The organism is Sphingobium wenxiniae (genome assembly GCF_007830065.1).
Taxonomy (GTDB): domain Bacteria; phylum Pseudomonadota; class Alphaproteobacteria; order Sphingomonadales; family Sphingomonadaceae; genus Sphingobium; species Sphingobium wenxiniae.
In genome coordinates, this window is record NZ_VLKK01000021.1 from 1 (window position 1) to 46,960 (window position 46,960).

45 protein-coding genes are annotated in these 46,960 nt (G+C 65.6%); 12 read left to right on the plus strand and 33 right to left on the minus strand.

The window, feature by feature from the left end; genetic code table 11:
* Positions 1-158: 158 nt before the first annotated feature.
* The 5 genes from IQ35_RS17570 to IQ35_RS17590 all read right to left on the minus strand — a co-directional run bounded on the left by IQ35_RS17570 (position 159) and on the right by IQ35_RS17590 (position 6,119).
* Positions 159-1,145, minus strand: a complete 987-nt coding sequence (locus tag IQ35_RS17570; RefSeq protein ID WP_009823975.1) for a copper resistance protein B — start codon at positions 1,143-1,145, stop codon at positions 159-161.
* The gene (locus tag IQ35_RS17575) at positions 1,142-2,848 is read right to left on the minus strand and encodes a copper resistance system multicopper oxidase (RefSeq protein WP_007683343.1); all 1,707 of its coding nucleotides are present in this window, start codon (positions 2,846-2,848) and stop codon (positions 1,142-1,144) included. The genes IQ35_RS17570 and IQ35_RS17575 overlap by 4 nt, the downstream gene beginning before the upstream one ends.
* A gap of 25 nt (positions 2,849-2,873) precedes the next feature.
* Positions 2,874-3,899, minus strand: a complete 1,026-nt coding sequence (gene adhP / locus IQ35_RS17580) for an alcohol dehydrogenase AdhP (protein WP_007683342.1) — start codon at positions 3,897-3,899, stop codon at positions 2,874-2,876.
* Between the two features lie 26 nt (positions 3,900-3,925).
* Positions 3,926-5,446 (minus strand): aldehyde dehydrogenase family protein, encoded by a 1,521-nt coding sequence (locus IQ35_RS17585; RefSeq protein WP_145075357.1) that lies wholly within the window; start codon positions 5,444-5,446, stop codon positions 3,926-3,928.
* 442 nt (positions 5,447-5,888) lie between these two features.
* Positions 5,889-6,119 (minus strand): hypothetical protein, encoded by a 231-nt coding sequence (locus IQ35_RS17590; protein WP_242003391.1) that lies wholly within the window; start codon positions 6,117-6,119, stop codon positions 5,889-5,891.
* Positions 6,120-6,131: 12 nt separating this feature from the next.
* On the opposite strand from IQ35_RS17590, the gene IQ35_RS17595 reads away from it, so the two are divergent.
* Positions 6,132-6,272: a hypothetical protein gene (locus IQ35_RS17595; RefSeq protein ID WP_242003392.1), complete on the plus strand. Its 141-nt coding sequence runs from the start codon at positions 6,132-6,134 to the stop codon at positions 6,270-6,272.
* A 351-nt stretch (positions 6,273-6,623) separates the two neighbouring features.
* Here the strand turns inward: IQ35_RS17595 and IQ35_RS17600 are convergent, their stop codons facing one another.
* From IQ35_RS17600 to IQ35_RS17645, 10 genes are all read right to left on the minus strand, one after another.
* Positions 6,624-6,914 (minus strand): hypothetical protein, encoded by a 291-nt coding sequence (locus IQ35_RS17600; protein ID WP_013039105.1) that lies wholly within the window; start codon positions 6,912-6,914, stop codon positions 6,624-6,626.
* Positions 6,915-7,045: 131 nt separating this feature from the next.
* Positions 7,046-7,486: a four-helix bundle copper-binding protein gene (locus tag IQ35_RS17605; protein WP_007683338.1), complete on the minus strand. Its 441-nt coding sequence runs from the start codon at positions 7,484-7,486 to the stop codon at positions 7,046-7,048.
* A 14-nt stretch (positions 7,487-7,500) separates the two neighbouring features.
* On the minus strand, positions 7,501-7,944 hold the full coding sequence (locus tag IQ35_RS17610) for a DUF1622 domain-containing protein (RefSeq protein ID WP_007683337.1): 444 nt from the start codon (positions 7,942-7,944) through the stop codon (positions 7,501-7,503).
* On the minus strand, positions 7,931-8,653 hold the full coding sequence (locus IQ35_RS17615; RefSeq protein ID WP_007406380.1) for a hypothetical protein: 723 nt from the start codon (positions 8,651-8,653) through the stop codon (positions 7,931-7,933). Before IQ35_RS17615 ends, IQ35_RS17610 begins: the two co-directional genes overlap by 14 nt.
* On the minus strand, positions 8,650-9,378 hold the full coding sequence (locus IQ35_RS17620) for a hypothetical protein (RefSeq protein WP_007406424.1): 729 nt from the start codon (positions 9,376-9,378) through the stop codon (positions 8,650-8,652). Before IQ35_RS17620 ends, IQ35_RS17615 begins: the two co-directional genes overlap by 4 nt.
* The gene (locus IQ35_RS17625) at positions 9,378-11,288 is read right to left on the minus strand and encodes a 2Fe-2S iron-sulfur cluster-binding protein (protein ID WP_013039106.1); all 1,911 of its coding nucleotides are present in this window, start codon (positions 11,286-11,288) and stop codon (positions 9,378-9,380) included. The genes IQ35_RS17620 and IQ35_RS17625 overlap by 1 nt, the downstream gene beginning before the upstream one ends.
* Positions 11,289-11,311: 23 nt before the next feature.
* Positions 11,312-11,632 (minus strand): hypothetical protein, encoded by a 321-nt coding sequence (locus IQ35_RS17630; RefSeq protein ID WP_007406382.1) that lies wholly within the window; start codon positions 11,630-11,632, stop codon positions 11,312-11,314.
* Positions 11,633-11,691: 59 nt separating this feature from the next.
* Positions 11,692-11,913, minus strand: coding sequence for a hypothetical protein (locus tag IQ35_RS17635; protein WP_007406426.1), 222 nt, complete (start codon positions 11,911-11,913; stop codon positions 11,692-11,694).
* Positions 11,910-12,389, minus strand: a complete 480-nt coding sequence (locus IQ35_RS17640; RefSeq protein ID WP_007406417.1) for a heavy metal-responsive transcriptional regulator — start codon at positions 12,387-12,389, stop codon at positions 11,910-11,912. The genes IQ35_RS17635 and IQ35_RS17640 overlap by 4 nt, the downstream gene beginning before the upstream one ends.
* Before the next feature lie 140 nt (positions 12,390-12,529).
* Positions 12,530-12,868: a hypothetical protein gene (locus tag IQ35_RS17645; protein WP_007406371.1), complete on the minus strand. Its 339-nt coding sequence runs from the start codon at positions 12,866-12,868 to the stop codon at positions 12,530-12,532.
* 261 nt (positions 12,869-13,129) lie between these two features.
* On the opposite strand from IQ35_RS17645, the gene IQ35_RS17650 reads away from it, so the two are divergent.
* The 7 genes from IQ35_RS17650 (at position 13,130) to IQ35_RS17680 (ending at position 21,725) form a co-directional block, all read left to right on the plus strand.
* On the plus strand, positions 13,130-13,492 hold the full coding sequence (locus tag IQ35_RS17650) for a hypothetical protein (protein WP_007406428.1): 363 nt from the start codon (positions 13,130-13,132) through the stop codon (positions 13,490-13,492).
* Between the two features lie 77 nt (positions 13,493-13,569).
* The gene (locus IQ35_RS17655; protein ID WP_007683334.1) at positions 13,570-13,827 is read left to right on the plus strand and encodes a hypothetical protein; all 258 of its coding nucleotides are present in this window, start codon (positions 13,570-13,572) and stop codon (positions 13,825-13,827) included.
* A gap of 63 nt (positions 13,828-13,890) precedes the next feature.
* The gene (locus IQ35_RS17660; RefSeq protein WP_013039107.1) at positions 13,891-15,153 is read left to right on the plus strand and encodes a TolC family protein; all 1,263 of its coding nucleotides are present in this window, start codon (positions 13,891-13,893) and stop codon (positions 15,151-15,153) included.
* Positions 15,150-16,640 (plus strand): efflux RND transporter periplasmic adaptor subunit, encoded by a 1,491-nt coding sequence (locus tag IQ35_RS17665; protein WP_007406384.1) that lies wholly within the window; start codon positions 15,150-15,152, stop codon positions 16,638-16,640. Before IQ35_RS17660 ends, IQ35_RS17665 begins: the two co-directional genes overlap by 4 nt.
* Positions 16,637-19,780, plus strand: a complete 3,144-nt coding sequence (locus tag IQ35_RS17670; protein WP_007406408.1) for an efflux RND transporter permease subunit — start codon at positions 16,637-16,639, stop codon at positions 19,778-19,780. Before IQ35_RS17665 ends, IQ35_RS17670 begins: the two co-directional genes overlap by 4 nt.
* The gene (locus IQ35_RS17675) at positions 19,777-20,181 is read left to right on the plus strand and encodes a copper-binding protein (protein WP_007406376.1); all 405 of its coding nucleotides are present in this window, start codon (positions 19,777-19,779) and stop codon (positions 20,179-20,181) included. The genes IQ35_RS17670 and IQ35_RS17675 overlap by 4 nt, the downstream gene beginning before the upstream one ends.
* A gap of 281 nt (positions 20,182-20,462) precedes the next feature.
* Positions 20,463-21,725, plus strand: coding sequence for a hypothetical protein (locus IQ35_RS17680; RefSeq protein WP_007683327.1), 1,263 nt, complete (start codon positions 20,463-20,465; stop codon positions 21,723-21,725).
* 66 nt (positions 21,726-21,791) lie between these two features.
* Here the strand turns inward: IQ35_RS17680 and IQ35_RS17685 are convergent, their stop codons facing one another.
* Together IQ35_RS17685 and IQ35_RS17690 are read right to left on the minus strand one after the other, a co-directional pair.
* The gene (locus IQ35_RS17685) at positions 21,792-22,322 is read right to left on the minus strand and encodes a GNAT family N-acetyltransferase (RefSeq protein ID WP_007686150.1); all 531 of its coding nucleotides are present in this window, start codon (positions 22,320-22,322) and stop codon (positions 21,792-21,794) included.
* Positions 22,319-22,939, minus strand: coding sequence for a recombinase family protein (locus IQ35_RS17690; protein ID WP_008832583.1), 621 nt, complete (start codon positions 22,937-22,939; stop codon positions 22,319-22,321). The genes IQ35_RS17685 and IQ35_RS17690 overlap by 4 nt, the downstream gene beginning before the upstream one ends.
* A gap of 125 nt (positions 22,940-23,064) precedes the next feature.
* On the opposite strand from IQ35_RS17690, the gene IQ35_RS17695 reads away from it, so the two are divergent.
* Entirely contained in the window at positions 23,065-25,956 is a 2,892-nt protein-coding gene (locus tag IQ35_RS17695) for a Tn3 family transposase (protein WP_013849879.1), read from the plus strand.
* Positions 25,957-26,152: 196 nt separating this feature from the next.
* Here IQ35_RS17695 and IQ35_RS17700 read toward each other — a convergent pair whose 3' ends face one another.
* From IQ35_RS17700 to IQ35_RS17760, 13 genes are all read right to left on the minus strand, one after another.
* Positions 26,153-26,902, minus strand: a complete 750-nt coding sequence (locus IQ35_RS17700) for an HAD-IIB family hydrolase (RefSeq protein ID WP_004212890.1) — start codon at positions 26,900-26,902, stop codon at positions 26,153-26,155.
* A complete protein-coding gene (locus IQ35_RS17705) occupies positions 26,899-29,400 on the minus strand; it encodes a heavy metal translocating P-type ATPase (RefSeq protein ID WP_004212886.1) in 2,502 nt (833 codons plus the stop codon). The genes IQ35_RS17700 and IQ35_RS17705 overlap by 4 nt, the downstream gene beginning before the upstream one ends.
* Positions 29,397-30,005, minus strand: a complete 609-nt coding sequence (locus tag IQ35_RS17710) for a cation efflux transmembrane domain-containing protein (RefSeq protein WP_004212885.1) — start codon at positions 30,003-30,005, stop codon at positions 29,397-29,399. Before IQ35_RS17710 ends, IQ35_RS17705 begins: the two co-directional genes overlap by 4 nt.
* Entirely contained in the window at positions 30,002-30,688 is a 687-nt protein-coding gene (locus tag IQ35_RS17715) for a ZIP family metal transporter (RefSeq protein ID WP_004212882.1), read from the minus strand. The genes IQ35_RS17710 and IQ35_RS17715 overlap by 4 nt, the downstream gene beginning before the upstream one ends.
* 3 nt (positions 30,689-30,691) lie before the next feature.
* Positions 30,692-31,105 (minus strand): hypothetical protein, encoded by a 414-nt coding sequence (locus tag IQ35_RS17720; protein ID WP_004212881.1) that lies wholly within the window; start codon positions 31,103-31,105, stop codon positions 30,692-30,694.
* Positions 31,106-31,152: 47 nt separating this feature from the next.
* Positions 31,153-31,530 (minus strand): hypothetical protein, encoded by a 378-nt coding sequence (locus IQ35_RS17725; protein ID WP_009824022.1) that lies wholly within the window; start codon positions 31,528-31,530, stop codon positions 31,153-31,155.
* Complete coding sequence (locus IQ35_RS17730) at positions 31,527-32,015, minus strand: SRPBCC domain-containing protein (protein WP_013849881.1); 489 nt, start codon at positions 32,013-32,015, stop codon at positions 31,527-31,529. The genes IQ35_RS17725 and IQ35_RS17730 overlap by 4 nt, the downstream gene beginning before the upstream one ends.
* Positions 32,016-32,068: 53 nt before the next feature.
* Complete coding sequence (locus IQ35_RS17735) at positions 32,069-35,314, minus strand: efflux RND transporter permease subunit (RefSeq protein ID WP_004212878.1); 3,246 nt, start codon at positions 35,312-35,314, stop codon at positions 32,069-32,071.
* Positions 35,315-35,317: 3 nt separating this feature from the next.
* A complete protein-coding gene (locus IQ35_RS17740; protein ID WP_004212877.1) occupies positions 35,318-36,496 on the minus strand; it encodes an efflux RND transporter periplasmic adaptor subunit in 1,179 nt (392 codons plus the stop codon).
* Positions 36,496-37,773 (minus strand): TolC family protein, encoded by a 1,278-nt coding sequence (locus IQ35_RS17745; RefSeq protein ID WP_013039111.1) that lies wholly within the window; start codon positions 37,771-37,773, stop codon positions 36,496-36,498. Before IQ35_RS17745 ends, IQ35_RS17740 begins: the two co-directional genes overlap by 1 nt.
* Positions 37,774-37,833: 60 nt before the next feature.
* Positions 37,834-38,130, minus strand: a complete 297-nt coding sequence (locus tag IQ35_RS17750) for a hypothetical protein (protein ID WP_007406840.1) — start codon at positions 38,128-38,130, stop codon at positions 37,834-37,836.
* Between the two features lie 73 nt (positions 38,131-38,203).
* The gene (locus tag IQ35_RS17755) at positions 38,204-40,171 is read right to left on the minus strand and encodes a cytochrome c/FTR1 family iron permease (RefSeq protein WP_004212871.1); all 1,968 of its coding nucleotides are present in this window, start codon (positions 40,169-40,171) and stop codon (positions 38,204-38,206) included.
* Positions 40,171-40,797 carry a cation efflux transmembrane domain-containing protein gene (locus tag IQ35_RS17760; protein WP_004212870.1) on the minus strand — a complete coding sequence of 209 codons (627 nt, stop codon included), beginning with the start codon at positions 40,795-40,797 and terminating at the stop codon, positions 40,171-40,173. Before IQ35_RS17760 ends, IQ35_RS17755 begins: the two co-directional genes overlap by 1 nt.
* A gap of 78 nt (positions 40,798-40,875) precedes the next feature.
* Between IQ35_RS17760 and IQ35_RS17765 the strand changes: the two genes are divergently transcribed.
* Positions 40,876-41,292, plus strand: coding sequence for a MerR family transcriptional regulator (locus tag IQ35_RS17765; RefSeq protein ID WP_004212867.1), 417 nt, complete (start codon positions 40,876-40,878; stop codon positions 41,290-41,292).
* On the opposite strand, the gene IQ35_RS17770 is transcribed toward IQ35_RS17765, so the two are convergent.
* Both IQ35_RS17770 and IQ35_RS17775 read right to left on the minus strand, forming a co-directional pair.
* Positions 41,286-42,488, minus strand: coding sequence for an aspartyl protease family protein (locus IQ35_RS17770; protein ID WP_013039112.1), 1,203 nt, complete (start codon positions 42,486-42,488; stop codon positions 41,286-41,288). The genes IQ35_RS17765 and IQ35_RS17770 overlap by 7 nt on opposite strands.
* A gap of 289 nt (positions 42,489-42,777) precedes the next feature.
* Positions 42,778-43,350 carry a recombinase family protein gene (locus IQ35_RS17775; protein WP_009824027.1) on the minus strand — a complete coding sequence of 191 codons (573 nt, stop codon included), beginning with the start codon at positions 43,348-43,350 and terminating at the stop codon, positions 42,778-42,780.
* A 191-nt stretch (positions 43,351-43,541) separates the two neighbouring features.
* Between IQ35_RS17775 and IQ35_RS17780 the strand changes: the two genes are divergently transcribed.
* Complete coding sequence (locus IQ35_RS17780; protein WP_004212864.1) at positions 43,542-44,942, plus strand: Mu transposase C-terminal domain-containing protein; 1,401 nt, start codon at positions 43,542-43,544, stop codon at positions 44,940-44,942.
* The gene (locus IQ35_RS17785) at positions 44,869-45,177 is read left to right on the plus strand and encodes a TniB family NTP-binding protein (RefSeq protein ID WP_229742689.1); all 309 of its coding nucleotides are present in this window, start codon (positions 44,869-44,871) and stop codon (positions 45,175-45,177) included. The genes IQ35_RS17780 and IQ35_RS17785 overlap by 74 nt, the downstream gene beginning before the upstream one ends.
* A 32-nt stretch (positions 45,178-45,209) precedes the next feature.
* Here IQ35_RS17785 and IQ35_RS17790 read toward each other — a convergent pair.
* The coding region (locus IQ35_RS17790; protein ID WP_145075360.1) for a Tn3 family transposase at positions 45,210-46,960 on the minus strand (1,751 nt) is incomplete at its 5' end.

Below are 46,960 nucleotides of genomic sequence, written 5' to 3' on the forward strand. Positions count from 1 at the left end.
CTCCGACCAATCAGCCAGAGGGAAGTCAAAACATGGGTCACTTCTCAGTGGAAACTTATGCCCCTCCCGGGTCAACTCTCAGTGGAAATCAACAGCTTGCGATCCAGCCTTGTCACGCGGCGCGTTCGCGGTCGATCCCTCGAGTGGCCATCCGCGGATCACCACCAGGCGCGCAAGCCGATCACCAGCCTGTGTTCGGAAGGCCCTTCCCTGCGCAGGCGACGGAAATCGGCCGTGCCGTCAAATGCGCGCTCCCAGACGAAGCCGATATAGGGCGCGAACTTGCGCGACACCTCGTAGCGCAACCGTCCGCTCAGCTCGACATTGCTGAAGCCGCTGCCGAGCTGCCGATCGCTCGACCGCTTCGAATAGATATTGGTTTCCACCTGCGGCGTAAGGATCAACCGATTGGTGAACAGGACCTCATAGGAGGCCTTGGCGCGCGCCGCGAGACGCCCATCGGTTCCTACATAGCCGGTGAGCTGGACGTCGAACCAATAGGGCGCCAGTCCCTCGACGCCGGCGGCGAGCCAGGTGGTCGCACCCTTGCCGAGATCCTGCCTGACCCCGAGCAGCGTGCCCCAGAACGGGTTCTTGCTGTGCCACCACAGCGCCTCGACGCTGCTCTCCGGATCGAGACGTTGGTCGCGGGAGTTCTTGAGCCCCTGGCTGCGCAGCCAGAGCTTGTCATTGTCCTGACCCTTGGTGACGAGCACGGTCCAGCCCACGCCCTGACCCTCGTTGCCGCTGGTGAACTCGAGCTCATCCACAAGTATCTTGGGGATCGAGAGCTTGTCGGCCATCTCATAGCCCGGCAGCGTCGAGTTGCGATAGCCGTCGGCATAATCGTCCGAGTTGCGCGCGTCCGGCGGGGCCTTGCCACCCTGCATCGAGCCCATGTCCATCGTGGCGCCGTTACCGGACGCCTTCGTGTCGGTCATATCCATGCCCGGCATGTCCATGCCCGCATGCTCCTGAGAGCCTTGCGCGGAAGGTGAGTTTGGATCGGGAGTGGCCGTTTGGGCAGGGGTGGCGGCGGGCGACGGGGGCAAGGCATCCTGCGCGAGGGCGGGAGCCGTGATCGCCGGCGCCAGGAAGAGGGCAACGCCAAGAGCAATGCCGCGCGAGGGGATAATCCGGATCATGCGACCACCACCTCCCGGAACATGCCGGCCGCCATGTGATAGAGCAGATGGCAGTGGAAGGCCCATCGGCCCATGGCGTCGGCGGTGACGCGGAAGCTCACCCGCTGGGCGGGCTGGACCACGACCGTATGCTTGCGGACCTGGAAGGCGCCGTCCGGGCCTTCGACATCGCTCCACATGCCGTGCAGATGCATCGGATGCGCCATCATCGTGTCGTTGACGAAGGTGACGCGCAGCCGCTCGTTCGGCTTGAAATGCAGCGGCCGGGAATCGTTGAGCTTGATGCCGTCGAGCGACCAGATGAACCGTTCCATATTGCCCGTCAGATGCAGCTCGATGTCGCGCTCGGGCTCGCGCGGGTCGGGATCGCCGCCCGGCGTGCGCAGATCGGCCAGCGTCAGCACGCGCCAGCCGCGCCCGCGCAGCCCGGCGCCGGGATCGTCCAGATTGGTGCGGGGATAGTCGACGCGCATGTCGGTATTGGCGCCATATTCGGTGCGGGCGTGCTGTGCCCTGGCCGGCATCTCGGTCATGCCGTGCCCGGCATGCGCGTCGCCTCCCATTGCGCCCATCGTCGCCATCGCGCCCATCATGTCGACCGGCTCGAGCCAGGTCCGGGCATCGAGCGGCGGCACGGCTGCCGCCATGCCCGGAGCCGGTGCGATCGTGCCGCGGGCATAGCCGCTCCGATCGATCGCCTGCGCGAAGATGGTGCGGGCGCCGCCCTCGGGCATGGTGAACTCGACGTCATAGGTCTCGCCCGGGCCGATCCGGAATTCCTCGACCGTGACCGGCTCGACCGGCTGCCCGTCGGCCGATACGACCGTCAGCTCGACCCCCGGGATCCGCACGTCGAAGAACGTCGCCGTCCCCGCGCCGACGAAGCGCAGGCGCACGCGTTCGCCGGGCGCGGCGATACCGGTCCAGTTGCCGGCGGGCGGCGCGCCGTTCATCAGATAGGTGTAGGTCGCGGCAGAGACATCGCTGTAGTCGGTCGGGTTCATCCGCGAGCTGTTCCACATCCGCCGCCGCTCGAGCGCCTTCCCAAGGCCCATGGCGCCGACATCCTTGAGGAAGTCGCCGGCTGTCGGCTGCGCAAAATTATAGTAGCTGCTCTGCTTCTTGAGATTGAGGAAGATCTGCAGCGGCGGCTCGTCCGACCAGTCGCTGAGCACGATGCAATAGTCGCGATCGGGCGCCCGCGCCGCCGGCGCCTGTTTCGGCTCCACGATGATCGCTCCATAGAGTCCCGTCTGCTCGGCGAGCGTGTGAGCGTGATACCAGTAGGTTCCGCTCTGGCGGACCTCGAAGCGATAGGTGAAGGTCTCGCCCGGCGCGATGCCGGCAAAGCTGATGCCGGGCACGCCGTCCATCTCCGCCGGCACGATGATGCCGTGCCAATGGATGCTCGACATCTCCTTGAGGCCGTTGCGCACACGGAGCGTGACCGTGTCGCCTTCGCGCAGGCGCAGGACCGGCGCGGGCACGCTGCCGTTCACGGCGGTCGCGATACGGCGTTTGCCGGTGAAGTTGACTGGCAGCTCGGCGATCTCGAGGTCGAACTCGGTCCCGCTAAGCTCGGCGGGCGAGACTGGGGCGGATCGCGCGAGAAGCGCCGGGGCGAAGCCGGCAACCGCGCCGCCGATCGCCAGCCCCTGGACGAAACGGCGCCGTGCGATCGGCCGGATATGTAAGGGAGACATGAACTGTACTTTCGCGAAGTCGGGTTCAGGCGAGGTCGAGGACGATCCGGCCCTCGATGTCGCCATGGTGCATGCGGGAGAAGACGTCGTTGATGTTCTCCAGCTTGTCTGCATGGACCGTGGCCTTGACCTTGCCGTCGCCGGCGAACGCCAGTGCCTCGAGCAGATCGAGCCGCGTGCCGACGATCGAGCCTCGCACGGTAATGCCGTTCAGCACGGTGTCGAAGATCGACAGCGGGAAGTCGCCCGGCGGCAGACCATTGAGCGCGACCGTGCCGCCGCGCCGGACCATGCCGAGCGCCTGCTGGAACGCCTTGGGCGAAACGGCGGTGACGAGCGCTCCGTGCGCGCCGCCTATCGCCTTCTTGAGCGCTGCCGAAGGGTCCTCGCTGTGCGCGTTGACCGTCAGTGTGGCGCCAAGGCGTGTAGCGAGGTCGAGCTTGCTATCGTCGATGTCGACCGCGGCCACATTGAGACCCATGGCACGGGCATATTGCACCGCCATGTGGCCGAGCCCGCCGATCCCTGAGACGACCACCCACTCGCCGGGTCGGGCCTCGGTGGCCTTCAATCCCTTGTAGACGGTGACGCCCGCGCAGAGGATCGGCGCAATGTCGAGGAAGTCGACATTGTCGGGAAGGTGACCAACATAGTTGGGATCGGCGAGGACATATTCGGCAAAGCTGCCATTGACCGAATAGCCGGTGTTCTGCTGTTCGTGGCAAAGCGTCTCCCAGCCACCCAGGCAATGCACGCAATGCCCGCAGGCGGTGTAGAGCCAGGGCACGCCGACCCGGTCGCCTTCCTTCACATGGGTGACGCCCGCACCGACGGCGGCGACATGCCCGACGCCTTCATGGCCAGGAATGAAGGGCGGGTTGGGTTTGACCGGCCAGTCCCCTTCTGCCGCGTGCAGGTCGGTATGGCACACGCCGGTTGCCGCAATCTTGACCAGGATCTGCCCGGGGCCGACCGTCGGGATCGGCGCGTCCTCGATGACCAGGGGCTTGCCGAATTCGCGGACGACCGCCGCCTTCATGGTTTTCGCCATGTCCGTTTCTCCTTTTGAGCGAGGGGTCAGAACAGGCCGAGCGCGTGCTCGTCATAGGAGACGAGCAGGTTCTTGGTCTGCTGATAATGGTCGAGCATCATCCGGTGATTTTCACGCCCGAAGCCCGACGCCTTGTATCCGCCGAAGGCGGCATGGGCGGGGTACTGGTGATAGCAGTTGGTCCAGACCCGCCCGGCCTCGATCGCGCGGCCCAGACGGTAGGCGGTGTTGCCGCTCCGGGTCCAGGCGCCCGCGCCAAGACCGTAGGCGGTGTCGTTGGCAAGTGCGATCGCCTCCTCGACCGTCTTGAAGGTGGTGACCGCCAGGACGGGACCGAAGATCTCCTCCTGGAAGATGCGCATGTGGTTCTGACCCACGAACACGGTCGGCTGTACGAAATAGCCCTGGTCGAGCGCACCGCCCGGCAGCGCCTTGGCGCCACCGACCAGACACTGCGCGCCCTCGGCCTTGCCGATATCGATATAGCCCAGGATCTTGTGGAGCTGGTCCTCCGACGCCTGCGCGCCGACCTGGACCGAGGGGTCGAGCGGATCGCCCTGGCGGATCGCGGCGACGCGCGCCACGGCGCGCTCGATGAAGCGATCGAAGATCGACTCATGGATCAGCGCGCGCGACGGGCAGGTGCAGACCTCGCCCTTGTTGAACGCGAACAGCGTGAAGCCTTCGAGCGCCTTGTCGAAGAAGGCATCGTCCTCGTCGAGCACGTCCGCCATGAAGATGTTGGGCGACTTGCCGCCAAGCTCCATCGTCTGGGGGATCAGATGGTCGGCGGCCGCATGCATGATCTGCTTGCCGGTGACGGTCTCGCCGGTGAACGAGACCTTGGCGATGCGCGGATTGGCGGCGATCGCCTGGCCGACGGTCCGTCCCGGGCCGGTGACGACATTGAGCACGCCGGGCGGCAGGATGTCGGCGGTGAGCTCGGCGAACATCAGCAAGGTGAGCGGCGTCTGGGATGCGGGCTTGATGACGGTGCAGTTGCCCGCCGCCAGCGCCGGGGCGATCTTCCACGCCGCCATCAGCAGCGGGAAGTTCCACGGGATGATCTGGCCGACGACGCCAAGCGGCTCGCGAAAATGATAGGCGATGGTGTCGGCATCGATCGTCGAGATCCCGCCTTCCTCGGCCCGGATGCAGCCGGCGAAATAGCGGAAATGGTCGATCGCGAGCGGAACGTCGGCAGCGCGCGTCTCGCGGATCGGCTTGCCGTTGTCGATCGTCTCGGCAAGCGCCAGCAACTCCATATTATCCTCGAGCCGGTCGGCGACGCGATTGAGAATCCTGGCGCGGTCGGCGGGCGAGATCCTTGCCCATTGATCCTTGGCGGCGTGCGCCGCATCGAGCGCGCGCTCGACATCTTCCGGCGTCGACAGCGCAAACTCGGCGATCTGGGCGCCATTGATCGGGCTCGTGTCCGCGAAATACTCGCCGCTCGCTGGAGCGCTCCATCGACCACCGATGAAATTATCATAGCGGTGTCGGAAGGACGCCGCAGCATTGATGGTCCCGATCGCCTTCTCGAACATCGCCTGTCTCCATCTTTACCGATGCCTGATGAAGTAGGCCTTCTGATGAGACGGCCTATAAGTAAGTTCCGCAGACAAAAATCAGGCAGAGTTTTTACGAAGCGCCAGGCTGGACACGCAAAAGAAGCCGATGATTTTCTCATCAGCTCATAGATTATCTCGTCGCCTAAGCAGGCAATGGCTCTCGCCATTCAATCGCGGCGCAGAGGTCACTGAAGTTGATCCGGCCATGCTTGGTCGGACCTCTTAATCGTAAGCGCGGACCCGCAGCTCGGTGCCAACTCCTGGAGCTTTACGCATCGCGGGCTCCTCTCTCTCGCGGTGGACGCCTGCTTCTCGTTATGAAATCCTAGAAACTTGGAACACCTCTTGAAGAACAGGCCCGCCGCGGGGGCAGCGGCGGGCCCTCAGCCCCAGGGGTCTGTTCTCGGGGCTGGAAACCTCACATGTCGCTCATCGGCTTGTCGGCCATAGGCGTGGCCGGTTTCTTCTTGGCGGCCGGCTTTGCCTTTTTCATCGGCATCTTGCAGCAACCGCTCTTGGGCTTGCCAGCCTTGCTCGAACCGCTCCCCTGCGACGAGCCACCAGACATTCCGGCCATGCCCGCAGCGCCCTGCTGGCCTTGCGGCTTCTGCATGCCGGCTTGGTGATCCTGCATCATTTGGTCGTGCATCTGCTGCCCTCCATGATCCATCCCCTGCTGATGGGCATGGGCGGTGGATGGCTTCGGCTGCGCAGGGGCGTGCTGGGGCGCGGCGGGTGCCGATTGCGCCAGACCCGCGCCAGCGAAGTTCAGGGTCGCCAGGCAGCCGATCGCGCCGACTAGAAGTTTCGTCTTTCGCATTGTGGTTCTCCGCATGATGAGTCCTTGCCCGATCGCCGTTTGCGACCGCGACCATACCGACCCCTCATGCGGGCTTGGCCCTTTGGTCTGAATACGTAAGTTACGAATCCGCACTGGATCAGGACTGGCAGGCCCGCGATCTTGCGGGCGAAACCATAGTCCAAGGGTCCAGCGGATTCATGACTGCATCGCATTAAAGCTCGTGCAGACCTTTATTCTGAAACGCAATTGGCCCGCCGGGGAAACGGCGGACCAACGTTGCGGCCCGGTCAAACGATACCAACGCCTTGTATGGTGAGGCTTTGATCAACCGACCTCTGATGGGCTTTTGGTTCAGCACCCCCCGCCCGACCGATGCGACATGTCAGAAGCCCCCTCCTGGCTCCCCGATTCCCGCATGGCCATCCGGTGGCCTCGCATCATCTCACCGTGCATCTGGTCCTTGCCGTGCCGCATGCCCTCCATATGGGCCGTGCCGGACTGAGCCGGCGCAGGCTTGGCCTTGAGCGTCTCCTCGAGATCCGGCATGTCCGACGGCATGCCATCGGCGAGAACAGGCCCGGCACCGAGGGCAAGGAGGCCGAGGGCTGCGAGCGAAGTGATAACTACCGTTTTCTTGCGCACTATCGATTCCTTCAAGTCTGGTTTCCGTTCGACCGGCTTCAGATCCGGTCGTTTCTCGCTCCTCCGGGAGCTTGCCCTTGAGATGGTATCGGTCCTGACCCGGCAGTATACGTAATATGCGAAGCGGGTGGTCAGCCGGTCATGTCCGCCATCATTCGGCAGCTCGCCGCGCATTTCTTGCAGGTGGCCGAGCAACGCGCGATCCGCTGGTCCTCGCTATGACGCCCGCATTCCTCGGCGCAGCGCTCGCAAGCATCGGCGCAGGCGCGGCACAGGATGCGGTGCAGAGCCGATTCCCGCAGCATCGAGTTGGCTGTCGCCTGGCACAGTTCCGCACAGTCGTTCAGCATGGCGATCAACGACGCGCTCGCCAGCGCGCTGCTTTGCTTCGTCAGCCAGGCGGCGGTTTCGAGGCACATGCGGTGTGAAGCCAGGCAATCGTCGATGCAGTCCGTCATCGACATCGCCATCCCTTCCATTCGATGCTGCTGCCCCGCCGCCGGCGCAGCCAGCGTTCCGGCGGCGGCAAGGCCGGCGCCCGCCATCAGCAATTCGCGTCTCTCGATCATCATGCACCCTCCATCGGCTATCCCTTGCGCGGTGTGCCGCATCCGGCGGCCTCAGCCGTCGCCGGCGACCCATCCGACGCCGCACGCGCCTTCTCCCGCGCCATCCGGGTTTCCTCCCAGGGCCAGTGACCGTTGATCTCGACCCCGAGCGAGATGCTCAGGAAGGTCCGCACCAGCACAAGCCCGGCCAGCACGATGAGATCGTCGAGCGTCGGGTTGATCACCAGCGACTTGACGATGTCGCCGGCGACCAGAAATTCCAGGCCGAGCAGGATGCTGCGGCCGAGCGCCGAGCGGAACGTGCTATAGGCCTCGGTTCGGTCGCCCGCCCTCGCCCGCCGCGCAAACAGAAAGGTTGCGAGCCCCGCGCCGACCAGGATGGTCAGCGTGCCCGCCAGTTCCAGGCCGATCACGGCGAGCCGGAAGAAGGCGCTCAGCCAGTCGGCCTCAATGGTGATCATACCAGCCTCGCTTGCGGATATTGTTGAAGCTGTCGGTGGCGTGACAGGCATAGCATTGGTCGACGCGCGCCTTCGATCCGGCTGCGCGCTGCGAGACCATGCTGAAATGCTCCATGAAGTGACTGGGCGGCGCCTTATGGCACTCGGCGCACTGCGTCGAATTGACCGATGGATGGCGGTAATTGGCGATCTTCCAGCTGTCGGTCTTGTGGCAGCTCGCGCAGTCGGTGCCGAACAGGCCCTGGTGCGGATCGCGGAACGCATGGCAGCTCGCGCAATTGAGCGCGGTCTCGGGGGTCAGGCTTCGAGTGTTTGTCGACATGCCCGCCAAAGGCTGCCGCCACTTCGCCATGTCGAGCAACGCGGCGTGATCCATGCGGATGATGCCGCGCTCTCCCTCATGTTCGACGTGGCAGGAGGTGCACTGCGTCGCTTTCGCGTGGAACTGCGTCGACTGCTTCGTCCCGAAATCGGTGCCCGCATGGCAGGTGAGACAGGTCCGGGTTTCGACGCCCTTGCCCGGCGTGTGGCAGGCCGTGCATTGGCCGGCAAAGGACTGGTGCGCGCTCGAGAGCGGGCCGGGCGAGACGAGCTGCGCCACCAGGCCGGCATCCCTCGGCGCGTCCGATCGCATCCGGATCGCGACCGCGGCGACCATCACCAGCAGGGCTGCGATGAAGACGGCGTAGGAAAGACGCTGCCAGCTCATAGCCAGCGCAGCCCGTAATAGATCGCCGCGCCGACGTGGAGCGCGAGCAGCGCGAAGATGAGACAGCCCAGCAGGATGTGCAGGAACCGCCACCGCGCGAACAGGGTGTTGGTTGCCTCTTCGGCACGGATCGCGAATTCGGTATCGGCCAGCGCTGCGGCGATCCCCGCCTTGTCCTGGGGGCGCTGGCCCGCGGACGCATCCCCGGCGACGAACAGATAGCGCTTCCAGCCCGACAGCGGCGGGGCTGCGGTATCGGCCTGCGTCGGCGCCGCCGGCTCCTCGAGGAAGGCGGCGCGAAGCGAGGCCAGTTCTGACCTGCGTCCGCGCAGCGCCCGACCAAGCTGGGCAAGCAGGTAGCGGCCGATGAAGCCGGTGATGACCGTCATCAGCAGGAGGACGGTCAGAAGCAGGCCGACCGGGCTTTCGAGCTTGTGCGCGGCGTGGACCAGACCCAGGATCGGCGCCAGCACGCCGGCATAGATGTGGATGGCGAGCAGGGTTGGCTTGCTGACGACCCGGGAGAGCGCCTTGTCGACCCAGGCGATGTGCTTGGCCGCGACATAAGGAAGCGTCAGCAGCATCAGCACGAGCGCTGCGATCCCGATGATCCCGCCGGCCAGGCTACCCGGAAAGCGGGGCGACACATGCACGAGATAGCCGAACGGGAACAGCAGCAGGAACGCGACCAGCAGGCCCACGGCAATGTCGCTGCGTTCGCGCATCAGGCTTCGACCACGAGCGGCGTGCCCGTCCCCTTCGCCTGGCACGCGAGCACATAGCCTTGCGCCTTGTCGGCGGGCGCAAGGCCGGATTCGACCTCCATCGTCACTTCGCCCTGCAGCAGCTTGACCACGCAGGCGCCGCATGTGCCCGCACGGCATGCATAGGGGATCTCGACGCCCGCGCCCTCGGCCGCCTCCAGCACGGTCTCGTCCGCGGGCAAGGCCGCCGACACCCCCGACACGGAGAAGGTCACCGTGCTCGGCGCCACCTCGGCGCTCGGGGCCGGCTTATCCGCTGGCGGGGGCGCGGGCTTGACCTCGAGATCCTCGTGGTCGGCCGGCAGCGAGGCCGGACCGAACGCCTCGGTGTGCAGCTGCGCGTCGGGGACGCCGAGTTCCGCCAGCACGCCGCGCATCGCGCCCATCATCGCCGGCGGGCCGCACATATGGATGCGCCGGCTCGCGATCTCCGGCACCGCGGCCAGGATCATCTCGCGCGTGATCGGCCCTTCGGGGCCCATCCAGACGGTGCCGGGCGCGCGCTGCATCGCGGCGACGACATGGAGGTTGGGAAAACGGCGTTCGAGCCGCTCGAGCTCGTCGCGGAACACGAATTCCTCGGTCGACCGTGCGCCGTAGAAGAAGAAGATATCACCCTTCCACGCGGTGTCGGTGAGATAGCGCAGCACCGACATCATCGGGGTGATGCCGACCCCGCCCGCGATCAGCACGATGCTCTGGGCATCCGTTCCCGTGAAGGTGAAGGCGCCGAACGGTCCGCTGACCTTCAGCAGATCGTCGGCGACGACCTTGTCGTGCAGGTATCGCGAGACCACGCCCTGCTCCTCGCGCTTGACCGTCAGTTCGACATAGGCCCGCTGGGTCGGCGAAGAGGCGATCGTGTAGGAACGGCGCGCGGTCTTGCCCGCTTCGGGCTCTACCTCGACCTGCAGGAACTGGCCCGGCAGGAAGTCGAACGGCAGCCGGTCGGCGGTCGGGTCCGCGAGCCGGAAGGTCAGCACGCTCGGCGTCTCTCGCACGATCTGGACCACGCGCAGCTGCCCCGCCCAGCTTTTGGGCTTGCGCAGCGACGCCCCAGCGGGTGCGGCCGCATTGCTCGGCGCGAGCCCGGCGCTGTCGGCAACGGGTGCAGGCGCGGGCGCAACCCTGGTAGCGGGAGGGGCAGCCTTCGGCTCCGGCTTTGCTGGAACCTTGGCGGTGGCGACACCGCCGGCGATCGCCCCGATCCGCCGCAGGCGGAAGATCTGCAGCGCGATAAGCGTGGCGCTCACCAGCCCCAGGAACAGCATGAGAAGGAGGTGCGAGGGCGAGATGCCGAACCAGTGATCGGCATGGCCGGGCGCGGCCTGGTCGATGTCGAGCTGATCGCGCAGCCAGGCAAGCCCGACCTCCCGGGGCGGCTGCAAGCCCCCGATCGCGCCCTGCGCGGCGGTGCCGGAGCGGAACAGGTCGGTTCCCTCGCGCAGGCGCCGCGCCGCATCGAGCCGGGCCGAGACCGTGGTCGCACGCGCGCCGTCGGCCGAGGCGGCGTTGATCATCGCCAGACCCGTGCTTACCCGTTCGCCGGCCTGCGCAGCGACCCGCTGCCTTGCCGCTTCGTCAAGCGCGGGAAAGGCGAGCAGCTGCGAGATGAAGCCGGTCCGGCGCGATTCGTGGCCGTGCTCATTCTCCCCTTCCCCATTGATCATGCGATCCATCATGGGGTTCATCATCTTCGCCATGTCCGACGACCCCGGCTCTGCCGGTGCGGACATGCCCCCGCCGGCCGGCATGCCTGCGCCATGATGCGCGGCATGATCCTCGCCCTCCTGCGCGCCCGCGCTCGCGGACAGGCTGAGAGCGATTGCGCAGCCGAGGCTCAAGCGTCGAAGGCTGATCCGCCTGGACATCCTCATCCCCTTAGTGTGCGAGCCTACATATCCTTCATCGGCATCGCCGCATTGCCCGGCGCGGGATCGGGTGCCGGCGCGGTCTGGTTGCCGGCCCCGGCGCGCATCGCGTCATGGTCCATCGCCTGACGGTGATGCCGCTCCATCTCGGCCTGGTTGCTCATCGCGTCCATCGGCGCCGCGTCTGCAGCGTTGCCGCTGTCGGTCAGGACCGGGGTGGCGGCGACGCTGTTCGCCGCGGGCGGCACCGTCTGGTCGGCCTGGCGGTCGCAGCCCGAAAGCGCGAGCGCCAGCAACAGGCTTCCGCCGACAAGTGGAAGGGCTTTCTTCGCATGGTCGATCATGGCTTTGCTCCTTGGCTTGAAAACTGTGTCCGGGCGCCATCCCTGGCGTCCGGACCGGCTCATTGCGCGCTGCGCAGAATCCGGAGACACCGGTCGTGCGAGAGGTTCATCGGGTTGCGCCCCTGCCCCTTCATCTCGCCATGATCATGCGGCGTCTGGAGACCCATATTGCCCTCCATCGCCCGGCAACTCTCGACCTGCGCCGAGGTCGGCCGCGTGGTCACACAGGCGCCTAGAAGCAGCGCCGGCGTGAGGACGGCGATCAAACGCATTTTCTTCATGACAAAACCCCTTTCGCTCGTGGTGATCGTTCGTCCTGCGCTGCCTGATGTTTCTTGTTATGCTGCTGGTCTTTCCGCCGCGCCGTCAGGAAGGCGAGGATCGGGCAATCGGAGACCGGCACTTCGCCCGGGCATTCGTCGGCGAGCATCCGCAGCATGTCGCGGATATCCGACAGGCGCTCGAGCCGGGCTTCGGCGTCCGCGATCTTGGCAAGCGTGATATCGAGCACGGCCTGGGCATGCGCGGTGTCCGACGCCCTGAGTGCCAGCAGCTGCCGGGCCTGTTCGAGTGTGAAACCAAGCTCCTGCGCCGAGCGGATGAAATTGACGCGCTCGAGGTCGGTCGCGTCGTAGAGCCTGTAGCCCGCTGCCGTGCGCGCGGGCTCGCGCAGCAGGCCCATCCGCTCATAATAGCGGATCGTATCCCGCCCCACGCCTGCGGCCGCGGCCAGTTCGCCGATCTTGAAATTGCCCATGTCATCCGCTCGATCATGCCGGTTGGACCATGGTCCAGGGTCAAGCGGTTTCGCTTTGACCCCGAACGGTCTCCTCGTCGCCGGCGGCCCGCTGCCCCGACGCGTCGCAGGGCAGCCCGTGCCGCCGGGCCACCGGCTTGTCAGTTCTTGCGAAGCTCGACGATGTCGTGCCTGGCAGGCGTGCCGTCGGCGACGGACACGTGCGCGAAGTGATCGTCAAAGATATGGTCGATCGTCACATGGCCGACGAGCTGGCGGTGATAGGTCGGCGCCACGCCCTTGGACGGACCCGGATGGGTCACGACGCGATAGACCTCGAGCTTCTGGCCGACCTCGGCGCCATCGGCCTTGCCGATGCAGACGACCGTGCCGTTGCTGCCCGTGTCGACGATCGAGCCGCGCATGAACAGGCTGTGCCCGATGCCCTGGGCCATAGCGGGGACGGCAGCAAGCATCGAAATGCCGGCAAGCGCGACCATGAGAGTTTTTCTGACCATATTCACCTCCTTGGATGGTAAGCCACCGCCCGGACTTTGCCGAGGGGAAGAGCGTCTCTTCAGGCTTGGGACTACGGTCCCGGGTCCAGCCTCGATATACGTAGAGGCCGCAGCCGATCTTCTTCCCCGGGCCGGATCTTTATTGACGCGGAGTTGACGGAATCAGCCGTCAGCACTTCAAAATCCGCGCGGCGCGAGACTTTGGTTGGCTGCGCCCGCGAAACCCGCTAGATATCGAGGCCCGTGAAACGCCTGCTCGCCCTCCTGCTCGTCATCGGAGCGCTGTCCGGTCTCTTCGGAGCCCAGATGGCGGCCGCGCACAGCGTGCCGCAGGCGGCAGGCGCGCCGCTGGCCAAGGGCATGGATGCGGACTGCATGGCGATGATGGCCAAGCAGCAGCCTGCGCCCAGCGAAAAGCCCTGCAAGGGCCTGACGCTCGATTGCATCGCCGCGATGGGGTGCGTGATCCCGCTGGTCGCAGCGGACCTGGCAGGCGGCGTTGCGCCTGCGCGTCTCTACGACGCGCCCAGCTTCTGGACGACCGACACGATATTGACCGGCAAGGCGGTTGCGCCCGAGCCGGATCCTCCCACCAGCCTTGCCTGATTGAACGAGCACGGGCTGCGCGCATCGATCGATGCGTGCGCGCCCGGTTTCCTTCTTTTCAGTCAAAGGTTTTCGTGATGATCAAACTGCTTCCGGCCGCCCTTGTGGCGGCCCTCAGTCTCGCCGCGCCTGCGCTTGCAACCGACGCGAGCCGCACGCCGCAAGGCCATTGGGAATGGCGGTCGGCGCCGCAATATGGTCCGCGGGCGACTGGCCCTGCGCGTGTCCGCATATGGGTGCCCGACAGCCGGGACATGGCCAGCTGCGATTGCGCGATGATGCAGGCAAGCGCCGCCGACTGCATGCGCGGCGCAGTCAGGTCGGACAAGGGCTAAACCCGCTCCGGAGCGGCGCGTCACATCTTGGCGCGCCGCCTCTGTCATGAGGGGATGATATCCATGATCATGATGCCGAGGCGCGCTGTGCGACGCCTGTTGCTCTCTATCGGTGCGACGCTTGCGAGCGCCTGGGCCGTGCCGGTGTCGGCCGGCCCGCTCACCTACGAGCAGGCAGTGAGGCTCGCTGCCGCCAACGCGCCAAGCCTCAAGGCGCGCGCGGCGGCGACAGCCGGCGCCCGCTCTTCGGCGGTCGCGGCCGATCGCCTGCCCGATCCGACGCTCGACCTGGGCCTGCAGAACTTCCCGGTGAGCGGCCCCAATGCCGGCAGCTTCACGCGCGACGATTTCACTATGGCGACGATCGGGTTCAGCCAGACCTTCCCCAATCTCGCCAAGCGCCATGCACGCGCCGCGCGCGCCGCGGCCGATATCGGTATCGCCGAGGCGGGCGAGCTGGTCGAAGGCCGCAACGTGCGGCTCGAGACCGCCCTCGCCTGGGTCGATCTCTATTATGGAGAACGCCGGCTCCGGCAGCTCGACCTGCTCGATGCCAGCCTCGACGACCTGCAGAAGACCGTGACCGCACGCCTGGCGTCGGGCAGCGCGCGCCCGAGCCAGGCGCTCGAGCCCGACCAGCTCCGCGCCGCCATCGCCGATCGCCGCGCCGAGATGGCTGCGGTGGTGGCGCAGGCGCGGGCCCGGCTCGCGCGCTATACCGGCGACCCCGACCCGCAGGCGACGGGCGACCCGCCGATGCTCGATGTCGATCCGATCCGGCTGCGGGCCGGGATCGATGCGCTTCCCGCCCTGCGCGCGCAGGACGCGCGGATCGCAGTCGCCGAAGCGGACGTGCGTCTCGCGCGCGCCGACAAGCGCCCCGACTGGAAGGTCGGCGTCACCTATGGCCGGCGCGATCCCATGTACGGCGACATGGCCTCGGTCGGCGTGTCGATCGACCTGCCGCTGTTCGCCGGCAAGCGCCAGAACCCCAGGATCGCTGCAAGCGAGAGCCTTGCGCAAGGGGGTCGGTTCGACCGCGAGGCGATCCGCCGCGAGCTGGTGGCGCAGCTCGACGCCGATCTCGCAGACCATGCCATGCATCTCTCCCGGTTGCGCAATGCCCGCGAGACGCTGGTGCCACTCGCCAGGCACCGCGCCGAGCTCGACCGCGACAGCTATGGCGCCGGCAAGCTCGACCTTGGCGCCGCGCTGCTCACGACGCTCGGGCTCGCGGAGGCCGAGGTCGAGGCGCTCAACCGCGAAGCCGACGTCGCGCGCGACGCGGTCCGCATCACTATCACCTATGGGGAGGAGCGGCCATGACGCTCGATAAATCCGCGCTGCGCTGGGGCGCATCGATCCTGGCTGTCGCGCTGCTGGCCGGCGGCACAGGCTATTGGGCTGGCCATCGCCAGGCACCGCAATCGGAGGCGACCACGCCCGCCGGGGCAGGCAAAGTCCTTTACTGGTACGATCCGATGTTCCCCAACCAGAAGTTCGACAAGCCCGGCAAGTCGCCCTTCATGGATATGCAGCTCGTGCCGCGATACGCGGACGGAGGAAGCGCCGGCGCGGCCCCCACGGTCGCCGTCGATCCCGCCGCGCGGCAGAGCCTGGGATTGCGGGTCGTCGCGGCGAAGATGGGCAGCCTTGCCTCGGCCCTCGAGGTCACCGGCACGATCGACTTCAACCAGCGCGACGTCGCCGTCATCCAGGCGCGTTCGGGCGGGTTCGTGAGCCGCGTCTATGCGCGAGCGCCCGGGGACGTGGTCCGCGCCGGCGCGCCGATCGCGGACCTGCTCCTGCCCGAATGGGGCGGCGCGCAGACCGAATATCTGAGCGTCAGGCGGCTCGGCAAGCCCGACCTCACCGCGGCCGCGCGCCAGCGACTGCGGCTGATGGGCATGTCCGACGGCCTCATCGCCAGCGTCGAGCGGAGCGGACGCCCGAACGGCGTGGTGACGATCACGACGCCGATCTCGGGCACGATCCAGACGCTCGACGCCCGTGCCGGCGTGACGCTCGCCATGGGCCAGACGCTCGCCCAGGTAAGCGGGCTCGGCACCGTCTGGCTCAATGCCGCGGTGCCCGAAGCGCGCGCGGGCGATGTCCGGGTCGGCCAGAATGCCAGCACCACGCTGGCGGGCTTCCCCGGCGAGCGCTTCGCCGGCCGGGTGATCGCGATCCTGCCGACCACGCAGGCCGACAGCCGCACGCTCACCGTGCGGATCGAGCTGCCCAACCGGGACGGCCGGTTGCGGCCGGGCATGTTCGCCAGCGTCGCGCTTGGCGGCGATGCCAAGCCGGCGCTGCTGGTGCCGAGCGAAGCGGTGATCCGCACGGGCAGGCGCACGCTCGTCATGCTGGCCGCAGGCGACGGGCGCTATCATCCCGCCGAGGTCCGCATCGGCCGCGAGGCAGGCGGCGAGACCGAGATCCTTGCCGGCCTGTCGCCCGGCGAGAACGTCGTCGTCTCGGGGCAGTTCCTGATCGATTCCGAGGCGAGCCTGTCGGGAATCGAGGCGCGGCCGATCGGCGGCGGTGCGGCATCGGCGACCATCGCCGCGCCGGCGTCGAAAGCCACGCTGTACGAGACGACGGGCAAGATCGAGCGGATCACGGCCAATTCGGTGACGCTCAGCCACGAGCCCGTTCCCGCGCTCGACTGGCCGGCGATGACGATGACCTTCGCGCTCGCCAATCCGGGCATCGCGCGCGGCTTCAAGGCGGGTGACCGGGTCCGGTTCGGGTTCGACCGGCCCCCGGCGGGACCGACGCTGCGGCATATGGCGAAGGTGGCGGGCCAGTGATCGCCCATCTCATCCGCTGGTCGGTGAGGAACCGCTTCTTCGTCGTGCTCGGCATGCTCGCGCTGGTCGGCGCGGGCCTGTGGGCGGTGCGCTCGACCCCGATCGACGCGCTGCCCGATCTTTCCGACGTGCAGGTCGTGATCCGCACTTCCTATCCGGGTCAGGCGCCGCAGATCGTCGAGAACCAGATCACCTATCCGCTCACCACCACCATGCTGTCGGTGCCCGGCGCCAAGACGGTGCGCGGCTATAGCTTCTTCGGCGACAGCTTCGTCTATGTGATCTTCGAGGACGGCACCGATCTCTACTGGGCGCGCAGCCGCGTGCTCGAATATCTCAACCAGGTCCAGGGTCGGTTGCCGGCCAGCGCCCGCAGCGCGCTCGGGCCGGACGCGACCGGGGTCGGCTGGGTCTATGAATATGCGCTGGTCGACCGCACCGGCCGGCACGATCTCTCGCAGCTTCGCGGGTTGCAGGACTGGTTCCTGCGCTACGAGCTGAAGACCGTGACCGGCGTGGCCGAAGTCGCCAGCATCGGCGGCATGGTCAAGCAGTACCAGGTGCTGCTCGATCCGGTGAAGCTCGCGGCCTACGGCGTAACCCACGCCCAGGCAGTGCAGGCGATCAGCCAAGCCAATCAGGAAGCCGGCGGCTCGGTGCTGGAAATGGCCGAGGCCGAATATATGGTCCGCGCCTCGGGCTATCTGAAAACGCTCGACGATTTCCGGGCAATCCCGCTCAAGACTGCGGCGGGCGGCGTGCCCGTCCGGCTCGGCGATGTCGCCACGATCCAGGTCGGCCCCGAGATGCGGCGCGGCATCGCCGAACTGAACGGCGAAGGCGAGGTCGCCGGCGGCGTCGTTATTCTTCGGTCAGGCAAGAACGCCCGTGAGACCATCGCGGCGGTCAAGGACAAGCTCGCCGATCTCAGGAAAAGCCTGCCGCCGGGCGTCGAGGTGGTCACGGTCTATGACCGCTCGCAGCTGATCGATCGCGCGGTCGAGAACCTCACCCGCAAGCTGGTCGAGGAGTTCATCGTCGTCGCATTGGTCTGCGCCCTGTTCCTCTGGCACGTCCGCTCGGCGCTGGTCGCGATCCTGACCTTGCCGCTCGGTGTGCTGGCCGCGTTCGTCGTAATGCGGTTCCAGGGGGTGAACGCCAACATCATGTCGCTGGGCGGCATCGCCATCGCCATCGGCGCGATGGTGGATGCGGCGGTCGTCATGATCGAGAACGCCCACAAGAGGATCGAACGCTGGGAGCAGGATCACCCGGACAGACATCTCGATGGCGAGATGCGCTGGATCGTCGTCACCGAGGCGGCGGCCGAGGTCGGGCCGGCGCTGTTCTTCAGCCTGCTGATCATCACGCTGTCGTTCATTCCGGTCTTCACCCTGGAGGCGCAGGAAGGCCGGCTGTTCGCGCCGCTCGCCTTCACCAAGACCTATGCGATGGGCGCGGCCGCGATCCTGTCGGTGACCCTGGTGCCGATCCTGATGGGCTGGCTGATCCGGGGCCGCATTCCGGCCGAGCAGGCCAATCCGGTCAATCGCTGGCTCACCAATATCTACCGGCCCGCGATCGACTGGACGATGAAGCGGCCCAAGGCAGTGCTGCTGATCGCGGCTCTGGTGTTCGCCACCACGGCCTGGCCGCTCAGCCGGCTCGGCGGCGAGTTCATGCCCAATCTCGACGAGGGCGACCTGCTCTACATGCCCTCGGCGCTGCCGGGCCTCTCGGCCGCCAAGGCGAGTGAGCTGCTCCAGCAGACCGACCGCCTGATCAAGACCGTGCCCGAAGTCGAAAGCGTGTTCGGCAAGGCCGGCCGCGCCGAGACCGCGACCGATCCCGCGCCGCTCGAAATGTTCGAGACGACGATCCAATTCAAGCCCCGCGACCAGTGGCGGTCGGGCATGACGCCCGAACGCCTTGTCGACGAGCTCGATCGCCGGGTGAAGCTTCCGGGTCTCGCCAATATCTGGGTGCCGCCGATCCGCAACCGCATCGACATGCTCGCGACGGGCATCAAGAGCCCGATCGGGGTCAAGGTGTCGGGCAGTGACCTCGCCGAGCTCGACCGCATCGCGCATGATGTCGAGACCGTGGCCAGGAGCGTGCCCGGCGTCAGCTCGGCGCTCGCCGAGCGGCTGACCGGCGGACGCTATGTCGATGTCGACATAGACCGCGCCGCCGCCGCGCGGTTCGGGCTCAACATCGCCGACGTCCAGGCCATCGTCTCCGGCGCGATCGGCGGCGAGACGATCGGCGAGACGGTCGAGGGCCTCGCCCGCTATCCGATCAGCGTGCGCTATCCGCGCGAATTGCGCGACAGCCTCGAAAGGCTGCGGGCGCTACCGATCCTGACGCCCGCGGGCCAGCAGATCACCTTGGGCACCGTGGCAAACGTCTCGATCGCCGAGGGACCGCCGATGCTCAAGACCGAGAATGCCCGGCCTTCGACCTGGGTCTACGTCGATGTGCGCGGGCGCGATCTTGCCTCGGTGGTCGGCGATCTGCAGCGTGCGGTGGCGAAACAGGTCAGGCTCTCGCCTGGGGTCAGCATCGCTTACTCTGGCCAGTTCGAATATCTCGAGCGCGCGGTCGACCGCTTGAAGCTGGTCGTGCCCGCGACGCTGCTGATCATCTTCGTGCTGCTCTACCTCATCTTCGGCCGCTTCGACGAGGCGGCGCTGATCATGGGGACGCTGCCGTTTGCGCTGACCGGCGGCATCTGGACGCTTTATCTGCTGGGGTTCAACCAGTCGATCGCCACCGGGGTCGGGTTCATCGCGCTCGCCGGCGTCTCCGCCGAGTTCGGGGTGGTGATGCTGATCTATCTCAAGAACGCGCTGGCCGAGCGCGGCGCACATCCGGACGCTGCCGAGGTCGAGGCCGCCGTGCGCGAAGGCGCGCTGCTGCGCGTCCGTCCCAAGGCGATGACGGTGGCGGTGATCCTGGCCGGCCTGCTGCCGATCCTGCTGGGATCAGGCGCGGGTTCGGAGGTCATGAGCCGGATTGCCGCGCCGATGATCGGCGGCATGCTGACCGCGCCCTTGCTCTCAATGTTCGTCCTGCCCGCCGCCTACCTGCTGTTGCGCCGGCCCAAGACCGATCCCATCCCTCAACCCGTTTCATCATGAAGGAGAAGACGATGAACCATGCACGACTGACCATTGCCCTCGGCCTCGCCGCCCTGACTGCCGCGTGCGGCAAGAAGGCGGAGGCCCCCGTTGCGACTGAGACCAACGAGGCGGCGCCCGCCGCGACCATGAGCGGCGACATGGGCAACATGTCGATGGCGCCTGACGCGAACGCCGCGATCAAGGCCAAGGGCCATGGCACCGTCACCGCGATCGACAAGGCGGCAGGCACGATCACGCTCGATCATGGTCCGATCCCGGAGGCCAAGTGGCCCGCGATGACGATGGCGTTCAAGGCCGCGCCGTCGATCACCGATGCGGTCAAGGTCGGCGACAAGGTCGATTTCGACCTCTCGCTCAAGGGCAGCGATGGCGAGGTCACCGCGATCGCAAAGCAGTGATCCGCTAAGTTCGACCGGAAAAAGCTGGTTGCGGCGCCGCTCCCGGGCGGCGACGCCCGTGCCGGCCGTCTGCCTGGCTGTGCGCCCGGTCGACGGTTGCGACCGGCAACGCCCAATGCCAGCGGCGTTTCCCTGCGCGATCACCGACAATTTGAGCACGCTTCGCGGATCGCACATTGAACGTGCAAGCCGCCCTTGCTCGCGATAGCCTGAACGGCAAGGAGCCCAGTTTAGATGACCCAGCCAGTATGACCTTGTTACCCGCGACACATCATGATCTCGTGAGCGAGCTTGTCCGTCGTTGGCGAGACGATCCCGGCGCCACCTATCGCTCCTGGTTTCTGTGGGACGAACGGCTGAAAAACTTCCGCTCCATCCGTCGCGGGCTGCAGCAGGTGGTCGCAGAAATCGAAAGTGGGCGGTTCGGCGTCGCCTATCGCGGCTCGTCACTGGAAACGGTTGTCCACTCGATCGCCGAACAGCGGCAGATCTTCAAGGGCGCCGACCATGCCTGGCTGTGGAAGCCCAAGCTGCGCATTCCAGACATCTACGAAAGCCCGGACAACCAGCGGGCGTTCGGTCGCCTGCTCGACAATTGCTCGTGCTGCGATACCGCCGAGGAGATCATCAGCCACATCCGCAGCATAGACGCGCTCAAGATCAAGGGGCTGGGGCCGGCGGCGGCCAACCTGCTCTATTTCCTTCACCCGACGCTGGTGCCGCCCTTCAATACCGCGATCGTCAAGGGCTACAATGCCGTCACCGGCGCCAAGGTGAAGCTCGGGTCATGGGATCATTTTCTCGCCATGCGCGCCGGCATCCTCGACCTCAACGACCGTTACCGCGAGTTGCTCTCCAACGATCTCGGCGCGATCGGCGGACTGTTGTTCGACATTGGCTCGGGCCGCTATCCCGCGCCACCGCTGGAGGATGACGCAACGGCGGCCGACGACTGGCTCGGCAGATTGGAACATGCCAGAGCGGAGGCAAGCCGGCTCGACAAGACAGCCGCCGCGCAGGGCGAAACCGATCGCACGCACGCCGAAATCCAGGCCTGGCTGCGCGACCTCGGCCATGCCCTCGGTTACGATGTGTGGATCGCCGCCAATGACCGCGGTCGACTTCACGCTGGCTGCCCGCTTGGACAGGGATGCCTCGAGCGCCTTCCAGACGCCATTGCGACCTCTCCCGGAGCGGACTCGATCCGCCTCATCGACGTGTTGTGGCTGGCGAAGGGTGGCGACGGCGTCGCCGCCGCGTTCGAGGTTGAACATTCGACCTCGATCTACTCGGGGATCGTGCGCATGCTCGATCTGGCGCTGTCGGGGAGCGATCTGCACGCTGCCGCCGGGCTATTCCTGGTCGCACCGAATGCGCGCGAGCAGGACGTTCGCGCGCAACTCCGTCGCCCGGCTTTCAGCCGTATTGCCGATCTCGACTTCGCCTATCTGCCCTATGGCGAGCTGGAGAGAAACAGGGACGCGATCGCTCGTTTTGGAACGGGATTGAAGGCCATCAAGGCGATCTCAAGCCCCCTTCCCTGAAAGGGGGCGTTTGCGGGAGGGGGCGGAATCCTACGCCAAGCTCGCCCAGATAGCCGGCGCGAGATCTTACTTGTTGCTGCCTTCTACGGTCGCGCCAGAAAGGCGACGGCTCAGTTCTATCCGGCGATGGCTACGCATTTTGAAGGTGTCTGGCCCAACGCGCCGATACTCAATGAAGCCGAGAGAACGCCAAAATCGCTCTGCCGCTTCATTCGCTTCCAGCACGGCCAACCGAATCTCTGTGGCACCTCTCGCAGCGGCCCAGCTTTCGACCGTCGAGTAAATTGAGCGTCCGACGCCACGACCACGCTGTGCGGCATCTACGATCATGAAGCCGAGATACCATGTGCCATCACGCGGATAATCGCGGAGGATGGCCGCGATTGCATATAGGCCGCCAGGCCCCTTCCATCCCAGGACAGCTTGATTGTGGGCGCTCTTTTCGGGCGGCACATCGGAGAAAAGCTCGCGAGCATCGTCCAGCGTGGGCGCGGCCCCGTCCTGCAACAGGAAATAGTCGCTGCAACGGTTGTACAGGTCTGCAACGTCTGCGGCGTCCGCTTGGGTAAGTTTGATCGGGGCTCCCGTCATCATCATCGCGTTTTGGCAGCAAGCACGCGCTGACCGTAATCCCGGAGTTCCCCGTTGGGACCGACATAGCGGTAGAGAGTGACGCGCTCGATCCCGAGTTCCTTGCAGAGGTCGGAAACGGACGTGTCGCGTTGGGCCATAGCAGCCTGAGCGAGCCGCACCTGGGCCTTGGAGAGGGCGAACTTGCGGCCACCCTTGCGTCCCCGCGCGCGGGCAGCGGCCAGGCCAGCCATGGTGCGCTCGCGGATCATATCCCGCTCAAACTCCGCCAGTGTGGCAAAAATGCCGAACACCATCCGGCCCGATGGCGTCGTGGTGTCGATCTGCGCGCCCTTGCCGGTGAGCACCCGCAGACCGATACCGCGATCCGACAGATTCTGCACCGTGCTGACCAGGTGGGTGAGCGTTCGGCCGAGCCGGTCGAGCTTCCAAACGATGAGGACATCGCCGTCGCGCAACGATTTCAGGCAGGCGGCAAGACCGGGGCGATCATCACGGCTACCGGATGCACGATCATCATAGATATTGCCTGGCTCGACACCGGCAGCGCGAAGGGCATCGTGCTGCAGGTCGAGCGACTGCGAGCCGTCGGCTTTGGACACGCGGGCGTAGCCGATCAGCATGGATCACAAACGAAGGTTTGAGGCGGTGACGAACATGAGCACATAAGATTGGGCTATTGTGTATCTTAACCAGCATCTCAATCAAGCTATCTCAAACCGTAGCTCGGAAAGAATAAGGAGCATGTATGCCGCGTCGCGTGACCCTGACCGATCGACAGCGCGAGGCGCTGCTTCACTTGCCGGTCGATCAAGGTGAGCTGCTGCGGCACTATACCCTCAGCGATGAGGATCTCGGGCATATCCGCCAGCGCCGGCGCGCCCACAATCGTTTTGGCTTCGCGCTGCAACTGTGCGTCCTGCGCTACCCGGGCCGGGTGCTCGCTCCTGGCGAGTTGATCCCGGCGCAGGTATCGGATTTCATCGCGGCCCAGCTCGGCCTGACCAGCGACGATCTACTCCTCTATGCCGCGCGCGAGGAGACCCGGCACGAGCATCTGGCGGACCTTCGCCGAATCTACGGCTATCGCTCCTTTTCGGGGCGGGGCGCACGGGATTTGCGCGAATGGATCGCTCGGGAAGCCGAGGCGGCGACATCGAATGAGGATCTTGCCCGTCGCTTCGTTGCGGAGTGTCGCCGCACCCGCACGATCCTTCCCGGCTCCTCGACGATCGAGCGCCTTTGCGCCGATGCGCTGGTTGAGGCCGAGCGCCGGATCGAGGATCTTATCGCCCATCGCATCACGCCAACCCTGAGCGAGAATTTGGCTCACCTGTTGGAGGATACGGTGGATGGTCGCGTCACGCGCTTCGTATGGCTGCGACAGTTCGAGGTTGGCGCAAATTCAGCAGCCGCTAACCGGCTGATGGATCGACTGGAATATCTTCAAAGGTTCGATCTTCCGGCGGATTTGCTGGACGGCGTGCCGGCGCATCGTGTGACCCGGCTTCGCCGGCAGGGCGAGCGCTATTACGCCGACGGCATGCGTGATCTGCCCGAAGACAGGCGGCTTGCGATCCTCGCTGTCTGCACCCTGGAATGGCGGTCATCGCTGGCCGATGTCATCGTGGAGACCCACGATCGCATCGTAGGCCGTCTCTATCGGGCCTCCGAACGCCTTTGCAACACCAGGATCGCCGACGAAAAGGCGGCCGTTCGGGACACGCTGAAGTCCTTTGCCGAAATCGGTGGTGCTTTGCTTGGAGCGCAGGACGATGGCACGGCCCTGGACGGGATAATCGCCACCGGGCCTGGCTGGGAACGGTTCAGAACCCTTGTCGCCACGGCCTCCGCGCTGACCAACGTGCTCGCGGCCGACCCGCTCAGCCGTGTGCTGGACGGCTATCACCGTTTCCGCCTCTACGCGCCCAGGATGCTGCGCCTGCTCGACATGCAGGCGGCGCCGATCGCCACGCCTCTTCTGGCGGCCGTTGCGATGCTGCGTAACGGGATCAAGGTCGATCCGCCGGTGGATTTTCTACGTCCCAACTCGAAATGGCATCGTCATCTTTGCGCTGAGCCCAGCGGCGACCACCGGCTTTGGGAAATCGCGGTGCTGTTCCACATCCGCGACGCCTTCCGGTCCGGTGACATATGGTTGGCGGGATCGCGCCGCTATGGCGACCTCAAGCAGCTTCTGGTCCCGCCACAGGCGATAGAGCAGACCGCGCGGCTCGCCGTGCCGCTGCGACCCGGCGAATGGCTGGCCGAGCGCAGGGCTCGACTGGATACACGGCTGAAGGAGTTTGGCCGCGCGGCGCGAACCGGCACGATCCCAGGCGGCATCATCGAGAACGGCAAGCTGCACATCGACAAGCTGAGGGCCGACACGCCCGAAGGGGCCGAGGATCTCGTGCTCGATCTCTATCAACAGCTCCCGCCCGCGAGGATCACCGATCTGTTGCTGGAAGTCGATGAGCGAACCGGATTTTCCGAGGCGTTCACGCATCTGCGCACCGGCGCGCCCTGCAGCGACCGGATCGGCCTGATGAACGTGTTGCTGGCGGAAGGCGTCAATCTCGGTTTGCGCAAGATGGCGGCGGCGACCAACACGCACAGCTTCTGGGAATTGCTGCGGATCGCGCGCTGGCATGTCGAAGGCAGCGCCTATGATCGGGCGCTCGCCATGATCGTGGAGGCCCACGCCGCCCTGCCCATGGCCGCCTTCTGGGGACAAGGGCAATCGGCATCCAGCGACGGGCAGTTCTTCCTTGCTACCGAGCAGGGCGAGGCGATGAATCTGATCAACGCGAAATATGGCAACGTCCCGGGCCTCAAGGGATACAGCCATGTGTCCGATCAATATGCGCCGTTCGCAACCCAGGTGATCCCGGCAACGGTCAGCGAGGCTCCCTATATCCTGGACGGGCTGCTCATGAATGACGCGGGCCGCCGCGTTCGCCAGCATTTTGCCGACACGGGCGGCTTCACCGATCATGTGTTCGCCGCCTGCGCCTTGCTCGGCTACAGGTTCGCCCCCCGTATCCGCGATCTCCCTCAGAAAAGACTCTATGCCTTCACGCCCAACGCGACGCCGGCCAATGTGCGAGCGCTGGTCGGAGGTAAGATCAATGAACCGCTCATCGAGCGCAACTGGCCCGACATCCTGCGCATCATGGCGACGATCGCAGCGGGGATCGTCGCCCCCAGCCAGATTCTTCGCAAGCTCGCCTCTTACCCGCGCCAGAATGAGCTGGCCCTCGCATTGCGAGAGGTGGGCCGCATCGAGCGAACCCTGTTCATGATCGACTGGATTCTTGATGCCGGCCTCCAGCGCCAGGCTCAGATCGGCCTCAACAAGGGTGAGGCCCACCACGCCCTAAAGCGCGCCATCAGCTTCCACCGCCGAGGTGAAATCCGGGATCGATCCGGCGAAGGCCAGCACTATCGCATCGCCGGAATGAACCTGCTCGCCGCCATCATCATATTCTGGAACACCATGAAGCTCGGCGAGGTCGTCAATACCCGGGCCGCCAGCGGTACCCATATCGCGCCTGATCTACTCGCCCACGTCTCGCCGTTGGGATGGGAACACATCAATCTAACCGGGGAATATCGCTGGCCCAAATCCTTAGCGTAGGATTCCGCCCCCTCCCGCAAACGCCCCCTACGATTGAGAAGCGCGGCGGAATCTCTTAGATTGATCGCTGGAGGCTTTGTTCGCGGAGACGCGCACATTGCCTTCTTTTCGTTTTAGGAAGCGCTGCCCTAAGCGACAGAAGCCAGAGCTTTGACAATGCGGCATTCCGCGATGGAGCCGACCATGTATCTTGATCCTATCGGTGCAGACACGCGATGATGGCGGTCACGACGGCGGTGGTTTCCGCGACGTCGCGCACCCTCACTGTGTCGAGGCCGATTTCAGCAGCGGGATAGTCATTCCCACCGGGGAATATCGCATCCCCAATGAACAGCATCCCGTCGAGCGGGACACCGCTCTCGGCACTCAGGCGCTTCAGGCCATAGCCCTTGTCGATCCCTGCTCTGGTCACGTCGATCGATGTCGTGCCACCGAGATTGATCGAGAGCTCCGGCAGCTTCGCGCGCAACGTGGCCTGCAACGCGGTCCTCTTCTTTCGGTCAGGATCCCACGCTTCCTTTTCCTTCAGCGGCGCTGCCTGCCCCAGGCCCGAAAAGGTGATCTGGCTGCCCCGGTCCTCGATCCGTTCGCCCCAGATACGTTCGTCGGCGAGACCGGCATCGGTCAGCGCCTGATCGAAGGCCGTGCGGATCTTCGCCTTCTCCGCGTCGTCGAACAGTTCGGCATAGACCGCGCGCCAAGCGCCATTGATGAACCGATAGAGTTTCGTGCCTGTGGTCGGCATCAACCAGAGACGGTCGAGCGCGACGCCGGCAGGAAGGCGCGAGGCGATCTGCTTTTCGAACTGCGGCCAGTCCCCGCCCGAGATCACCGCCACATCCGTGATGGCGAGCAATCGGGCGAGGATTGCGGCCATATCCTCCGATAACGGCCGCTTGCTCTCGGCAAGCGTGCCGTCGAGGTCGAAGGCGATCAGCCACTTCATGCCGCCTTCCCTGCCGGATCGCGGTAGGCGAGCAGCCTGAGCGCATTGATGACGACGAGCAGCGTCGATCCCTCATGAACCGCCACCGCTGGCCCAATGCCGAGGCCGAGGATGGTAGCAGGCACCAGGAAGGCGACGACACCCAGGCTGACGAAGACGTTCTGCCGGATGATTCCACGGGTATGGCGGCTAAGACCGACTGCGAATGGCAGGTGCGCCAGATCGTCGGCCATCAGCGCCACGTCGGCTGTCTCCAGCGCAACGTCCGACCCCGCCGCGCCCATCGCGATGCCGACCGTGGCGCTTGCCATCGCCGGCGCATCGTTCACGCCGTCGCCCACCATCGCGACCTTGTCTTCGCCGGCGAGCTTCTTGATCGCGGCAACCTTGTCTTCGGGCATGAGGTCGCCCCACGCTTCGTCGATCCCGACTTCGTCGGCGATCGCTTCGGCGACTTTCTGGTGATCGCCGGAGATCATTATCATCCGCGACACGCCCATCTCGTGCAGCCGACGCAACGCGGTCTTGGCAGCTTCGCGAGGCGTGTCCATCAGGCCGATCGCGCCCAGGTCGCGGTCCCCCTTGCGGACCACCATTGTCGTGCGGCCGTTCTCGCGCAGCTTCGCGATTGCGTCCTGCGCGCCCTGCCCCAGCGCCGGAATGCCCTCACTTCCGAACATCTCGGCCTTGCCGATCCACACCGTCTCGCCATCCACGCTCGCGGTGACGCCCCGACCGGTCAGGCTCTTGAGGTCGCCGGCAGTCGGCACGGCACGATCGTTCAGACGTTCGCGGCCGTCCTTGACGATCGCTTGGGCCAGGGGATGGTCGCTCAACGCTTCGACGGCGACAGCCAGCGCCAGCAACTCGCCTTCATCGGCGCCATCGACGGGCACGACATCAGTGATGCGCGGACGACCTTCGGTCAGCGTGCCCGTCTTGTCGAAAGCGATCGCTTTGAGCGACCCGAGGTTTTCGAGCGGTGCACCGCCCTTCACGAGCACGCCGCCCCGCGCTGCACGGGCAACGCCCGACAGGACCGCGCTCGGCGTTGCGATCGCGAGCGCGCACGGGCTTGCCGCCACCAGCACCGCCATCGCGCGATAGAAGCTGTCGCGGAACGGCTCGTCGACGACCACCCATGCGAACAGCAGGAGCACTGACAGGACCAGGACGGCGGGCACGAAGATCCGTTCGAACCGGTCGGTGAAGCGCTGCGTCGGCGACTTCTGCGTCTCCGCTTCGCTCACCATCTTCACGACCTTGGCAAGCGCGCTTTCATTGGAACGGCGTGTCACCTCGATCTCGATCGCGCCGCCGCCGTTGATCGTACCAGCAAAAACCCGGCTTTCCGCGTCGACTGCATCGGGCTTGGCGCGTGCCGCTGCGGCATCTGCGACCGGCACCTTGTCGACCGGGATGCTTTCACCCGTGACCGGGGCCTGGTTGATCGCGCTGGTGCCCTTGATGACGAAGCCGTCGGCAGGCAGGCGCTCGTTCGGGCGGACGATGGCAATGTCCCCGACGACCATCTGCTCGACCGGGATTTCGCTGGTCTGCCCGCCGCGTCGCACGGTCGCGGTTTCGGGCGCGAGCTTCGCCAGCGCCTCGATCGCCTTCTTGGCGCGGCCCATTGCATAATGCTCAAGCGCATGGCCGAGGCTGAACAGGAACAGCAGCAGCGCACCTTCGGCCCATGCGCCCAGCGCAGCGGCGCCGGCCGCAGCGACCAACATCAGCGTGTCGATCTCGAACTTCTTCATCCGGAGGTTGTCGATCGCCTCGCGCAGCGTGAAGAATCCGCCGAAGAAATAGGCTGCGATATAGCAGGCGGTCGGCAGCCATTCGGGCGCGCCAGCGACCAGCCTCTCGATCGCGTAGCCGATCCCCAGCAGCGCGCCACAGGCGAGCGCGAAGATCAGCTCGGTATTGGGGCCGAGAAATTCGGCGTGGCTATGGTCGTGGCCATCGCCGGGGCCGTGCTTCTCTTCGCCCGCGCCGTGGCCCCCGGGGCCGTGGTCGTGGCCGGCATGTTCATCGGCAGCGACCCGCTTGCCCACCCTCACCTTCAGCTTGCGAAGCGCAGCGCGCACCTCCTCTTCGGTGGTTTCGCGGCGATCATATTCGACCCGGACAGACCCGCTGGTGCTGGCGCTTGCCTGGACCACGCCGGGCAAGGCGCACAGCGCATCGCTGACCGTGCGCGCCCGACGTTCGTGGTTGATCCCCGTCACCTGCCAGATCGCATGGCCGTAGCGCTCGGTGATTTCGGCACCTGCGGCGCGCACCATTTCGCGCAACCGTGGCAGCGGCAGCTTGGCGGCATCGAAATGGATGCACAGCGCCGCTGGCGTGTTGCCGTCGAGACAGATCACATGCGCCCGCTCGACACCTTCGCGCTTTGACAGGGTTGATACGAGACGGTCCAGGCAGGCATCGGCCGCGTCAGGAAGGTCCGGCAACAACACTGGAATGTCGAGTTCGAGCTTGTCGTTCATGACGACCTCCTTTCGCTTTTCTTGGTTTCGGCGCGCGCGTCGCGCAGGATTTCGACACCGCCCTTGATGGCGATGATGGCGGTGGCGAAGCCGACCAGCAGGTCCGGCCAATTGGTACCCAACCACAGCACCAGCACGCCGGCGATCAGGATGCCGCCGTTGGAAATGAAGTCGTTGAAGCTGAAGGTGGTTGCGGCCCGGAGATTGACGTCCGGATCCTTGAGGCGCTGGAGCAGCCGCAGGCAGAGGTAATTCACGACGCCGGCGATCGCGGACATGACCATCATGGTAGGTCCGATGGGCTCGCTGCCCTGCACGTAGCGCCGTCCGACATCGATCAAGATGCCGCCCGCGAAGATCAGCAGCATGACGCCCGAAGCGACCGCGGCGCGTGTCTTCCATGTCTGGCCCCGGGTGAGCGCCACAAGGCTCAGCGCATACACAGCCGTATCGGACAGGTTGTCGACGCCGTTGGCGATCAGCGCGCTCGAGTCCGCGAAGAAGCCGGAAACGAAGAAGCCCGCAGCGATCGCCGCGTTCAGCAGCAGGACGATCCACAGTGTGCGGCGCTCCTGCCCGCCATTGTTGTCGTTGCCCGGGATCATCCCATCATCTCCTCAAGTGTCAGCAGGGCCAGGAAGCCGACGAAAAACATCGAGCTGATGAGCGGGGTGTCGGGTTTCTCGTGCGCCTCGACCAGCAACTCCTCCGTGACGAGGTAGAGCAGCGCCATCAGCCCGAAGCTGAGGAAGCCGGCGATCATCACCGGCGACAGCGCGGCGACCGGCACGGCAGCGAGCGCGCCGATCGGCAGCAGCAGGGCCAATGCCGAGACGATCACGATGATGCGCAAGCGCGAGCGATAGGTTTCCGCCAGCTCGTCGGTCAGCGTCAGTCCCAGAAATAACACTTCCAGAGTGAGCGCGATCGTCAGCAGGAGACCTGCCTTCTCGCCCGCCACGAAAGCGAGGCCGAGCACCAGGCCGTCGACCAGAATGTCGATGCCGATCGCGGCGAGTAGCGCCATCGGCCCCTTGAAGCGGGCCTCAAGAGCCTTGAGCCCCAGCATGGTCGCGACGCCCGCCGCCCCGCCGATCAACGTCGCGCTGGGCGATGCCTCATGCTTGACCTGCGGCAGGATTTCGGTCGCTGCCGCCGCGAACACGACGCCGGCAGCGAGATGCTGTAGGCCCGCCACGAGGCCAGGTTTCAACTTGGTGCGGCTCGCGACAATCGCGCCGAGCACGACCGCCAGCACAGGCGCAAGCGTATAGAGCAGTGCCTGCATTTCCTAGGACTCCTCCGGGGTTCGGTGGCAGACGCGGATCTTCCCGCGTCGCGTGAACGCGATCGATCCGCCCGCCACGACAGCCCGCGAATGGTCGCCGCGAAACTCGTCACCGGTTCGCTGCGCGCGCAGGATCTCGGTCCTGCCCTTCGGCAGCCAGGTGACGGCCATTTTCAAGCCGTCATCGATGAAGTCGACATCGGCGCGTGTGCCGTCGTCGCAGTACATGATGCGCTGCGCGATTAGTTTCGACGTCAGATGCTTTTCATGCGCCGGCTCGGTAGGCTGGGTCGGCGCTGGATTACACGCCCCTATAACCGCCCCGGAGACGAGAACGACGCCGAGGCGCGCGATCGCCAGACCGGCCCGATTCAGGCCGCACAAGGTTGTCACATTTGAAATCGACGTGTCAGACATCGGTCTCTTCCGACGAAGCGCCCTGTGGCGTTCGAAGGCAGGGCAGTTCATCGCGTGCCTTCCTGCTCGCAGATCCGGGTACGGCCATCGCCTTCCACGATGGTGAGCTGCGACCCCTTGAAGGTCGCGGTGGCTGTTTCGCCGACATATTGCAGGCCCTGCGCTGGCGCGGTCAGCATCATCGGCGGTCCCCCGTTGGAGCGCCGCAAATCGATCTGCAGGCCGTTGTCCTTGTAATCGACGAACAGCGGTTCCCCGTCGGAACAGCGATATCTATGCCGCCCCATTTCCCCGGTCGCCACGGCGCTGTCGGACGAATGGATCTGCTGCTCCGTTGGCGGGGCTGGCGGCTTTCTTTCCGAGCACGCCGCGAGCCCGACAACGAGGATGACGGCGGGCAGCACCCGCTTACAGTGCATCATCATCGCGCCTTCCTCCTGCAGCGGAAGGGGACGCGCTGACGATTGATAGCCCGGGCAGGCTGACCTACCCGCCAGCGGAGATAGGTTGCGAGGCGATCGTCAGATTCGACCATCAGGGATCGCAGGCGGCGCAACATCATCGCCGCGAACGGCAGGGAGAGCGCCCCGCGCAGCGTGCAGCTATGCGTTAGCCTGGTGCCGCCATCGTCCCCCGCCAGCTCGTACCGCTCTTCGAGCGTGAACAGATAGGGGATGCCGCAGGACCAAGCGAAGGCGTGCGGTTTATCGAATCGATCAATCCGTGCTGGCGTCCGAATTGGCCGGGTGATGCCCTGGATCGCAAAGGTGCATTCTGTGTCGCCGAGCCGGGACGGATCATCGAGAAATACGAGCGGACTCCACGCCCGGCGATGATCCGGATCGGTGAGTGCCGACCAGATGCGCAGTGGCCCGCCGTGAAGCATCGAGCTGGTTATGGTGCGAGGCATATCCCCATCTCCCAGAGATGGGCGGGGCGATCGCGGATCGCCCCGCCCATCCATCAGGCCAAGTTGTTCACGAAGGTCTGACCGTGGTCGTCCCCTTCATGCTCCTCATTGTAGTGCTCGGGTTTCTCGATCACTTTCTGCCCGAACCGGGCATAGAGTGTCGGCAGCACGAACAGCGTAAGAAGCGTCGCCGAGATCAGACCGCCGATGACGACCGTCGCCAAAGGCTTTTGAACCTCTGCGCCGGCGCCTTCGCCCAGCGCCATCGGCACGAAGCCGAGGCTGGCGACTAGCGCGGTCATGATGACGGGTCGCAGACGCTGCATCGCGCCAACATGCGCGGCTTCCTCGCGGCTCATCCCTGATCGGATCAGATCTTGGATCGAGCTGACCATGACGAGGCCGTTGAGGACCGCGATGCCCGAGAGGGCGATGAAGCCCACTGCCGCCGAGATCGAGAAGTCCATGCCCCGCAGGAACAGCAACAGGACGCCGCCCACCAGCGCGAAAGGCACGCCGGTGAACACGATCGCGGCGTCGCGGACCGATCCCAACGCCCCGTAGAGGAGCAGCAGGATCAAAATGAAGCAAGCCGGAATGACCAGCTTCAGCCGTTCGCTTGCCGATTGGAGGTTCTCGAACTGGCCGCCCCATTCGAGATAGGTGCCGGCAGGCAGCCGGAGTTGGCTGCCGATCGCCGCCTGCGCATCCGCCACGACGGATCCGACGTCGCGGCCACGCACGTTGGCTTGCACCACCACGCGCCGCTTGCCGTTCTCGCGGCTGATCTGGTTCGGACCATCGACCACCTTGATCTCGGCGACGCTGGACAGCGGTACATAGCCGCCGCCTGCCACCGGCACCTGCACCTGTTGGAGCAGGCCGATGTCGGCACGCTGCGCCTCCGACAGGCGGATCACCACGGGGAAGCGACGGTCGCCCTCGAAGATCTGGCCCGATGTTCGCCCGCCGATCGTCGCAGTCACGGTGTCCTGCACATCCTGAGCCGTAACGCCCAACCGCGCCATCGCGTCGCGGTTGACGCGAATGTCGAGCATGGGAAGACCGGTCGTCTGCTCCACCTTCACGTCCGCTGCGCCTTGCGTTCTGCGCAGCACCGCCGCGATTTGCTCGGCCGTCCGGTTCATCTGGTTGAAGTCGTCCCCGAACACCTTCACCGCGATGTCGCCGCGCACGCCGGCGATCAGCTCGTTGAAGCGCATCTGGATGGGCTGGGTGATCTCGTAGGCATTTCCCGGAATCTTCGCGAGATTACCCTCGATCCGGCTGACCAGCTCCTCCTTGGGAAGCTCAGGATCCGGCCAATCCTTGCGCGGCTTCAGGATGACGAACATGTCGGTCGCGTTCGGCGGCATCGGGTCGGCCGCCAGCTCGGCGGTGCCCGTCTTGGAATAGACGAATTGCACCTCCGGCTGCTTCGACATCATCCGCTCGATCGGCACCTGCATCGCCTGGCTCTGCTGGACCGACGTTGCCGGAATGCGGAGCGACTGGATCAGCAAATCGCCTTCGTCGAGCTGCGGCAGGAACACCGAGCCGAGCGTAGTGAAAGCAAGCGCCGCCACCACAAGGCTTCCCACACCCGCACCGATCGTCAGCGTCGGGCGCTTCATGGCCCGGTCGAGACCGGGTTCGTAGCGCTTCTTCAGCCACGTGATGATGCGGCCGTCCTTCTCCTCGACCTTCTTCGACAGCCAGATCGCAATCATCGCCGGCACGAAGGTGAGAGAGAGGATGAAGGCGAAGGCGAGCGCGATGATGACGGTCAGCGCCATCGGTCCGAACGTTTTACCCTCCACGCCGGTCAGCGTGAGCAGCGGTACGTAGACGAGGATGATGATTGCCTGCCCGTACACAGAGGGACGGATCATCTCACGCGCAGCGGCTGCCACGGTCGCGAGCCGTTCCTTGACGCTGAGCAATCGGCCTTCATGATGCTGTTGCTCGGCAAGCCGGCGCAGCGCGTTTTCGACAATGATGACGGCGCCGTCGACGATCAGACCGAAGTCCAAAGCCCCAAGGCTCATCAGATTGGCCGAGACCCCAGCGCGCAGCATACCAAAGCCTGTCAGCATCATGGTGATCGGGATGACCAACGCCGCGATCAGGGCCGCACGGAAGTTGCCGAGCAGCAGGAAGAGCACGACGATGACCAGCACCGCGCCTTCGGACAGGTTTTTCGCGACCGTCTTGATCGTCGAATTGACCAGCTCGGTGCGGTTCAGCACCGGCTGAATTACGACGTCAGGAGGCAGCGAAGCGTTGATCGTCTTCAGTTTCTCAGCGACCGCGGTCGACACGATGCGGCTGTTCTCGCCGATCCGCATGATCGCCGTGCCGACGACGACTTCGGTACCGTTCTCCGATGCCGAACCCATGCGGATCGCCTGACCCGTCTTCACAGTCGCAACTTGTTCGACCGTGATCGGCACGCCGTTACGTGTCGCGATCACGGTCCTGGCCAACTCGCTGGCATTGCGAACGAGCGCATCCGAGCGAACAGCCAGACCTTCGCCATTGCGATTGACGAAGCCACCGCCGACGCTGGTGTTATTGCGCTCCAGCGCATTTCCCAGGTCCGTCAGCGTGATGCCGAGCGAGGCCAGCTTCTGCACGTCGGGCACGACGAGGAACTGCTTGGCGTAACCGCCAATCGAGTCGACACCGGCGAGGCCCGGTGTGGTCTTCAGAAGCGGCGTCACGATCCAGTCCTGCGCGGTGCGCAGGTAGGTCGCCTTGTCCTCTTCGGTCGTCAGTCGCTCGCCCTCTGGCGTGATGTAGCTGCCATCGGGCTGTTGGCCCGGTTCACCGGGCTTGTGCTTGTCGTCCTCGCGATGATCGAGACGAACGGTGTACATGTACACCTCGCCCAGGCCTGTCGCGATCGGACCCATTTCAGGGTTCACGCCGTCGGGCAGATTCTCTTGCACGCCCCGCAGACGCTCGCCCACCTGCTGGCGGGCGAAATAGATGTCCGTCGCGTCCGAAAAGACCGCCGTGATCTGCGCGAAGCCGTTGCGGCTCAACGAGCGCGTATATTCCAGGCCGGGGGTGCCGGCGAGCGCGGTTTCGATTGGAAACGACACCTGCTTCTCGACCAGCTCGGGCGAGAGGGCAGGCGCGCGGACGTTGATCTGGACCTGATTGTTGGTGATGTCCGGCACCGCGTCGATCGGTAGCCGGTAGAGGGAAAAGGCGCCGATGGCGGCGACGATGACGGTGAGGAGCAGGACTAGCCAGCGCTTCTCGACCGCCCAGGTTACGATACGGGCGATCATGGCTTAATCCTCGTGGCTCGCTTCGCCCTTGCCGATCTCGGCCTTGAGCGTGAAACTTCCGGTGGTGGCGATCTGTTCGTTGCCGGTCAGGCCCGACCGGACGATCACCGTGTCGCCCGACGCATCGCCGAGCTGGACCGGGGTCGCCTTGAAGCCGGTGGGCGTGCGCACGAACACGACCGACTTGCCCTCGAAACTCTGGACCGCCGTCGTCGGCACGCGGACCGCCCCGCTCCCGCCGCTGCCCGTGAGCTGCACGGCTGCCGTCACAGGCTCGCCGACCCGCCATTCGCCACCGCGATTGTCGAGGGTGGCGAGCGCAGGCACGAGCCGCGTCTGCGGATCAAGCGCCGGCGACACGAAGGTCACGCGGGCGGTCGCCTGACGGCCTGCCGCCTTCACCAGCACCGTATTGCCGGGACGCACCCGGCCCGCATCCTCGGGCTTGAGATTAAGCGCGATCGACACCTGGCTCAGGTTGGCGATGCGATAGAGTTCGGCATCCGCCGCGACCGTTTGTCCCAGCGTCACGGGGCGCGCAATGATCTGGCCCGAGATCGGCGCGGCAATGCCGAGCCGGTTGAGCCCGCCGCCGCCGACACCCGCCGCCGAAACCATGCTCTGCGCCTGCGTCAGGGCGATCCGCGCCTCCGTCGCCGCTGTGCGGGCGGCGATCAGATCCTGTTCAGGGGAGACTCTCTGCGCGAACAGCCGCTGTTCGCGCGCGAGGTTCGAATTAGCGAGCTGAAGCCGCGCCCGCGCCGCCTCGACCTCGCCCTTGATCTGCGCCGCCTCGCGGCTTTCGATGACCGCAATGGTCTGGCCGCGTCCGACCGATTGGCCGAGGTTACGGGTGAGCGCGACCACGCGTCCCGCAATTGCGGCCGAGACGACCTGCGTTCCCTGTGGGTCGCCCTCGATGATCGCGGGCAGCTCGATCGTCCCGGCCCCGCCGATGATCGGCCGTCCGACCTGGACGCCCGCTGTGGCGATCTGGTCGGCACCCAATGTGACGACGCCTTCACCGGCATGACCGCCTTCAGCACCGCCCTTTTCCGTGCCCGCTGCCGTCTCATTGGCAGCTGCGCCTTCGGCAGTTGCCTCGTTTCCGCCATCCTTGCCGCCGCAGGCAGCCAAGAGCAGGGCGAGCGACGCCGCGCCCGCGAGATAAAAGCTCTTCATCACTGATTCCCCCCATTGGGCGCACGAGCGGTCAGTCGCTCCACTTGCGCGCGGGCATTCTGGTAATTGGCAAGCGCGTCGATCGCGGCGACCCGCGTTTCGGCGAGCGTGCGTTCAGCATCGAGCAATTCGAGCTGGCCGAACTTGCCCTCGCGATAGCCGATCCGCGCGATGCGGGCGGCCTCCTGTGCAGCCGCCAGCGCCGGCCCCGACGCCGCACGAGCCGTCGTTGCGGCATTGGCCGCCTGCGCCTGCGCGTCCGTGATCGCCTGTTCGATGTCGAGCGCGGTCACGCGGCGCTGCGCATCCGCCTGGGTCCGCTGCGCGGTCGCCTGCGCAATCGCGGCGCGACCATTGTTGAACACCGGGATCGGGATCGACACGCTGAACACCGCCGCCATGTCGTTGGTCGCTTCCAGGCGGCGGATCGACGGCCCGACGTTCAGGTCAGGCACGCGATTGGCGCGCGCGAGCCGCACGCCGGCTTCGGCAATGGAGAAATCCGCGTTGGCTGCCGCCAGCGCGAGTGTGCCGGTCGTGTTGACCGGTGCCAACGGCCCATAGACGTTCACATCGGGAAGGCGATCGAGCAGCGTGTCATCGAGCAGGCCGTCGATCGGCCGTCCGATCCGACGCGCCAGATTGGCGCGGGCCGCCTCGGCCAAGCGAAGCTGCCGCTCCACATTGGCGTCGGCATTGATACGCGCGACATCCGCGCGCTGTTGCTCGAGTGGCGATGCCCGCCCTGCCTGCACGCGAACGCTCGCGGCCCGCAGCGCATCGCTGGCGATCCGGGCCTGATCGCGGGCTGTCATTACCCGGCGATCGGCCGCGACCGCTTCGACATAGAGCTGCGTTACCTGAAGCCGGACATCCGCCGCGATGATCGCGGCCTGGATCTCGGCCCGGGACAATTGCGCATTGGCGACCGCGACGCGGGCGCCGCGCTTGCCGCCTAGCTCGATCGGGATCGCAAAGCCGACCGTGGTTTCCGCGCTGCGGACCCCCCGATACGGCCCGGAGCCGATGACATTCTCGACTTGGCCTTGAACCACCGGATTGGGCCGCAAGCCGGCGACTGTGCGACCTGCACGGGCCGCGTCGATTCCAGCTGTCGCCGCTTCCGCAGCAGGGGCCGAACCGCCCGCTGCACTGACCGCTTGGTCAAGCGTGTAGACCGGCGCATCCTGCGCAACAGGCGCGGACGGTCCGACCTGCGCCTGCGCCATCGTGGCGCAAGACGCTGCGGCCAGCATGGCCGCGAGGATACGATTCATGAAAATAGGACTCCTGACGATGATCGACAGGGGCGCGCCAACGCACGCCCAAATCGGACGTCAGGCTTGGGGGGGCCTCAAATGGACCATGCCGGTGCGGCCGTCGAGCGACGCAGAGGCGGAGATTGTCGGCTTGGGCACTGTGAGGACGGGGGTATATTCCATCGTCGTGCGCGCAGGCGCGCCGACGTCGTGTCCGTGACAATAATTGTGATGATGCGGGACATTCTTGTCCGAGTCCGATGGCACCTGATCGATGTCACCGGCGGTATGGACCGTGAACTCAACGCCCGCGATGCTTCCCCCCGCCAGATCGGCGGCATGGGCCATGCCGGAGAAGCTGGTCAGGACCAGCATCAGGCATGTCAGGAAAGGCAAAAAGGCTCGCACTAGCTTGCCTCTATCACGGAAGGGTTTTCATGTCATTGCACTAATTCGAACCAAGGGTCACTGAGCCGGAACCCGAGCGGGATCGGTCGCGCCCGTTCCAGGCGAACCCGACCGCAATGGCGACCGCCATCAGGAGTTGCGCCAGCACCGATTGCCAAGTGGGAAACACGCCGAGCATCGACAGCCGTGGCACGTCCGCGAGCGGTGCGATGTTGATAAGGCCGGCTTCCTGGAGCGCGGCGACGCCTTTACCCGCCAGCACGACGGTCAGGACCGCCATGAGCCAGGAGCTATAGCGGAAGAACTGCGCGATCGGCAGCTTGCGACTGTAGCGAAGCATGGCCCAAGCGATCAGGCTGAGCAGTCCAATCGCCGACCCGGCCCCCGCGAGAAGCATCCCGTTGTCACCTTGCGCCGAAAGCGCGGCATAGAACAGGATCGTCTCGAAGACCTCGCGATAAACTACGACGAACGCCAGCCCGAACAGGAACCAGCCCGACCCGCCCGAGAGCGCCCGCGACATCTTCTCGCGAATATAGCGCTGCCACTGATCGGCCTGCGCCTTGCCGTGCATCCAAATCCCGACCGAGAGCAGCACGACCGCGGCGAACAGCGAGCCAAACCCTTCCGTCAGCTCCCGGCTCGCACCGCTGATCCCGATCGCATAGGTGGCGACCGCCCAGGTGATCCCGCCCGCGATGATCGCGCTGACCCAGCCGCCATGCACGTACCGCAGCGCCTCGCCGCGCTCGGCTTTACGCAGGAACGCGATCATGGCGACAACGATGAGCAGGGCTTCGAGCCCTTCACGCAGCAGGATCGTGAACGCGCCCAGGAACGTGGACGCTTCGGTGGCGGCATCAGGCGCGAGCGCCGCTTCCGCATCGTCGAAAAGGCCGCCCAGTACTGCGACCTTCTCCGCGAGATCATCGGGCGACGCGCCCCGGTCGATCGAGGCGCGGAACTCCCCCATCGCGCCCTCGATTCGACCCATCAGCGTCGCGTCGCGCGCGGTGAGTGTTGGCTCGATCGGCTCGAACCCATCGAGATAGGCCGACAGCGCCAGCTCTTTCGCCATGCGCGCATCGCCGCGCCGCGCAGCCGCCACGCTTTCGGCGAGTTTGGCGCGGGCGACCGCGAGCGAGCCGGGAGCCTGTTGTATCACCTGTTCGGGATGACGACGCAGGAACGCGAGCACTGGGTCAGCCTTGGCGTCGCCGATCGCCGCGCCGAGCGCGGCCGGGGTGAGCGCGACCAGGGTTTTCAGGTCCGGAATGCGCCGGCGAAGGGTCGGGTCGGATTTCCAAAGCCGCTCGCCTTCGCGCGCCTGCGCATCCGTGAAGGCGAAGCTCCCGGCTCGGAATGCTAACGCCCAGCGCTGATCGTTGGGCAGATCGGCGAAGCTCTGCATCGCGGTCCCGTCGATGCCTTGCGTCACCACCTGATAGAGCGCGAACACGCTGCGCTGGCGCGCGCGCTCGGCATCGGTGAAAGCAATCGGGGGCGTAGCGAGCTTGGCGGCGTCAGGGCCACGGCCGTTGCCCGTCATCCCGTGGCAGGACGCGCAGGATTGTCGGAACAGTGCATCGCTGGAGACGAGGTTCGGAGCCTTATCGGGCGCGAGCGGCACCGGGTAGGCGCGCAACAGATCGGCCGCGAGCCCGTGCGCCAATGTTGCCACCTGTTCAGTCGGTCCCTTTTCCGCGATCACCGCCTGGAGGTTGGCAGCCCGCTGGATGAGGGCTTGACGCTCCGGCTTCGCCGGCAGGCCCTGAAGCCGTGTCGAGACCGACGCGGCGAACTCCGTCATCTCGGCATATTCCGACGTGCTCTTGATCCGACCGTTGGCGACCGCGCCGCCATAATCGACGGCCATATAGTCGAGCAGCCGCCATGCGGTTTGCACGTCGCCGGGTTCGGCGATTGCCGCAGCAGGGATCAGCAGCGCCGCGAGCGCGGAGAGCAGCCGCAACGAGAGCATTGCCCGGATCAACGCGAGCAGACGCACTACCGCTCTCCCAATTCGCGCCGAGCGCCAGTGACGATTTCATAAGCGGAGTGGAGGAACAGGAGGGCGATGAGGCCGGCGACGGCGAGGTCCGGCCAGGCGCTTCCTGTCCACGCCACCAGACCGGCCGCGGCGATCACCGCCACGTTGGCGAGCGCGTCGTTGCGGCTGAACAGCCAGATCGCGCGAACATTGGCGTCCCCTTCCCGGAAACGCGCAAGCACCAAGGCGGACACGACATTGATCGCGAGCGCGACAACGCCGATTGTGCCCATCAGTTCGGCATCGGGCGCGGTTGCGTTCAGGGCGCGCCAAATCGCGAAACCGATTACGCCCACGCCAAGCGCACCGAGAAACAACCCCTGCGTCAGCGCGACCTTTGCCCTCGCCCGTGCGGACCAGGCAAGCGCGAGAAGACCGATAAGGCTGATCGACCCGTCCCCGAGAAAATCGAGGGAATCCGCTTTCAGCGCTTGGCTATCGGCGATGAACCCGCCGAACAGCTCGGCGACTCCGAAGCCGAGGTTGAGCACCACGACGGTCAGCAGCGCACGGCGATAGGCCGGATCGGTTTGCGCGCGCGCGGGCTCCCCGTGGCACCCGCAGCTTTCGGTAGAAGCATTCATGCGGCCTTCCTTACCACCTCCAGTCGCTGTAGAAGCAAGCGAAATGTGCGACACGTTCGCATAAGCAAGGATGGCATGATGAAGCCGGTGATGATTGGGCAGCTCGCCAGCGAGACCTCGACGAAGGTGACGACGATCCGCTTTTATGAGTCGATCGGGTTGCTCCGATCCGCCCCTCGCACGGCGTCGGGTCGCAGAACCTACGATGCCAGTGACATTGAGCGTTTGCACTTCATCCGCAACGGTCGCCGGCTTGGCTTCTCCGTCGACGAGATCCGTTCGTTGATGGGGCTGGCGCAGAACCCGGACCAGGATTGTGGTGCCGCCTCAGCTATCGCTGCTCAGCACCTCAAGGATGTGGAGGAGAGACTGGCGCAACTCGCGGTGTTGCGGGATGAGTTGGCAATGCTCAGCCAGAGCTGCACCAAGGCGCGCATGGCCGATTGTCGGATCATGAAGGCGATCGGCAAAGGCCACCCTCAAGCCGATCAATAATAATCGGCCAGCCTGAGCTCGCGCACATCACCCGAGGCCATCGTCAGCTTTACGAGGGTGCCAGCAGGCCGGGAGCGCACTTGCCAGAGCTCCCCACGCGTATAGTTCGCATCGATCGAATGGCCGTTCACCGCCACGATCCGGTCGCCGACCGCCCAGCCAGCCTTTTCCGCGGGACTGTTCGCCGCCACATGAACAACGGTGAGCGCCGTTGGTGAGGCTGCGAGGCCAAGGCCGCTACGGTCCTTCAGCATCGGCAGGCGACGACGAGGACCGAGTGGCCGGAGCCACACGAATCCGGCGGTCACGTCGAACACCACGTCGAATTGAGCGATCAGCGGTAGGCCGACATTGCCAACCGTGCTGGTGGAGAGCCAAGCTCTCATCCCGAGTGTGGGGACGTTCGAGACGCCAAGCCCTTCGATGTTGATGTTCTGGATCGTGAAAGCATCGTTGATACGCACACCATCGACGCCGCCGATCGCCGCGGTCGAGACGAGCTTCCCGTTCAACAGCCCTTGATCGCGGGCATAGGCCGACGAGAGCATCAGCGCGGCCGAGCTGCCAAGATCGATCATCAAGGGCACGGGAGGCAAACCCGAGACGGAAGCTCGAATGAACAGCTCCTGCTTGGCACCGCGCCCGAGCGCGACAGCGCGCCAGTCGGGACCGGCGAGAAACGTGCCTGACTTGACGACCGCCATACGCCTTTTCGCGAAATCGAGCGCGATGCAGCTACCCGTGAACATATCGGCACCGAGGAGGATATCGATCGGTCGTCCGAAGGCCGCCGACACTGAACTCAGATCACCAACGACGGCAAAGGGTAAGCGACGGGTTTCGCGGGCGAGCTGTACGTCGATGTCGCGGACCAGCAGCACCGGGGCCTTGGCGCTCAGCCCGCTAATCATGCGCCGCTCACCATCGTTCAAGCCGAGCTTCGCCGCGAGCGCCGTGCTCATGATCGACGCGCCGCTGCCACTGTCGAGCACCGCCCGCACCGGCACTCCGCGCACTTGTGCCGAAACAAGGAGGGTATCACCCGTGCCGACTTCCAGCGGCTCCCATTCGAGGTGAGCCGCACCGAAGTTCCACGAGCCCGCAGACCGGGAAGTCTGTCGCGCGAGCGTTGGAGAACCGAGCACCAAGCCGGTTCCACAGGCCACCAGCCGCGCCACTAATGAGCGTCGAGACATACCGATTGCTTCAACACGGGCCGTCAAAAAGCCACCTCCAGCCCCCCGTCCGCAGGAGAGCAAATTGCGGTTACATGCTCCAGCCACTGGAGGAGCAAGTGCTTTTGGTGCGCCCGAAAATCCTCAGAAGCGCTTGGAGAACTTTAGATGAAGGATGGTGCAGACCGCTTAGATGCCTTCCCGATAACGAACGGTTCCGGGGGACGCTGGGCCGATCGGGACCGCGAACGGTGTAAACGCTCGCGCTAAGTGGCGGCATTCTGATCGCGCTATTTGTCGGCGAGCGTCGCTACGCGGCTACCGGCTTGGTCTCGGCCGATCGCACATAGGCGTAGAGTTTTGGCTTGGAGATGCCGAGCATCGAGCAAATCTTGGCGATCGGCATCGTGTTCTCGTGGTAGAGCCTGACGGGCAGGTCGCGCTTGTCCTTGCCGAGTGCGGCCGGCCGGCCACCCTTCTTGCCGCGAGCGCGGGCTGCGGTGAGACCGGCCTGGGTCCGCTCGCGGATCAGGTTGCGCTCGAACTCCGCCAATGCCCCGAACAGGTGGAAGGTAAGCTTGCCCGACGTGGTGGTCGTGTCGATCGCCTCGTGCAGGCTCAGCAGCCCGACCTTTTCCTCGTCGAGGTAGGTCATCCATCCGATCAGATCACGGAGCGAGCGGCCGAGCCTGTCGAGGCGCCAGACCACCAGTGTGTCGCCGGCGCGAAGCAGCTCCTTCACCTTTTCCAATCCAGGGCGAGCGGCAGTCGCCCCGGAGGCCTTGTCGGTGATGACCTTCTCGCAGCCGGCAGCCTTCAGCGCATCACGCTGGAGGTCCAGGTTCTGCTCGGCGGTCGATACGCGGGCGTAACCGATTTTCATGCGTAGGGCCGGTGGCGCCCCGATCGGGCGCGGTTTGGGAAGAAAGTCGTCATCGGCAGGTCTATGTTGCCCTAGTTTTCTTTACCGGGTAGATTTACGTCGAACAGGCCGGTTTGGCAACGCGAGCGGACTCGCATGGCGATGGGCAGGCAAATCTCCGTTTTCCTTACCTGCGACACGGACCGTCGGCGGTGACGCATCCGGCGCTTGTCCCGCCGCTGGCGATCGAGCGCTACCGCGTCCTTGAACCGCACCTCGCCGATGGCATCCCGCTCGCGGACCTCGCCCGCACCGGCACGCTGAGCGAGCGGACGTTGCAGCGCTGGCTCGGGCGCTACCGTGCCGAAGGACTTGCCGGTCTCGCGCGTCTGCCGCGCAACGATCGGGGCAGGCTGCACCTGCCGGAACATCTGGTCGAACTGACCCGCACTCTCGCCACCAAGCGCCCGCGACCCCCGGTCGCCGCCATTCACCGAAAGGTGCAGGAACTCGCCATCGCGCATGGACACCGAACCCCCAGCTATGCGGCCGTCGCGCGTGTCGTCAGGGCGATACCGGCAAGCCAGATCGCCGCAGCCTCCGATCCGGCCGTCTACCGCGACCAGCACGAGCTAGTGCATCGGCGCGAAGCCGCGACCTCGAACGAGATGTGGCAGGCCGATCATACCGTTCTCGACATTCTCGTGCTCGATGATGCCGGAACCCCGGTGCGTCCTTGGCTGACCGTCATCGTTGACGATCACAGCCGAGCCATCGCCGGTTACTTCCTCAGCCTCGATGCCCCCAGTGCCCTCAACACGGCGCTCGCCTTGCGGCAGGCGATCTGGCGCAAGCCCAATCCCGAATGGATCGTCAGCGGCATTCCCGAACAGCTTTACGTCGACAACGGCTCGGATTTCATCTCCGAGCATATCGAGCAGGCGTGCATCGCCCTCAAAATCCGCCTCATCCATTCGCTGCCGGGGCGTCCTCGCGGGCGCGGCAAGATCGAGCGGCTGTTCCGCACCATCAACGACATGTTCCTGCCCGACCTGCCCGGCCACCTGATCGCGGGCAAGCCGCTGTCGGCGCCAGTGCTCACGCTCGACGAGCTGCGCGCCCGCTTCGAGGCGTTCGTGTGCGGCGTCTATCATCGTCGCCCGCATGGCAGCACCGGCGAACCGCCGATCACGCGCTGGCAGAAGGGCGGGTTCCTGCCCGCAATGCCCGACAGCCTTGAACAGCTCGACATGCTGCTCGTGCACGTGCCCAAGCCCCGTAAAGTGCTGCGCGACGGCATCCGTCTGATGGGCAGGCGCTATGTCGAACCCACGCTCGCGGCCTTCGTCGGCGAGCAGGTCGAGGCGGTCTATGACCCCCGCGACCTGACCGAGATCCACGTCTACCACCAGGGCCGGTTCGTCTGCCGTGCGCTCAGCTCCGAGCACGCTGGGCACCCGTCGTTGCGCGCGATCCAGCGCGCCCGGCGCGGCGCGAAGGAGCGCGACAAGCAGGTGCCTGCCCCCACGGAGACCTTCGATGGCGACCAAGAGGATACGGCTTCCCGGCCCACCACCTACCGAGGGCTCCGGCTCTACGCCGCTGACGATTGAGTTCCTGGTCGAGCAGCCGTTCCTGGCGACCCGCGAACATGCCCGGTTCGTCGAGTTTGCCGAAGCCTGCGCGCACTACCGCTATATCGGCGTGTGTCATGGCCGGCCGGGCGTCGGAAAGACGCGATCGGCGCGCGAGTTTTCCAGCTTCCCCGACCTGGGGGAATATGCCGCGCTCCGTCCCATTGCCGCGCTCCTTGGCGAAAAGGTCGCTCGCTGCCGCGCCGTCTTCTAGGGGTCGGTTCCGGCTGAGGGCGGAATGACACCCTAAGCGCTGACGTCCTTGGGCCAAAGATATTCGCCAGTGAGAAGGATGTGTGCCCATCCGAGCGGCGAGATATGGGCGAGAAGATGGTCGGGGGTATCGAGCCCTTCGCGGCGTCGGGCCTCAACGGCATGACCAAGATGCAGGGTGTTCCAGTAGACGATGATGGCGGTCAGCAGGTTGAGGCCGGCGATCCGGTAATGCTGCCCCTCCGTCGTGCGGTCGCGGATTTCGCCCTGACGGCCGATGCGCAGCGCATTTTTCAGCGCATGATGTGCCTCGCCCTTGTTGAGACCGACCTGTGCACGGCGCTGCATGCCTGCGTCGAGTATCCATTCGATGATGAACAGCGTCCGCTCGATCCGGCCCACCTCGCGCAGCGCGGAGGCAAGATCGTTCTGGCGCGGATAGGAGGCGAGCTTGCGCAGAATGCTGCTCGGCGCGACCTGTCCCGCGCTCATAGTGGCGGCGCAGCGGAACAGATCGGGCCAGTTGGAAACGATCAGCGCCTCACGCGCCTTGCCGCCCACCAGCGGGCGCAATTCGCTCGGCGTCGCGGCAGGGTCGAACACGTACAGTCGTTTGGATGGGAGGTCGCGGATGCGCAGTACAAGGCGGTAGCCGAGCATCGCGCTGATCCCGAACAGATGATCGGTGAACCCGCCAGTGTCGGCGTACTGCTCTTCGATCCGTCGCCCTGCCTCATTCATCGTCAGCCCGTCGAGTAGATAAGGTGCTTCGCTGACCGTGGCTGGAATGGTCCGCGATGCAAACGGCGCGAAGCGGTCGTTGACGTGGGTATAGGCCTTGATGCCGGGATCGTTGCCGTAGCGGGCGTTGATCGTATTCATCGCCTCGCCCTGCCGTGCGGCGGGGAAGAACTGGCCATCGGCCGATGCGGATCTGCCCATACCCCAGACCTGGGCCATCGGCAGCGCCCCTTGCGCCGCGACCACGTTGGCCAGCGCCTGGTCGATCGCCTCGCTTTCGACATGCCAGCGAGCGAGACGAGAGAGTCGCCAATAGTCGTGAGTGTTGGAAGCCTCTGCCATCTTACGCAGGCCCAAATTCAGGCCCTCGGCGAGCAGGACGTTGAGCAGGCCGATCCGGTCTCCGCACGGCACGCCGGTGCGCAGATGCGTGAAGGCATCGGTGAAACCCAGCGCGGCATCGACTTCGAGCAGCAGATCGGTGATGCGGACGGGCGGCAGCCGGCGATACAAATCAAGCACCAGATCCTCGATCCCATCCGGCGCGTCAGCGGTGAGCCGATCAATGCGCAGCGTGCCGTCCTCGATGCTGCCTTTCGGAATTGTACCGCTGCGCGCGGCGCGACCGAGCCGGGCAAGGCCATCGGCGAGACGCACCTTGCGGTCAGCCAGCCAGACATACGGGTCGGACGGGACCGCTAGCTTCGCGGCATGCGCGACCGCCATCGGCACGAACACGTGGCGCAGGTCACCATACCGATGCGAGCGATCGAGCCATATGTCGCCCGAGCGCAGCGCGTCGCGCAAGTGGAACATGACCGCGACTTCCCGGAGGCGGGCATCATCATCGCCCTTCGCCCGCAACTGTCGCCGCCATTTGGAATGCGCGCGCAAGAAATCGTCGGCCGCCGGAACTGCGCCCTTGGTAGCGATGACGGTAGCCGCGTCCAGCAAAGGCCGTGCAACCGCCGCAGCTTTGAGGTCGAGGCATCGCAGCATGCGCGGGGCATACCGACGGAAGCGGTGATACCCCTGATCAACAT

Bases quoted from the DNA above. Each gene is read 5' to 3' on its own strand.
- IQ35_RS17715 (WP_004212882.1), bottom strand. From the start codon at position 30,688: ATGCAGGCACTGCTCTATACGCTTGCGCCTGTGCTGGCGGTCGTGCTC.
- IQ35_RS17740 (WP_004212877.1), bottom strand. From the start codon at position 36,496: ATGAAGAGCTTTTATCTCGCGGGCGCGGCGTCGCTCGCCCTGCTCTTG.
- IQ35_RS17590 (WP_242003391.1), bottom strand. From the start codon at position 6,119: ATGCACGACCAAATGATGCAGGATCACCAAGCCGGCATGCAGAAGCCG.
- IQ35_RS17630 (WP_007406382.1), bottom strand. From the start codon at position 11,632: ATGATCGACCATGCGAAGAAAGCCCTTCCACTTGTCGGCGGAAGCCTG.
- IQ35_RS17610 (WP_007683337.1), bottom strand. From the start codon at position 7,944: ATGATCACCATTGAGGCCGACTGGCTGAGCGCCTTCTTCCGGCTCGCC.
- IQ35_RS17775 (WP_009824027.1), bottom strand. From the start codon at position 43,350: ATGAAAATCGGTTACGCCCGCGTATCGACCGCCGAGCAGAACCTGGAC.
- IQ35_RS17695 (WP_013849879.1), top strand. From the start codon at position 23,065: ATGCCGCGTCGCGTGACCCTGACCGATCGACAGCGCGAGGCGCTGCTT.
- IQ35_RS17660 (WP_013039107.1), top strand. From the start codon at position 13,891: ATGATCATGATGCCGAGGCGCGCTGTGCGACGCCTGTTGCTCTCTATC.
- IQ35_RS17725 (WP_009824022.1), bottom strand. From the start codon at position 31,530: ATGATGATGCACTGTAAGCGGGTGCTGCCCGCCGTCATCCTCGTTGTC.
- adhP (WP_007683342.1), bottom strand. From the start codon at position 3,899: ATGGCGAAAACCATGAAGGCGGCGGTCGTCCGCGAATTCGGCAAGCCC.
- IQ35_RS17665 (WP_007406384.1), top strand. From the start codon at position 15,150: ATGACGCTCGATAAATCCGCGCTGCGCTGGGGCGCATCGATCCTGGCT.
- IQ35_RS17595 (WP_242003392.1), top strand. From the start codon at position 6,132: ATGATCCATCCCCTGCTGATGGGCATGGGCGGTGGATGGCTTCGGCTG.
- IQ35_RS17750 (WP_007406840.1), bottom strand. From the start codon at position 38,130: ATGCTGGTCCTGACCAGCTTCTCCGGCATGGCCCATGCCGCCGATCTG.
- IQ35_RS17685 (WP_007686150.1), bottom strand. From the start codon at position 22,322: ATGATGATGACGGGAGCCCCGATCAAACTTACCCAAGCGGACGCCGCA.
- IQ35_RS17620 (WP_007406424.1), bottom strand. From the start codon at position 9,378: ATGCGCGAACGCAGCGACATTGCCGTGGGCCTGCTGGTCGCGTTCCTG.
- IQ35_RS17765 (WP_004212867.1), top strand. From the start codon at position 40,876: ATGAAGCCGGTGATGATTGGGCAGCTCGCCAGCGAGACCTCGACGAAG.
- IQ35_RS17710 (WP_004212885.1), bottom strand. From the start codon at position 30,005: ATGATCCCGGGCAACGACAACAATGGCGGGCAGGAGCGCCGCACACTG.
- IQ35_RS17625 (WP_013039106.1), bottom strand. From the start codon at position 11,288: ATGTCCAGGCGGATCAGCCTTCGACGCTTGAGCCTCGGCTGCGCAATC.
- IQ35_RS17785 (WP_229742689.1), top strand. From the start codon at position 44,869: ATGGCGACCAAGAGGATACGGCTTCCCGGCCCACCACCTACCGAGGGC.
- IQ35_RS17720 (WP_004212881.1), bottom strand. From the start codon at position 31,105: ATGTCTGACACGTCGATTTCAAATGTGACAACCTTGTGCGGCCTGAAT.
- IQ35_RS17645 (WP_007406371.1), bottom strand. From the start codon at position 12,868: ATGGTCGCGCTTGCCGGCATTTCGATGCTTGCTGCCGTCCCCGCTATG.
- IQ35_RS17735 (WP_004212878.1), bottom strand. From the start codon at position 35,314: ATGATCGCCCGTATCGTAACCTGGGCGGTCGAGAAGCGCTGGCTAGTC.
- IQ35_RS17690 (WP_008832583.1), bottom strand. From the start codon at position 22,939: ATGCTGATCGGCTACGCCCGCGTGTCCAAAGCCGACGGCTCGCAGTCG.
- IQ35_RS17745 (WP_013039111.1), bottom strand. From the start codon at position 37,773: ATGAATCGTATCCTCGCGGCCATGCTGGCCGCAGCGTCTTGCGCCACG.
- IQ35_RS17570 (WP_009823975.1), bottom strand. From the start codon at position 1,145: ATGATCCGGATTATCCCCTCGCGCGGCATTGCTCTTGGCGTTGCCCTC.
- IQ35_RS17730 (WP_013849881.1), bottom strand. From the start codon at position 32,015: ATGCCTCGCACCATAACCAGCTCGATGCTTCACGGCGGGCCACTGCGC.
- IQ35_RS17700 (WP_004212890.1), bottom strand. From the start codon at position 26,902: ATGAAGTGGCTGATCGCCTTCGACCTCGACGGCACGCTTGCCGAGAGC.
- IQ35_RS17615 (WP_007406380.1), bottom strand. From the start codon at position 8,653: ATGAGCTGGCAGCGTCTTTCCTACGCCGTCTTCATCGCAGCCCTGCTG.
- IQ35_RS17635 (WP_007406426.1), bottom strand. From the start codon at position 11,913: ATGAAGAAAATGCGTTTGATCGCCGTCCTCACGCCGGCGCTGCTTCTA.
- IQ35_RS17770 (WP_013039112.1), bottom strand. From the start codon at position 42,488: ATGTCTCGACGCTCATTAGTGGCGCGGCTGGTGGCCTGTGGAACCGGC.
- IQ35_RS17575 (WP_007683343.1), bottom strand. From the start codon at position 2,848: ATGTCTCCCTTACATATCCGGCCGATCGCACGGCGCCGTTTCGTCCAG.
- IQ35_RS17675 (WP_007406376.1), top strand. From the start codon at position 19,777: ATGAAGGAGAAGACGATGAACCATGCACGACTGACCATTGCCCTCGGC.
- IQ35_RS17585 (WP_145075357.1), bottom strand. From the start codon at position 5,446: ATGTTCGAGAAGGCGATCGGGACCATCAATGCTGCGGCGTCCTTCCGA.
- IQ35_RS17705 (WP_004212886.1), bottom strand. From the start codon at position 29,400: ATGAACGACAAGCTCGAACTCGACATTCCAGTGTTGTTGCCGGACCTT.
- IQ35_RS17655 (WP_007683334.1), top strand. From the start codon at position 13,570: ATGATCAAACTGCTTCCGGCCGCCCTTGTGGCGGCCCTCAGTCTCGCC.
- IQ35_RS17640 (WP_007406417.1), bottom strand. From the start codon at position 12,389: ATGGGCAATTTCAAGATCGGCGAACTGGCCGCGGCCGCAGGCGTGGGG.
- IQ35_RS17605 (WP_007683338.1), bottom strand. From the start codon at position 7,486: ATGATGATCGAGAGACGCGAATTGCTGATGGCGGGCGCCGGCCTTGCC.
- IQ35_RS17760 (WP_004212870.1), bottom strand. From the start codon at position 40,797: ATGAATGCTTCTACCGAAAGCTGCGGGTGCCACGGGGAGCCCGCGCGC.